This window comes from Simiaoa sp. (genome assembly GCF_051972595.1).
Lineage (GTDB): Bacteria > Bacillota > Clostridia > Lachnospirales > Lachnospiraceae > Acetatifactor > Acetatifactor hominis.
The window spans coordinates 1-57671 of the sequence record NZ_JBOKRY010000018.1; the positions used below are offsets into that span (position 1 = coordinate 1).

The following is a 57671-nucleotide window of genomic DNA, read 5'->3' on the forward strand; positions in this document are numbered from 1 at the left end:
TTCGCGTTAGCCGATAAGTGCCATGGATGGCAACGTAAAGGCGGCCCCGTCATGACGAGAAGCACTTGGTCACTTTCCTTTAGAAAATCCACAGTTGTAGCTAGCATCCGAGTCTGGGGCGGGCAGCCCTTTCTGCGTGGATTTTAGAACAACTATTTCATTAACTCTCAAGTTAACGTAAAAACACGTTGCCCAAATTGGCAACGTGTCCTAATCTTATTTTTACGCCAGCATCATGCGGTCATTGGCGAATTCTCCGCCGCTGACTTCTTCGAACTTAGCAAGCAGATCTTTTACCTGAAGATTCTTCTTCTCTTCTCCCGCCACATCGTAGATGACTTTACCTTCGTGCATCATGATCAAACGGTTGCCGTGTACAATAGCATCCTTCATGTTATGGGTTACCATCATGGCAGTCAGCTGATTCTCAGCGATGATCTTGTCACTGATCTCCAGTACTTTTGCTGCTGTCTTGGGATCCAATGCTGCGGTATGCTCATCTAACAGCAGAAGCTTCGGCTGCTTTAAGGCTGCCATCAAAAGTGTGATAGCCTGACGCTGACCACCGGACAGAAGACCCACCTTGCTGGTCATACGATCCTCCAGCCCCAGTCCGAGCGTCTGTAATTTTTCACGGAACAGCTCTCTATCCTCTCTGGAAACGCCCCAGCGAAGAGTTCTCTTCTCGCCGCGTCTTAAGGCAATTGCCATGTTCTCTTCGATATCCATGGTGGCGGCGGTTCCCGTCATGGGATCCTGGAATACTCTTCCCAGATACTTTGCTCTCTTATGCTCCGGCAGGCTCGTAATATCCGTGCCGTCGATAATAATCTTGCCGGAATCGATGGGCCATACACCGGCAATGGCATTCAACGTGGTGGATTTACCGGCACCGTTACCTCCGATGATGGTCACGAAATCTCCGGGATTTAAGTTTAAGTTTACACCGTTTAATGCCACCTTTTCATTGATGGTTCCTCTGTTAAATACTTTATGTATATCCTGTATCTCCAATGCGTAAGCCATTATTTTGACGCTCCTTTCCGAAGTGTTCTCTTCTCCTTCAAGTAAGGAATTGCCAGGAAAATGGCAACTACGATAGCGGAGAACAATTTCATATCCTCTGAAGGCATCTTCAGCCACAGAACAAACTGATATACCATGTAGTAGATCACTGCACCCAGAATTACGGATGCTAAAGTAAATGCGAAAGCAAGTTTTCTCTTGCTGGCGAACTTACCGAACAGTACCTCACCGATAATAACAGCTGCCAGACCAATGACAATGGCTCCACGTCCCATATTGACATCCGATGCCCCCTGGAACTGTCCGTACAGCGCACCACACAGACCTACCAGACCGTTGGAGATCATCAGCGCCAGCACCTTGATAAAGTTAGTATTGATGCCCTGTGCTCTCGCCATATTGCTGTTACAGCCCGTAGCACGGATGGCATGTCCCTGTTCTGTTCCAAAATACCAATACATCACAGCGATCAGAGCCAATAAAAATACGATCATTCCCAGGAAAAAGAGAAGTCTGCTCACCGAACCGTCCGTCACATAACGCAGCGATACCACCAGCGGATAATTATCTACGCTGACCGGCTGGTTTGCTTTGCCCATGATATTCAGATTAATGGAATACAGGGAGATCTGCGTCAGAATACTTGCCAGAATTCCGGGGATTCCCAGTGCGGTGTTCAACAGTCCCGTTACCATGCCTGCCAATGCTCCGGCCAGGAAAGCAATGGGCAGCGTAGCTATAGGAGAAACTCCCGCACGAATCAGCATAACGGATACCGCAGCACCGGTTGCAATGGAACCATCCACGGTCAGATCAGCAAAATCCAGCAGGCGGAACGTAATATACACTCCCAGTGCCATGACTCCCCAGATCATTCCCTGCGCTATTGATCCCGGCATTGCCCTGAACAGGGAAAGGGGATTCAGTGACATAAAGTAAGACATTTCTTTTTCCTCCTAAAACTTCCGATAGGGATACCGCTTATCTGGCGCTATCCCTATCGAAGTATATTTTGTTTCCGTACTTAATTAACTGAGTAATTACGATGTCGGGGTCAAAAACCCCCGACTTTGATACCTACGGATTGCTTCGTGCTACGCACTCACACATCTCCGCTCCGCTTCGGTCCGTGCTAGACATGTGCCACTGGCACATAGCACCCTACCCAATATTCGCATATCGTGGGATTATCATCCCACTTTTATGCTCATATCGGGGCGGGTCCCAAGGTCTTTCACCCACTTATGAGCAAGCTCATGTGGGCTTAGACCTTTTGACCCTGGTATCATAATTACTGAATTGCTACATAATCATCGGGAACAGTGATGCCAAGTTCCTCACAGATCTTCGCGTTGTACTTCTTGGTAACGTTGGGAGCGTACCGAACATCCATGGTAGTGATGTCTGCACCCTCAGCCAGGATCTCGTATGCCATCTCACCGGTAGCATATCCAAGGTCATAGTAGCTGATGGATAAGGTAGCTACACCACAACCGTTGCAGATACCCTCTTCACCTGCGATGACAGGAACCTTAGCGGGAGCTACTACGTTGTATACGGTCTCGGTTACAGATGCCAGCGTGTTGTCGGTAGGAATATACAGAACATCACACTCTCCTGCCGCTGCAGTAGTTACAGACTGTACTTCATTGGTATCAGCAATTGCATACTCTTTATAAGCAATACCGTCTTTGTCCAGAGCAGCCTCAAACAGCTGAATCTGATACAGTGAGTTTGCTTCTGCAGAACAATATAACAGACCAACCTGCTTTACGTCCGGGAACAGTTCCTTTAACATAGCTTCCTGCTCTTCAATGGGAGCCAGATCGGAAGTACCGGAAATATTTCTGCCGGTAGCACCGGACCAGTCAGAGATTTCTAACGCGGTAGCATAGTCGGTTACGGAAGTACCTAAGATAGGGATCGAGGTCGTAGCTGCTGCTGCACTCTGTAAAGGAGACGTAGCATTTGCAAGGATCAAATCCACACCATCAGATACAAAACCATTACAGATGGTAGCTGCGGTGGTCTGCTCACCCTGTGCATTCTGCAGATCAAATTTTACATTATCACCAAGCTTTTCTTTTAATGCATCCTGGAATCCCTGGGTAGCTGCATCCAGAGCCTCATGCTCTACCAGCTGGCAGATACCGATGTTATATACCTTGCCGTCTGTGGAAGCTGCTGCTTCGGTCTGTGCTGCGCTGCCTGCTGTGGTAGAAGCAGTTCCGTTATCGGTGCTGCCACAGCCTGTCAGAACAGTCGCTGCCATTACTGCGGTAAGTACTACAGATAATAATTTCTTTTTCATAATAAATGCCCTCTTTTCTGCAGATCTTTCGATCCGCTTACTGTAATGCATAGACGCTTTAACCCGTCAAAGCGTTGCACTGATAAATATCATAAACCATAAAAGGGCATTCGTCAAACTGATTTCATCGATGCATTAGATAACATCAATCAAATTTTTAAATATCAGATTTTTTCACAACCTCACCGGGTCTCTTGAAGATATGTCCGGCAGGAATCACGCCTCTGACGCAGGAGGTAGGATACACATTGGAATTACGTCCGATGACAGTTCCCGGGTTCAGTACGCTGTTGCAGCCCACTTCCACGTGGTCGCCTAACATGGCTCCCATTTTCTTCAGTCCGGTCTCGATCTTCTCCTCGCCGTTCTTCACAACCACCAGCGTCTTATCGCTTTTTACATTGGAAGTAATGGAACCGGCTCCCATATGAGACTTAAAGCCCAGCACGCTGTCTCCCACATAATTATAATGGGGCACCTGTACTTTATTGAACAGAACCACGTTCTTCAGTTCGGTGGAATTGCCGACTACCGCACCCTTTCCCACGATGGCATTGCCACGGACAAATGCGCAGTGACGGATCTCCGCTTCCTCATCAATGATCAGCGGCCCGTTCAGGCAGGCGGTAGGAGCAACTTTTGCGTTTTTAGCCACCCAGATATCCTCGCCTCTTTTTTCATAGATTTCCTCCGGCAGTCTCTTGCCCAGTTCCAAAATAAAATCGTGGATTCTGGGAAGTACCTCCCATGGATACTCTGCCTCGGTAAACAGTTCTGCCGCAATGGTCTCTGTCAGATCATACAGATTTTCAATCGTAATATTTTCCATGTTATTTTCTCCTCATCTTTATTCTTTATTTTTCGCATTGGATTGCTTATTTTTCTTCTGGTAAAATTCTTCTGTAGCCTGGAACTGTCTCCATAGCACGCCCTGATTGTTCAGTCCCCGCACGGCAATGGTTCTCCTGCCCACGAAATCCGTAAGCTTCCCCATGTACTCATCCGGTGTGATGACACCGTCTGCCACCATGGTAAGTCCTTTTTCCCAGCTGGCTGTCAGAGCCGGATTCAAAAGCGGTCTTATGGAATCCGATACCACATCGTAGATCATCTCTCCCATCTGGGTAGGAGTCAGTACCTGGGTCTTTTTATTCAGTGCCAGATACTCGATGTTCACCAGTTTCTTCAGAATCTCCGCTCTTGTAGCGCTGGTGCCGATACCGCTTCCCTTGATCTGTGCCCGCAGTTCCTCATCTTCTATGAACTGTCCGGCGTTTTCCATGGTCAGAATGATGCTGCCCGAGGTATATCGCTTGGGTGGAGAAGTCTCGCCTTCTTTGATCTCGTAGGTATCCGCGGATAAAGTATCTCCCTTTTTCAGATGCATCAGCAGATTGGTAAGCTCAGCATCACATTTTTCATCGGCACTTTCGTTCTCGTTCTCTTTGTCCTCCTTCAGCGCCGTATTCTCCTTTTTGAAGGAGAAATTAGTCACCTTCAGATATCCTTCCTGTATCAACACCTTGAAGCTGGCAAAAAAGCTTTCTTCCTTTACCTGCAATGTAAGAGAGAACTTCTGATAGACTGCCGGCGGATAGAAAATACTTAAAAACCGACGTACAATGACCTCGTATACTTTTGCCGCCGTAGGGGCCAGCCCCGCCAGATTGTTCAGCCCCTGTCCCGTAGGGATAATGGCATAGTGGTCCGTGATCTGCTTGTCGTTCACATATCGGGTCTTTGCTATATTTTTATAGGTGCCCTGCTCTAACACTTCTCTGGCGAAAGGTGCTGCCAGGGCATAATTACGAAGTCCTCCGATATTTTTATGGATTTCCTTTGCCACTGCCGTAGACAGAACTCTGGCATCCGTTCTGGGATAAGTGGTCATCTTTTTTTCATATAATTCCTGTACGATCCTAAGTGTCTCGTCCGGACTGATCTTAAAGTATTTGGAACAGTCATTCTGCAGCTCCGCCAGATTATATAAAAGCGGCGCATTTTTGTTTTCTTTTTTCTTATCGATGCCGGTGACGGTCACCGGTCCTGCAGGTTCCGCAGAAAGTTCCCCGATCAGGCGCTCGGCATCCTCTTTTTTCTTAAAACCGTTCTCCTTATACAATACAGGAGAATTATAGTATTTCGAGCCCTCCACTGCTCTCCACTCTGCGGTAAAAGGCTTTTCCTGCAGCTTAAAATTGCCGATCACCCGGTAAAAAGGAGTCTTGGTAAACGACCGGATCTCCCTCTCTCTGTTCACGATCATGCCCAGAACGCAGGTCATGACTCGACCAACGGAGATCACTGCACGATCTCTCTTCAGATAATCCTTTACAGTCTTACCGTATTTTAAAGTCAGTGCCCTGGAGAAGTTGATACCCATCAGGTAATCCTCCTTGGCACGCAGATAAGCGGCATTTCCCAGATTATCATACGTCGAGAGATCCTTGGCTTCCCGGATCCCACGTAAGATTTCCTCCTCCGTCTGGGAATCGATCCATACACGCTTCCGTTCTTTGCCCTGTACACCCGCCATCTGCTCCACGAGACGATAGATATATTCTCCCTCCCGCCCGGAGTCGGTGCAGACATAGATTGTAGAGACATCCTCTCTGTTTAGCAGGGAACTCACGATGGTATATTGTTTCCTGGCATTTTCAATGACTTCGTATTTGAATTCCGCCGGGAGAAATGGAAGTGTATCAAAGCTCCATCTCTTAAACTTCTCGTCGTACACCTCCGGATAGCTCATGGTCACCAGATGTCCTACACACCAGGTAACAATGGCTTCTTCCGACTCCAGATATCCGTCTTTGGAACGCATATTATATTTTAAAGCGTTGGCAAATTCTCTTGCCACGCTGGGTTTCTCTGCAATAAATAAATTTTTACCCACGTATTACCGTCTTCCTGTCATAAATCACGCACCTACGCTGCGAAACCGCACCTTCCCGGATACTTTCTTTGCCAGTGCATTTTCATAACCATTCTCACAAAATATTATTATCTCATCCGGTTCCGTCCGGATGCTTTTCAGCGCTGTCAGCAGCGCGTCATAATCTTCCGAAGTATAACATACCGTACCGGAATAATCCACTGCGATCTTTTTCCCTGCAGTATCCTTGCATAAAAAGTATGTTCTCCCCTGCGCCGCCTTCTTCAGTTCCACCGTACCAAAATCTGTCTGCAATATCTCCTGACAGATTCTCCGGTATGCGGATCTCACAAAGTTACTGTAATCCTCCCGGATATATGTTTCATAAAATGTTCTGCCGTTATCTCTTCTCCAGGCGGTCTGATGAGGGAACAGAAAGCGGAAATAAAACCGCATAAAAGAATTGCTGATCTCATAGGTTCCGGGCAAAGCCTTTTCCACCAGCTCCAGCTCCATCAGATTCTTCAGATAGACACTGATCTTCGCCCGGGAGAATCCGGTACGGGCATACATAGCATTCAGTTTGCCGTTCTTCTCATCCGCTATGGTGGCAAGGATGGTATTATAGACTGCGGTCTCACGCAATTCCTCCGCCAGCCATTTGATCATCAGTTCCGGAAGAAAGCTGTTTTTCTCTAAAAAAAGGTTCGTCAGATTCTCCTCCACAGATACTGACAGATCCAACAGTTTCCATAATCCCGGCATTCCACCTAACACCGCATAGAGTTCTATGCGCTCCTGAAGCGTTCCGACAGGGAAAATCCGGCGCATTACGGAAAAAGGCAGCTCTTTGACCTTTAGAAAACCACTAACGGAAAATGCCAGGTTCCCTATTTTAGAGATCATGCTGTTCTCCACCCATCCGGATGCGTAGGTCGTAAGAATCACAAGAAGGGAAACCTCCCTGTGTTCCTTCAGATAACGGATCAGTTCCTGTAAAAAAAGGGTATCCCCCTTTAGCAGATAATGAAAATTCTCTATGATCAGAACTTTTTTGCGATCACTTTTTTCTCCGGATACACACTGTAATACTTCTTCCCAGGAAGGGTTCGATGAAATCTCTTTCCCCTGTTCTCTAAGCTCCTGTCCCCACTGATAGCACAGTTCCCTGGAAGAACAGTTAGGAGCGGTATAACGTATGGTCTGTTTTTCTTCCGTAAAAGCGGTTAAGAGAGCCGTCTTACCAACGCCTCTCTGTCCATATACCACCAGGATCTGGCTTCCCGGTCTCTTATAATGATTCTCCAAAAAAGCTGTTTCCTGTTCCCTTCCAGTTAACATGGCAGCCTCATTCTTTCTGCTACATCTGATCAGTATATCTTCTGTAATAGTTGTTCGATCTCTTCCTGGGACAGCGGCTTTCCGAACAGATATCCCTGAATGACATCACAGCCGATGGCACGCAGATATTTATACTGCTGTTCTTCCTCCACGCCTTCGGCAATGGATTCAAATCCTAAAGATTTCACCATACTGACAATGGATTCCGTAATGATTCTGGTAGCGGAATCCGTAAGCAGCGTATCCGTAAAGGATTTGTCAATCTTCAGCGTATTGATCGGAAGCTTCTTCAAATAAGACAGGGAGGAAAATCCTGTTCCGAAATCATCTAAGGAAATGCGGATGCCGTATTCTTTTAACAGTTGCATTTTCTCGGTCACTGCCCGGAAATCATCGATCAGTATGCTCTCCGTGATCTCCAGTTCGACCTCCTCCGGAGCCACATCATATTTGTGGATAATATTCAGCAGTGAATCCACGAAGTCTTCCTTCTGGTACTGCAATGCGGAGATATTGACCGACAATACGAACGGAACGCCGTACCGGTTCCTCCATTCGGAAAATGTCCTTATGCTCTGCTCCAGTACCCAGTTGCCGATAGGGATAATAGTGCCGTTTTTCTCTGCGATCGGAATGAACTTCGCCGGGCTGATCATTTTCCCGTTGCCGTCCTTCCAGCGGATCAGCGCTTCCATACCGCGCAGTTTCCGATTCCCCGCATAATACTGGGGCTGATAATACAGAATAAAGTTATGATCAAATACCGCTTCTTTTAATTTGCTGTCCAGTTCCACATTTTTCAGGAAATCATTCAGGATCGGGGTGTCGAAATACTGGATCCGGTTCTTGCCCATAGACTTACCCTTGAACATGACGATCTCGGCACAGTTGATCAGTTCCAGTGCGGATGTCGCTGCTTCCGGATATTCCGCAACTCCTACACTTACGGTAATGTTCAATACCTGTCCGCCCACCAGATAAAAAGGTTCTCTGGTACGCTTCACGATCTTCTTATGAATGTGTTCCACGCTTCTTTCACCGCAGGAATCATAGATTGCCATACAGTAGACATCGCTGGTCAGATGACAGACGATCACATTGTCACTGTTGAATTCCTTTAAGAAAGATCCGAACTGCTGTACCAGTTCGTCTCCTTCCACGATTCCCAGTCCGTCGTTGACCTTACGGAAATCATCAATATCGATGACCAGCACACTGACCAGCCGGTTATCTTCCTTCGCGCGCCGCAGGTACTCCGTCAGGAGACGTACAAAATAGTTACGGTTGTACAGTCCTGTAAGTCCGTCATAATACGCCATATAGAGAAGTTCTTCATTCTGCGTCTTCTGTTTTGTGATATTCTGTATCACAATGATCTGATCCGCAGGTCTGCTGTCCTCATAGAATATCCTGCAGGAGAACTGCAGCCAGGTCTTCTTCCCTTTCTGCATGCATTCCACAGAAGAAGTCTCCTGACCGCCCTTTTCCAAAAACAGCATATCCCTAAGAAGCAGCACATATGGCTCATCTACCATCTCTAAAAGTTTGGTAAAATCCCGTCTGTCCCGGATCTGGAAATCGAAAAAGTCATCCCATTTTCCAAGCGTCGTGACGGTATTCTTCTCAAAAGAATAGTAGATATAAGCATAATCCATGGTATCGCACAAAAGGCGGTACATTTTCTCCCTGGCGCTCAATTTCTGATTCATTGCGCGCATCAGATCCAGCTGATAGCGTAACTCGTTCATAACCCCACTCACCCTTTATTTTTTGGTGATATATCCCTGTGCTTTCAAAAGTTCTGCGCAAAGCAATGCTCCCCCGGCCGCTCCACGTAAGGTGTTATGTGACAGACCTACGAACTTATAATCATATACGGTATCTTCTCTCAGACGGCCTACGCTGATACCCATACCATTCTCGAAATCTACATCCAGCGTTACCTGAGGTCGGTTATCTTCCTCCAGATACTGGATGAACTGCTTCGGTGCGCTGGGAAGTCCCAGTCTCTGAGGCTCTCCGCTGAAAGAAGTCAACTTCTCGATCAGCTGTTCCTTGGTGGGCTTCTTACGGAATTTTACGAATACGGCTGCAGTATGTCCGTTCAGTACCGGAACACGGATACACTGGCAGGTGATCACGGGAGAAGTTGCGGGAACGATCTGGTCGCCTTCAATCTTACCCCAGATACGTAAAGGCTCCTTTTCACTCTTTTCTTCCTCGCCGCCAATGTAAGGGATGATATTGCCTACCATCTCTGGCCAGTCTTTAAATGTTTTGCCGGCACCGGAGATTGCCTGATAAGTAGTAGCCACTACCTCGTAGGGCTCGAACTCCTTCCATGCGGTCAGAACCGGTGCATAGCTCTGAATGGAGCAATTGGGCTTTACAGCGATAAATCCTCTGGTGGTTCCCAGTCTCTTCTTCTGCGCTTCGATGATCTGGAAATGCTCGGGATTGATCTCGGGTACTACCATGGGAACATCGGGAGTCCATCTGTGGGCACTGTTATTGGATACCACAGGGGTCTCTGTCCTTGCATAAGCTTCTTCGATTGCCTTAATCTCGTCCTTGGACATATCTACGGCACTGAATACGAAGTCTACCTGTGCGGCTACTTTTTCCACTTCGTTGACATTCATGACGATCAGCTTTTTCACAGCTTCGGGCATGGGAGTCGTCATCTTCCAACGATCACCCACTGCGTCCTCATACGTCTTGCCAGCGGATCGGGGGCTGGCTGCGATAGTCGTTACCTCGAACCAGGGATGGTTCTCTAACAGGGAGATGAATCTCTGACCTACCATACCGGTTCCGCCCAGGATACCTACACGTAATTTTTCACTCATTTTTCATTTCCTCCTCAGCTCTATGCATTTCCTTTTTATCTGAAAAGACATGCCTTCCTGATCTTACGAAAGTCTGTCTTCCAAAGACTGTTGATACTCTTCTATGGCATCGTTTTTCAAGTATTCTTTATTTTTTTCAATGACCTGTCTCATCATTTTCTCACCCGGTGCGCCGATGGTCAGACGCTTCTCCACACAGGTCTTCAGTGAGATGGCATCATAGATATCTTCGTCGAACTTATCGCTGATGGAACGTAGTTCCTCTAAGCTTAAAGCATCAATAGAAGTGTCCTTCTCAATGCAATACAATACCAGTCTGCCGATAATACCGTGGGCATCCCGGAAAGGCACACCCTTACCTACCAGATAATCTGCTGCATCGGTAGCGTTGGTAAATCCGTTCATGGCACTCTTTGCCATGCGGTCCTTGCAAAACTTCATGGTCTTAATCATGCCTGTAAATAAAGTGATGCAGTCTGCCGCAGTATCCATGGCATCAAATGCCATCTCTTTGTCTTCCTGCATGTCTTTATTGTAAGCCAGTGGCAATCCCTTCATGGTGGTAAGCAACGCCATCAGAGCACCGTAGACTCTTCCGGTCTTGCCTCTTACCAGCTCTGCGATATCAGGATTCTTCTTCTGGGGCATGATGCTGCTTCCGGTGGAATAAGCATCATCCAGCTCTACGAACTGATATTCATTGGAATTCCAGATGATGATCTCTTCGCTGAAACGGCTTAAATGCATCATGATCGTGGAAAGTGCGGAAAGGAATTCAATGAGATAATCTCTGTCTGCCACAGAATCAATGCTATTTAACGTCGGTCCTTCAAAGCGGAGAAGTCTCGCGGTATATTCACGGTCCAAAGGATATGTGGTGCCTGCCAGTGCCCCGGCTCCCAAAGGACAATAATTCATGCGCTTATAGATATCTGCCAGGCGCTGTCTGTCTCTCTTGAACATTTCAAAATAGGCACCGTAATGATGCGCCAGGGTAATGGGCTGCGCCTTCTGTAAATGGGTGAAGCCCGGCATGTAGGTATCTAAATTGTTCTCCATGGTATCCAGAATGACTTCCAAAAGCTTTTTCAGGAGTCCGTCGGTCTCTGCCACTCTTGTCCTGGTATAGAGACGCATGTCCAGTGCCACCTGGTCGTTACGGCTCCTTCCCGTGTGAAGCTTTTTCCCTGCATCTCCGATCCGGTCGATCAGGGTAGCCTCCACGAAGCTGTGGATATCCTCCTGAGATTCATCGATTGCCAGGGTTCCGTCATCCACATCTTCTAAAATTCCGGTCAGTCCTTCGACAATACTCTTTCTCTCCTCTTCTGTAAGGATCCCCTGCTTTGCCAGCATGGTGGCATGTACGATACTGCCGGTGACATCTTCGTAAAACAATCTTTTATCAAATGTTATGGACGCGTTGAAATCAAATACCAGTTGATCGGTCTGTTTCGTAAAACGTCCTCCCCATAACTGTGCCATGGTCATTCTCCCATCTTTTTACGTTGGTAGTCTATCAGATAATTTTTCTCACAGACATTGATTGCAATTAATCATATCACAAACGACACTTTAATGCAATACAGTGAATTTCATCACTTTCCGGTACAGAAAACACTTTTTCCATCGGAATTCATACAATAACTATAAATATTCATGTTAAGGAAGTATGCCTTTTTATGGGAGCTCTTATCGAACTTAAAAATATAGGTTACTCCTATCACACGCTGTCCGGGGAGACCGGTGCCATAAAAGATATCTCCTTCTCCGTGGAGGAAGGGGAATTCGTGGCACTCGTTGGTCCCAGCGGCTGTGGTAAATCCACTCTACTGTCCATTATCGCCGGGCTTCTCGCCCCCGAGGCCGGAACCATCGTCGTGAATAACCCCGACGGTTCCCTTCACTATCCCCGTATTGGCTATATGCTGCAGCATGACCATCTCTTCGAATGGCGCACCATCTATCAGAATGTTACGTTGGGTTTGGAGATCCACCACGCCCTCACTCCGGAGCGCATCGCCCATGTGGAACAACTTTTATCCGATTACGGGCTGGAAAAATTTAAGAACAAGCGGCCCAGCGAATTATCCGGTGGCATGAAGCAGCGCGCTGCCCTGATCCGTACCCTTGCCCTGGATCCCCAACTGCTTTTATTGGATGAGCCCTTCAGTGCCCTGGACTACCAGACACGCCTCATGGTATCTTCGGATATCTGTCAGCTGATCCGTAAGGCGGGCAAAACCATGATCATCGTCACTCACGATCTGTCGGAGGCCATCAGCCTGGCGGATAAGGTTTACGTGCTGTCCGCACGTCCTGCAACGATCAAAGCGGCACTTCCCATTCAGCTCACCCTGCAGGACAGTTCTCCCCTCGCCGCAAGAAACGCCCCGGAATTTCCATATTATTTCAAACAACTTTGGGAGGAATTAACCGATGAAACCTAAGAATGTGCAAAATAACCAACTGTTGACAGTCCAGGAACAATATCTTCGCAAGCACAAAAATCACCATCGACAGGTTGCTTTTCTGCGTATCTTTCTTCTGGGAGTATTTCTGCTTCTCTGGGAAGTCAGCGCAGACTATCGATGGATCGACAGTTTCTTTTTCTCCAGCCCACACAGAGTCGTCCTATGTCTGATACAGCTGTGGACCGAGCGCTCTCTTCCGATGCATATTGGCATTACTTTATTAGAAACCATTTTAAGTTTCCTGTTAGTATTCGTGATCAGTCTCCTGTTTGCCACCTTGTTGTGGTTCTCTGACAAGCTGTCGGAGATTTTAGAGCCCTACCTGGTACTACTCAACAGTCTTCCGAAATCAGCCCTGGCTCCCCTGTTCATCGTCTGGCTGGGCACCGGCATCAATACCATTATCATCGCCGGGATCTCTGTGGCAGTCTTCGGCTCCATTATCAGCTTTTACACTGCCTTTCATCAGGTGGATCCGGAAAAGGAGATTCTGATCCGCACTCTGGGCGGAGACCGCAGAGATATCTTTTTCAAAGTCGTCCTTCCGGGATCTGTTCCCACCCTGCTTTGCACCACCAAGGTAAATATCGGTCTATCTTTAGTCGGTGTCATCATCGGAGAATTTCTGGCGGCGAAACGGGGCCTGGGCTATCTGATCATCTACGGTTCCCAGGTGTTCCAGCTGGATATGGTGATCAGTTCTATCTTACTGTTATGTGTCATTGCCATGCTGCTCTATCTGCTGACCCAGTCTCTGGAACATTACAGCAAAAAGCATCGCAACTGATTATAATGTTTTCTTCGGAGATCTGCAGGATAGTGTCTTCGTCTTACAGTCTCCTACATAATCTACGGTCCTGCGAAACGAACTTTTAAAATAATAAATTTTACAGTTGCAAAAATTCCCAAGAACATATATAATAACCTAGTCCGCTGAAATAGCTCAGTTGGTAGAGCACTTCACTCGTAATGAAGGGGTCGTGGGTTCGAGTCCCATTTTCAGCTTATATATTTTACCTAAAAAAGAGAAAGCCTTCTGCTTTCTCTTTTTTTGTAGTAATTATTCAAAGTTACGTAAAACCGCGTTCTGCAAATATCTGCATTCCGGCAGATTTATCTTGCACCCTTGTCATAGATCACACCCAAAGCTCTCGGCGCACCGTTTTGTTTGGAGAAAAATACCAGTAACAACAAGGTCAGTACGTAAGGAAGGATCATCACCAGATCCTGATAACTGCTGGGCATCTGTAATACCTGTACCAGTCGGTAGCCGCCGGATCTGGCTAATCCGAATAACAGGCATGCTCCCAGGGTCGGAAGGATACGCCAGTTACCGAAGATCAGCGCTGCGATTGCCAGATATCCATAACCTACATAGATACTGGAAGAAAAGTTCGCAGAAATAGAATATGCAAAGCAGATACCGCCAAGTCCCGACAGTGCTCCGCAGATCATGATAGCTGCCAGGCGGATCTGTCCCACCTGTCTTCCGGCTGCATCCACCGCATGAGGATTGTCACCGCAGGCACGCAGATGCATACCGAAGCGTGTCTTGTACATTACAAACCATGCAATAAACGCCACGGCCACGATCACCAGTTCAAAAGGATACAGATTGGTAAATATAGCTCCCAGCACCGGAATCTTAGAAATTCCCGGGATAGTAATTCTGGAAGATACGGTCAGTACAAACTTGTCGGAGGTGGCACCGAATACCACTCTGTTGAGTAGTTTGGTCAAATATGCTGTCAGTGCCATAGCCAGAATATTGACTACCACACCACTGATCACCTGATTGGCTTTAAACTTCAGGCACAACAACGCATGGATCAGTGCAAAGATACTTCCTCCTACTGCCGCCATGATCATGGCAATGTAGAACGGTACCGGAGAATCTCCGGAGAAATTCCCTGCAATGGCAACTGCCACAAACGCTCCGATAAAGGCACCAAACCCCTGTAATCCTTCCACAGCTAACATAGTCACACCGGACTTCTCGCAGTAGATGCCGCCGATTGCCATAATAAATAAAGGTAATGCAAAGGATAACCCGTCAATGATCACAATATCCATTTATTTGTCCTCCTTTGTCTTGTTCGTTTTCTCTCTTCTGCCTCGTTCCATCTTCCATTTGATGTAAGCATTACATGCACTGAACAGCAAGATAATTCCGGTAATAACCGATGCGATCTCCGCATCCACACCGGCAGCGGATTTCATATAAGTACTGCCCTTACTGATCAGAGTGATCAGCATGGTGGAAAATACGATTCCGAAAGGATTGTTGTTACCAAGCAATGACACTGCGATAGCATCAAATCCCGTACTGATCAGTACCTTGGGCTGAATGGAACCCACATATCCCAGATAATAGGTCACACCGGCAAGTCCTGCCAGGGCACCGGAGATCGTCATGGACAGCACCATGCTTCTGCCGACTTTAATACCCGCATATTTTGCGGCACTGCGGGAATAGCCCACAGCCTTCAGTTCGTATCCTAATCTCGTCTTCTCTAATAAGAACCACACTGCCACTACGATAAGCAAAGCCAGAATAATTCCCAGCGGAATATCCATTTTCAGATTGCCCACCACGGTATCCATCAGTGTCAGTCTGGAAGCTTTGGAGATCTCCTTTGACTGTCTGGAGACCGGATCCACGAAAAAAGTATTGATAAAGAAGCTGATCACGTATTGGAACGTATAGTTTAACATAATGGATGAAACAACTTCATTAATATTAAAACGATACTTCAAAAAGCCGATCAGTGCGCCCACCAGTCCGCCAACGATCAGACCGATGATCACTACCAGCGGCTTTGCCAGTACAGCATTTAAACTGCTGTAGCCCACAATGATACTTGCGGTGAACCCGGCTGCCAGCATCTGTCCGGAGACACCGATATTGAACAGACCCGCACGCAGAGCTACCGCTACTGCTAGTGCTGCAAAGATCATAGGGGTAAAATAGTTCACATAACTCATAAAGTCTGTCAGCATGCTCTTATAGCTTGCGTAAGAAGACTTGGGTGCCAGTCCGCTGCCCTGCAGCAATGCGTAGTAAGCCTTGAAAGGATTCGAACCGGTCACAGCGATGATCACACCGCCCACCACCAGGCTGCAAAGGATTGCAAGAAGAGGGATCTTTACCGCATTCCAGAATTTTGTCATCTTTTTCATGGTCTTATGCCTCCTTCTCCTTGTTCTTAACGCCCATCATGAACTCACCCACTTCATTGGTGGTCAGTTCACTGGCTTTGGCGATCTTCTGTATGCTTCCATTATAAATAACGGCGATGGTATCCGCACAGTTCATGATCTCATCCAGTTCCAGAGAGATTAAAAGGATTGCCTTGCCCTTGTCTCTCTCCGCAATGATCTGTTTGTGAATATTCTCTATGGCACCGATATCCAGTCCACGGGTGGGCTGTACGAAGATCATCAGAGAGGAATCCTGCTCCACTTCTCTGGCGATGATGGCTTTCTGCTGATTACCGCCGCTCATGGAGCGTACCACCGTCTTGCTGCCCTGTCCGCTTCGGATATCGTATTTTTCTATCAGTTTTTCACTGTTGTCTTCAAAAATCTTCTGGTCCAGCACTCCCTTATGGCAGAAAGGCTCTTTGTAGTAGTTACGCAGTGCCAGATTCTCCGAAAGCGTGAAATCCATGACCAGTCCATAATTCTGTCTGTCCTCGGGAATATAGGAAATTCCTTCTGTGGTACGTTCCCTTATGGACAGATCCGTAATATCTCTGCCGTTTAACAGAATCTTACCGGAGCGTGCCGGGATCAATCCTGCAATGGCATCGGCAATCTCTACCTGACCGTTGCCGGCTACGCCTGCTATGGCTACGATCTCACCGGAATGTACCTCGAGGGATACATCCTTTACCACCTGAAAATCCTGCTTGTTATAGACATTCAGATGCTGGATATCAAGGATTGTCTTACCCGGTTTTGCGGGTTCCTTTTCTGTCTCGAAATTCACTTCACGGCCTACCATTTTGTTTGCCATGACTTTGGTGGATGTGGTCGCCACATCCATAACATCCATCAGACGTCCGCGGTTCAGGATCGCGCATCTGTCTGCAATACGTTTGATTTCTTCCAGTTTATGTGTGATTAAGATGATGGTCTTGCCGTCATCCCGCAGAGATTTGATAATGTCTAATAAAAAGTCGATCTCCTGAGGAGTCAGAACCGCTGTGGGTTCATCGAAAATAAGAATCTCCGCTTCTCTGTAAAGCATTTTTAAGATCTCTACTCTCTGCTGGGTAGAGACATTAATATCACTGATCACGTCGGTAGGATTCACTGCCAGTCCGTATTTCTCCGAAAGTTCGCGGATATCCTGATTGGCTTTCTTCATATCCACTACCGGAATACATCCCAATACCTTCTTCACCGGTTCCATGCCCATCACAATATTCTCCGCAATGGTATAGTTGGATACCAGTTTAAAATGCTGGTGTACCATACCGATGTTTAATTTGGTGGCATGGTTGGGGGATTCCAGTTTCACCTTTTCTCCCCGGATATAGATCTCTCCTTCATCCGGCTCGTACATTCCGAACAGCATACTCATCAAGGTGGATTTTCCGGCACCATTCTCTCCCAACAGGGCAAAGATCTCACCCTTTTTGATCTGGATCGTCACATCGTCGTTGGCTACGATCCCGGGAAAGCGTTTGGTGATGTGTTTCATCTCAACAATATATTCCGACATGTTCATCCTCATTTCTACTCATGTAAATAAATAAGAAGGTGACAGTTCCTCACCATCACCTTCTTGTGAATTGATTCTTCCTACCAGGTAAAGGTCTCCGGAGTTACACCGTTAAAGTTTGCCGCAGGAACGATCTTGCCTTCCTTTAACAGAGCCTGTGCTGCCTTGATCTTCTCAATAGCCTCTGCAGTGAGCTGGCATCTGCCTTCCTCACTTACAAAACCGGTAGCATCATCTGCTGCGGTCAGAGTTACATTAGCACCCTTGAAGGAACCATCTTTTACTTCGTTCAGTACGTTGTAAACAGTATCATGCATTACCTTCAGACCACTGGTCAGAACGATATTGCTGTCACCGTTTGCACCGTCATCATACTGGTCAACGTCACAGCCGATAACCTTAACGCCGTCAGCTTCCTTAGCAGCGGTGAATACGCCGTTACCGGAACCGCCTGCTGCTACGAACAGGATATCTACGCCTTCAGCGATCAGAGCATTGCCCAGTACCTTACCGGTAGCTTCATCAGAGAAGTTACCAACATAGTTACCGCCTACATTAGCGCCGGTAACATCGGTACCTGCGTAAGAAGGAAGCTCTACTACTTCTACGTTCATGCCTTCAGTACCGTTCACATACTTAACACCGCACTCGAAACCATACTGATAGTTAACGTTGGAAGGATATGCGATACCGTTTACTACTGCTACCTTACCTGTGGTGGTAGACAGAGCTGCAGCCATACCTGCATAGAAACCGCTCTCCTGCTCAGCATAGTAAGCAGCGTATACATTATCGATCACCTGATCAGCAGTTACTTCGGTACCGTCAATGGTAGGCCAGGAATCGATCAGGATGAACTTGGTATCCGGATTCTCCTGTGCCAGATTGCCGATGCCGGCGAACTGGAAACCACAGCATACAATAACATCATAATCCGCTACAACATCAGCTACTGCCTGAACAGCTGCTGCGCTGTCACCGGTCTCCTCACGGATGGGGGTTACGGTTGCATTCGGATTCTCCTCGATGAACTTCAGAACACCGTTGTAGTTGTCCTGGTTGAAGGAACCGTCATCCACGCCGGAGGGGCTGGATACGATAGCGATCTTCAGACCGGGCTCTTCACTGCCGCTCTCTGTTGCTGCTGCAGTGGTGCTAGCTGCCACACTGGATTCTGCATTGGTGTCAGCATTGGTGCTGCCGCATGCTACCAGAGAAACAGCCATGACAGATGCAAGTGCAAGTGCCAGAAACTTCTTCATAATTTTTTCCTCCTAAAATGTAAATATTAAAACATTGAATCACAACGGTAATATTATCATTATAGTCTGTAAAATTCAATATCTATTTTTAATTAACGCATATGCACATCCATCTGCGGGAACGGAATTTCAATTTCTGCTTTATCAAGTGCATACTTACATTGTTCGGTAATACGCCATTTTCCCTGCCAGAAATCCTCATTTTTGAACCAGCAGCGTACACATAGGTTGATTCCGGAGTCTGCCAGTTCATCTACAAATACAAAATGCTCTCTTTCCTTTATAGTATCAGGGTCTTCAGAGAGAACCTTTGTCAGGACTTCCTTTGCTTTCCTAATATCTGCGCTGTAAGCAACAGACACCTTCACATCACATCGTCTGGATTCGGCAGCAGTGACATTCACAATGGTGTTATTCGCCAGATTGCCGTTGGGAAGAATAATCGTCTGATTATCATAGGTTAACAGCTTTGTATAGAAGATCTGGATCTCTTTTACGGTACCTTCCTTACCGGAGGAGCCTTCCACAATGTAATCTCCCACCTTAAACGGCTTCAATAATAAAATCAGCACACCGCCCGCCAGGTTAGACAGACTTCCCTGTACAGCCAGTCCCACTGCCACTCCGGCTGAGCCAAGCAGTGCCACGATACTGGCAGCATCAACGCCAAAGGAGGATGCCAGGGTCAGGATCAGTATAATATATAAAGAAGCCTTCACGAACGAATCCACGAACTGGATCACTCCCGTTTCCGCTCCCGCGCGGTTCATGGACTTGCGGATGATCTTGCGGATCAGCTTGATCAGTTCTACACCGATGAAGAAAAATATCAGTGCCAGTCCGATACGGATGCCTAAGTTCAATGCTTTCTCCGGAAGGGTATCCAGAAAAGACGCTATCAGTCCTTCCTTTTGCTGTACCTCTTTGATTACGTTATCTGTCAGATCCATGTTGTGTTATTTCTCCTGTTTCTTTTTTGCTGTCTTGTTCGTTGTCTTACGAATGGGCGTATTTTTACGGATACGCTTCTCGATCACTTTTTCCAGTTCAGCCTCTGTGTAAGGAATAAATTGCAGAATGCTCAAGGATAGCGGTGCCAGTTTCACGGTAACGGACGTATTTTTATTATCCCATTCCACATCCTCTGCCCGTTTCATACGGTCATTGACCACACCGGTACCACCATAGCAGACAGCATCCGTGTTCAGAATCTCCTTGTATTTTCCTTCATAAGGAACTCCTGTTGTGATCTCTCTGGGCACACCGGAGAAGTTTGCTACGACCAAAAGCAGTTCCTCCGCTTCTTCTCCCTTGCGCACAAAGCTTACATAACATTCATTGGCAGAGATCTCGTTCATCCACTGGAATCCCTTCGCCTGATCGTCACATTCGTACAGTGCCTTATTCTCTCTGTATAATGCATTCAGATCCTTCACCAGTCTCTGGACTCCGGCATTTTCCTTCTGTTCTTCCAGTGCCCATTCTACCTGACGCATTTCGTTCCATTCTTTTTCTTCCGCCAGATCCTGTCCCATGAAAAGGAGCTTTTTCCCGGGATGAGTCATCATATAGCCGTAGGTCAGACGTAAGTTGGCAAGTTTCTGCGCTCTGTCTCCCGGCATCTTGCCAAGCAAAGTCCCCTTCCCGTGTACCACTTCATCATGGGAAAATACCAGCATGAATTTCTCACTGTAAGCATAGATCATGCTGAAGGTAAGTTCTCCGTGATGGTGGCTTCTGAAATACGGATCGTATTTGATATAATCCAGATAATCGTTCATGAAGCCCATATTCCACTTCAGATCAAAGCCAAGTCCCCCCTCTTCCAGGGAGCCGGTGATCATTGGAAATGCCGTACTCTCCTCCGCGATGGATAATACTCCGGGATCTCTCTTTTTCAGGATGGAATTTAAGTGTTTGATCATTTCAATGGCTTCCAGGTTCTCGTTACCACCGTACATATTGGGAATCCATTCCCCGTCCTGTCTGCCGTAATCCAGATAAAGCATGCTGGCTACTGCATCCATACGGATACCATCCGCATGATATTTCTCCACCCAGAACAGTGCGTTAGCGATCAGATAATTCGATACCTGTGGACGACCGTAATTGTAGATCAGGGTTCCCCAGTGAGGATGACTGCCCTGTCTGGGATCCTGATGCTCATAAAGACAGGTGCCGTCAAATGCAGCTAATCCATAAGAATCTCTCGGAAAATGTGCAGGCACCCAGTCAAGGATCACACCGATTCCCGCCTTATGCAGTGCATTCACGAAGAACATAAAGTCCTCCGGTGTACCGTATCTGGCAGTCGGTGCATAATAACCGATGACCTGATATCCCCAGGATGCGTCTAAGGGATGTTCCATCACCGGCAGCAGTTCCACATGGGTATATCCCATTTTCTTTACATATTCTATAACCTTCGGGGCAATTTCCCGGTAATTGACATAATCCTGTCCTTCATCCGGGGTCACAAAGCTTCCCAGATACATTTCATAGACGCTCACCGGAGCATTACCGCACTGATATTTTTCGCGGCTTTTCAGGAATTCGTCGTCCTCCCATTGATAATTACGGATATCCGCAATTACAGAAGCCGTCTCCGGTCTCTTCTGTGCTGCATTGCCGTAGGGATCCGCCTTCAGATAAGTAAGTCCTCCCTTGATCTTCAACTCGTATTTGTAACAGTCTCCGGCTTCCGCTCCGGGAATAAACAGTTCAAAGATACCGGAATCCCCTAACCGTCTCATCTGATGGATCCGCCCGTCCCATTCATTAAAATCACCGACTACGCTGACACGCATGGCATTCGGCGCCCAGACGGCAAAATAGGTTCCCTCGTCCCCATCCAGTTCCATGGGATGTGCTCCCAGCTTTTCATAGATTGTATAATGAATGCCGGCGGCAAAACGATCCATGTCTTCCTTCGTGATCTGCGGAACATGCCGGTACGCATCCCCACAGATCATTCTGCGTGCCTCACGGTTTTCGGTCTTACCATATTCCACTACATATTCATAAGGTGCCATTTTCCCTGCATTTACCAGTGCTGCAAAATATCCCTCTTCATCTGCCAGTTCCATGGGAACATCCATAAGAAATGCTTCTCCCACCTGTCCGGTCTTCTTCCAGTGGATCGTGACTTTCTCTGCTCCCGGGAAGTATGCCTGTACCAGCATTTTGCTTCCCTGCTTATGGGGTCCCAACAGCTCATGGGGATTATCGCATTCGGAATAGGTGATCTCTTCTATTTGGGGCCAGTTCATCAATTTATAAAGTTTGTTTGTCATATTCCCTCTTTTCTGCGGCGCGATTGCTGCATTCTATTCTGTCATTTTTGCCTTTAGAAAACCTGCGGGTTACCGCTCAATCTCATGCAGGAACAGCCCGCTTCGAAGCTTCGGCTCGAACCAGGTGGACTTCGGAGGCATCAGCCGTCCTGCGTCCGCCACCGCAAAAAGCTCTGCAATGGATGTGGGATACATTGAGAACGCCACCTTCATATCCGCATGTACTCTCCGTTCCAGTTCTCCCAGTCCCCGGATACCTCCGACAAAATCAATTCTCTTATCTGTCTTCGGATCCTTAATCCCCAAAACGGGATCTAACAGATAATTCTGCAAAAGCGATACATCCAGTCCCTCTACGGCATCCTCACTTTTTATTTCCTCTTTTGCGACAAGACAGTACCATTCATCCTCCAGATACATGCCAAACATGCCCTTCTTTGTGGGTCTGTAAGGAGCCCGTCCCATTTTCTCCACTGTGAAATATTTTCCAATACGTGTAAGGAAAGCTGCTGCATCCAGTCCGTTCAGATCCTTCACTACACGATTGTAATCCAGGATACGTAACTCTTCATCCGGGAAAATCACGGAAAGAAAATAATTAAATTCCTCTTCTCCGGTATAATCCGGATACTGTTCTCTCCTCTTCAACCCAACTTTCACTGCGGAAGCACATCGATGATGCCCATCCGCAATATAGATTGCCGGGATCTTCCCAAAAGTCTCCTCAATCATCGCTACATCCGCATCGTTATCAATCACCCACACACGATGCCCGATTCCATCTTCACTGACAAAATCATAGACCGGCGCCTGCTTTTTTAACTCTCCGATTTTCTCCTTCAGATCCTCCTTCGCCCGATACGCCAGGAAAATCGGTCCCGTCTGCATACTGCACGTATCCACATGACGAATACGGTCTTCCTCCTTGTCCGCCCTGGTATTCTCATGCTTTTTGATCACATTGTTCCGATAATCATCAATTGATGCACAGCCTACCACCCCGGTCTGACTGTGTCCATCCATCGTCAGTTCATACAGATAGAAACATGGCGTCGGGTCCTGTACGAATTTTCCCTCCTGAATTTTCTCCCGAAGCATCTGATCCGCTTTCTCATACACACAGTCCGCATACGTGTCTACTTCCTCACCAAACTGCGTCTCCGCACGGTCAACCGCCAGAAAAGATTCCGGATTCTTCTTCACCACTTCACACGCTTCCGCCCTGTTATATACATCATAAGGAAGCGCCGCAATCCTCTCCTCCATCCCCTGACAGGGACGATATGCCTTAAATGGTCTGATCTGTGCCATACTCCTACCTCCCAATTTCTATATAATCCTATTTTACCAAATCCCATCTCATATCACAAGGTTATTTCCATAAACAAGTAGCCCGCAGTTGGGGTAAGAACAAGCAGACTCTAAGCAGCCGTCGGCACTTAGCGAGGGTACTTTCCTCGCTTATGTACCGCTACGGTCTGCGTCCGAAGTGAAAACGGGTCTGCGGTTCTTAGCCCCAATGCGGGCTACGGGGATTATTCTTACCCCATCCGGGGCTGTGGGGGTTTTTATTTCTAAAATAATACCTACCCCAACTTATGGAACACAATACAGTTGGGCATATTGACCTTCATCGCCGGTCCATTCATGATCATCGTTCCATGCTCCAGATCAATATGGAAGAAAGTCATCGTATTACTTTCATGATTCAAAGACACCAGAAACTTATTATCCGGGAAGAACTCCGCATCCTTCGGGTACTCACCGCTGACCGGCAGCAGGAAATTCTTCTTAAGCAATCCCGTCTTCTTATCCACATCAAATACAATAACCGAATTATCTCCTGCGATGGAGCTGAGCAGATAATTATAATCCAGAGAAAAACTGAATGCGCTGGCACTGTTCGTATTGCCTCTGGTCAGCTTGATCAGCTCTACCGTCTGAATCTTCTCGAAAGTTGGATCATTATTATGATCCGCGTACTCATAGACATCAATGTAACACTTCAGTTCATGCAGGATATAAATATATCTGCCATCCTCCGAGATCTTGATATGACGGGGTGCGGATTCCATCTCACTGCGGATGATATCCTCCAGCTTCACCTTACCCTTCTCCATATCAAAACGATACACATTGACATGATCCATTCCCTGATCCGCTACCAGCAGATATTTGTTGTCATGCGTCATACGGGCACAGTTGATGTGAGGGCGGAAGTTGCGCTCTGCCATACTGCCCAGTCCTTTATGATAGATCTCGTCGGTGATCTCTCCGATGGAACCATCCTCCTTCAGCCGGAGTACAGTCAGCTTACCGTCATGATAACCTGCCACAAACAGATACTGATCGGTGTAATCCGTAGATACATAACATCCTCTCATACCGTTGATCGGTGCGAAATTGATCAATTCCAGATCGCCGTCCGCCATGATCGTATAAGCTTCTACACCAAAATCCGTTATAGAATAAAGAAACTTTCCGTTATGGGAAATAGTCAGGTAAGAAGAGTTGGTGATCTCTACTTTATCTTTTTCCTTAAAACGACCGTTTTTCATATCCACATCATATATTCTGATACCGTGACTGTCCCCCTGTGTATAACTGGAAACATAGGCAACATATTTTCCCTTGCTCATGACCGGATCCTCCTTAGCATTCTATATCTTTTTATGTTTATAAATATAGCACAATTCTGAAAATTGTGAAACATTTTTTCTGTAAAATTCCCGAAAAATACTACTGTTTTTTCCAGGTGGTAAAGTTTATGTAAATTAGCCCGGAAAATGCAAAACTTCACATTGACTTTCCATGTATTTACGTATAATATTAATTCGACTTGCAAAAAATTTTCATTTAGGTTTTTCGATAATTTTTTGCAGGATTTTTTACATCAGGAAGGAAAAATTGATGAAAAATGCTTTAGTCAATTTAGTGAACATTTCAAAATCATTTGACAATCAGATGGTTCTGGATGATCTCAATCTGTACATCCGCGAGAATGAGTTCCTGACACTGTTGGGACCCAGTGGCTGCGGAAAGACTACAACCCTCCGTATTCTGGGCGGTTTCGAGACTCCCGACAAAGGTCAGGTCATTTTCGAAGGCCGGGATATCACTAACCTTCCACCCAATAAGCGCAATCTGAATACTGTATTCCAAAAATATGCCTTGTTCCCGCATATGACCATTGCGGAAAACATCGCTTTCGGATTAAAGATCAGTGGTAAAAGTAAATCTTATATTAATGATAAAATTAAATACGCTCTGAAGTTAGTCAATCTGGATGGTTTTGAGAACCGTATGCCGGATTCCTTAAGCGGCGGTCAACAACAGCGTATCGCCATCGCCCGTGCGATCGTGAACGAGCCCAAGCTCCTGCTCTTAGACGAGCCTTTGGGCGCCCTGGATCTGAAGCTGCGCCAGGACATGCAGTATGAGCTGATCCGCCTGAAGAACGAGCTTGGCATCACCTTCATCTATGTCACCCATGACCAGGAAGAGGCTCTGACCATGTCCGATACCATCGTAGTCATGAACCAGGGTTATATCCAGCAGATCGGTACTCCTGAGAGCATCTATAATGAACCGGAAAATGCTTTCGTTGCCGATTTTATCGGTGACAGTAATATCATCGGTGCCACCATGATCAGAGATCGTCTGGTAGAGATCCTGGGTGCCCGTTTTGACTGTGTAGATACCGGTTTCGGTGAGAATAAGCCCGTAGATGTTGTCATCCGTCCCGAGGATGTGGAGCTGGTAGCGCCGGAGGAAGGCATCCTCCAGGGTACCCTGATCCACTCTATCTTCAAGGGTGTTCATTATGAGATGGAAGTTATGGCTAATGGCTTTGAATGGCTGGTTCAGTCCACGAAAATGGTTCCCGTTGGAACCAAAGTCGGCATCAAGGTTGATCCTTTTAACATCCAGATCATGAAGAAGCCGGAATCTGAGGACGAGGAGGCCATTGGAGTCAATGAATAGAAAATTGTTATCGCTCCCTTTTATCTTCTGGTCAGCCATGTTTGTAATCGTGCCTCTGTGCATGGTCTTCTACTATGGTCTGACCGATAAGAGCGGCGCATTTACATTTGATAATATTCTGGCGATCGCTACCGTCGAGCATTCCAAGGCTCTGTGGGAGGCTTTGAAGTTATCTGTGATCAGTACTGTGATCTGCCTGCTTTTAGCATATCCTCTTGCTATGATCCTGTGTAACATGAATGTGAATCAGAATTCATTCCTGGTACTGATTTTCATTTTGCCCATGTGGATGAATTTTCTGCTTCGTACCCTGGCATGGCAGACTCTGCTTGAGAAGACCGGTGTGATCAACAGCATCCTCTCCGCCCTGCATCTGCCGTCGTTAAATATCATCAATACCCCCTACGCCATTGTACTGGGTATGGTATATAACTTTTTGCCTTTTATGGTACTGCCTCTGTATAACGTGCTGGTCAAAATCGACAAAAATGTAATCAACGCCGCCTATGACCTGGGTGCCAACGGTGCACAGACTTTCTTTCGTATCATTTTCCCCTTAAGTCTGCCCGGCATGTTCAGCGGTATCACCATGGTGTTTGTCCCTGCCCTGACTACTTTCGTCATCAGCAAGATCCTGGGTGGCAGCAAGATCCTGCTCATCGGTAATGTCATCGAGCAGGAATTCACCCAGACCGGCAACTGGAATCTGGGAAGCGGTCTCTCCATCGTATTGATGCTGTTCATCATCTTCAATATGGTGATCTCTGTGATCACGGATAAAGAAGGGGAGGCGAACACATTATGATCAAAACAACTGCACAAAAAATATATCTGGGACTGATTTTTATCTTTTTATACGCCCCCATTATTACCTTGATCGTGCTCTCCTTCAATGCCAGTAAGACCCGTGCAAAATGGGGCGGTTTTACGACCAAGTGGTATGCGGCTTTGTTCCGGAACGAGCAGATCATGCAGGCTTTGTGGAATACACTGGCGCTGGCAATATTATCTGCGCTGATCGCCACCCTCATCGGTACGATCGCCTGCATCGCCATGCAGTCCATGAAACGTACCAGCCGTGCTGTCCTCATGGGGATCACGAATATTCCAATGCTGAATGCAGAAATCGTTACCGGTATCTCCCTGATGCTTCTGTTCCTCAGCTTTGGTATAAAGTTTGGCTTCGGGACCATTCTGCTTGCACACATTACCTTTAATATTCCTTATGTGATATTAAGTGTAATGCCCCGTATGAAGCAGCTGAATCCCAGCACCTACGAAGCTGCCCTCGACCTGGGCGCTTCTCATACGTATGCCTTTTTCAAAGTAGTATTTCCGGATATCCTGCCGGGTATTTTATCCGGTTTTCTGATGGCATTTACCATGTCACTGGATGACTTTATCATTACCCACTTTACCAAGGGTCCCGGTGTCGATACCCTGTCCACCAAGATCTATACAGAAGTAAAAAAAGGCATTAAACCGGAAATGTACGCACTGTCCACCATTATATTCGTAACTGTATTAATTTTACTTTTGTTAGTAAACTACACACCCAAAGGAAAGAAAAAGAAATAACTTTTTCTATATATTTTAGGAGGAAAATGAATGAAAAAATTTATTGCACTGCTTCTGTGCGGCATCCTTACCGCAACTGCTCTGACCGGCTGCGGATCCGCTTCCTCTGCCGGAGAAAACGGTGAAGTCATCGTCTACAACTGGGGAGAATATATCGATCCGGAGACTCTCACTATGTTTGAGGAAGAGACCGGTATTAAAGTGGTCTATGACGAATTTGAGACCAATGAGATCATGTATCCAAAGGTGGAAGCCGGTTCATCCGCTTATGATGTGGTATGTCCTTCCGATTACATGGTGCAGAAAATGATCGAGAATGATCTGATCCAGGAACTGGATTACGATAAGATTCCCAATGCCAAAGAAAACATCGGTGCCCAGTACTACGAGCAGGCGGCTGCTTACGATCCCGGTAACAAATATTGTGTTCCTTATTGCTGGGGAACCGTAGGAATCATCTACAATAAAACCATGGTAGATACTCCTCCCACCAAATGGGCTGATCTGTGGGATGAAAAATATGCTGATAATATTCTGATGATGGATTCTATTAAAGACAGCTTTATGGTTGCTCTGAAGAAAAACGGCTTCTCTTCTAACAGTCTGGACGAATCCGAGCTCCAGATAGCTACCAATGATCTCATCGCCCAGAAGCCTCTGGTACAGGCATATGTTGTAGATCAGGTACGTGACAAAATGATCGGCGGCGAGGCTGCGCTCGGTGTAATGTTCTCCGGTGATGCCATTTATGTGATCGGGGAAAATCCGGATCTCGATTATGTCATTCCTGAGGAAGGTACAAATGTATGGATTGACGGCTGGGTTATTCCCAAGAATGCTCCTAACAAGGAAAATGCAGAGAAATTCATTGATTTCATGTGCCGTCCGGATGTAGCTCTGAAGAATTTCGAGTACATTACCTACGGTACCCCCAATACCGCTGCAAGAGAGCTGATCGAGGATGAGGACCTGAAGAACTCTCCCATCGCTTTCCCGGATCTGACACAGTATAACAATCTGGAGACCTTCCTGTACCTCGGTGAGGATGGCGAAGAGCTTTTCAACAAATACTGGAAAGAAGTTATGTCCAATTAATTCTATATAAAGCAAAGAAAAGCCCTCAAGCTGAAGGTACAGCCTGAGGGCTTTTGATCTTCCCATATTTCAGGAATTCTGTTCACATCCGCAGGTCTCACATTTCCCATCATTTCTTCTGGAAAATGCCGGATCATCCACCGGTGTAAAATTCGGGAAATCCGGCCTTAGCGGTCTGCAGTCTCTGTCTCCACAGCACCCCGCATCTTCCAGGCGGCGGGCGCCGCAGGCATTCGAGCTTCCACAGCAATTGCTGTTGTCACAGGAATTTCCACCACAAAATAGTAATAATAACAGAATGATACAGTTCATAGGATCCTCTACTTACCACTGTTTATTTACTATTCTATTCCGCTTTTTCCAGCTGGTGCCAGTCCATACACCGTTTATGCTGTACCAGTTCCTCTTTGATAAATTGAAAGGTTTTCTCTTCGCCCTGTTCTGCCAGCATTTCCAGCACATACAGAAGCTTTGCCTTTGTCTTAGGATGGATAGGTGCCTTATCTGTGCCCCGATAATAGTAATCTAACGGTGATCTGTCCGTATATTTGTCTCCCATGTAAACCTTACTGGCGGCGATCCGGTCCATGATCATCTCCGCAATATAACGATCCGGCATGGGTACCGGTGCCATTCCGCCCGGCAATGCCTGCATACTGTAATCGATCCAGTATTCATAATGATGTTTGTTCCTGCCCTTGTGGTGCAGCCAGGCACTGGAATAACCGATATCCTCTCTCTCCGCGTTGTTGGGGCTGCGGTCACCCTGGTAATACTTTGCTCCTACCCAGAACTCTGTGGGGCTGTATTTCGACATATCGTGTAACAGTCCCTGTTTATACAGACCTACCTTAAAGCAGCCCTTTGCCACCAGGACCTTATGGTGTGTGATCGTTTTAAAATGTTTCCAGATATTCATTTCGTTCTATCATCTTTCTTCAGAAGCTTCCGATTTCTTTTTCCGGCTCTTACCGGTACTTTTTCCCTTGTCCTGTGATATTCCCATCACGCCTTCGTAGACGGCAATGCTCCTGGGGGCTACGGTCCTCGTCTGATCAGCCATCTGTTCTTCTCTCTCCTGCACTGTCAGGATATTCCCTGCTTCTTCCGTCGCTAAAACCAATTTCCATTCCATACCCTTCGGAAGCTTGGGAAATGCCAGCTTCTGAGGTTCCCAATGCATATTCATGGCAACATAGAGAAAAGAATCATCTGCACCTGCCTTGGTCTTTGCATATTTTCCGCAATACATCATGCCCACGTGCCTGTTATAACTCTCTGTCTGAGGTCTCCATGCATTTTGTCCGTGGTAGGACAGATCCGGATAACCACAGGATAACGTATCCAGGATCCGAAGCTCTTCCTCCGGATGCAGGATCGGATGTGCCTTACGGAAAGCAATCATCTGTTTCCAGAAAGCCAGCAGTCCGGCATTTTTCTCCTTATCCTGCCAGTTCAGCCAGGTAATTTTATTATCCTGACAGTAGGGATTGTTATTTCCCTGTTGGGAATTACCGAATTCGTCTCCCATGAAGATCAGCGGCGTGGACTGGGTCAATAACAGCATACAAAATGCATTCTGTAACTGTTTTTGCCGGAGAGCCAGCACTTTTTTGCGTCGGGAGGTACCTTCCTCACCACAGTTCCAGCTGCAATTATAATCGTTACCATCCCGATTGCCCTCGCCGTTGGCTTCGTTATGCTTATGGTCATAAGACACCATATCCATCAGGGTAAATCCGTAATAATTGGACAAATAATGGATCCGTCCCATATTGGCAGGAATATGGCGCATCTCATACAAAACGCCCGAAAGCATGTTATCATCGCCTTTTAAAAATCTGCGCATGGTGTACAGATAATCGTCCCGGTATTCCGCAAGATTCCGATACTCCGGCTTCTGTGCCGGATCGTAGAGCTTCGCTGCATCAAAATCGTAATACCACAGTTTGGTATCTCGCAGTGCAGGGTCTCCTGCCAATGCCTGTGCCGGTACCTCTCCCATCAGATGGAACCCATCCACATGATAAGTTAATACCCAGAACCGTAAAATATTCCCGATCTCTGTCACATCCATCCCTTTAGGGAAATAAAACTGTAAGATCACTTCCATCCTGCGCTTATGGAATTCCTTCACCAGTTGTCTGAATTCCGTTGCCGCATCTTCTCCTGCCGCATAGGCTGCTTTTGGTGCATAATAAAATCCCTCCCGGTAGCCCCAGTAGTTCAGTACAAGGTAACCGGGGAATTCTCCACCATTTTCTCCTGCTGTGGCTGCCATATCTGCGGATGTCTTCGGGATCACCTCATCCGGAGTCTCATCAAATTCATAAACAGGCTGCATTTCCACCGTCGTGATGCCGATTTCCTGCAGATAATCCAGTTTCTCCGCAATTCCTGCAAAGGTGCCTCTGTGTGCCACCTTGGAGGAAGCATGCATGGTAAAGCCACGGACATGCATGCAATAACATACGCTCTCACAATAGGAAAGCATCGGGTGTTCATCCTGCTCCCAGTCGAAATCCTCTCCGGGAAATACCGCAATGCGATTGCCATTTTTTCGTATTTTTCCGTAAGCAGGCTTACTTAAGAAGCCCCGTGCATGCAGATCCGGCACGATTCGTTCCTCTTCATAGAACTGATATCCGATCTGTTTAGGATCCAGTTCCAGGTATTTGCAGTAGACATTTCCCATCCGCTCTTCTCGGCAGAATGGGATTTTGTGTAATTTTTTACCGCTCTCTCTGTCATATAGGATAATGCCGCAATCCTTTTTCCCGGACGCGTAGGCGAAGCGGATTGCTCCGTCCTCCGGATGTGCTCCCAGCGGATACGGCTTTATTGCATGCTTTTTTTCTGTCATTGCTACACTCCATCTTCTGGCTGATTTGTCTTTTCTCACTATTTTATTATAGTCGGTAACCTTAAGAAAAACAAGCATTGCAAGAATATCCGTAAACGGTTATAATAAGGGAACAAAGTACTGTTACACCCAAAAAACATCACAGGAGGATTCCCATGGGTAAAAAAGAAAGTTATGAAGATGAAGAAATGACCGTTGAGCTGGAACTGGAAGATGGCACTGTCGTAAACTGTGCGATCATCACCATTCTCACCGTGGAGGCTAAGGATTATATCGTGCTTTTGCCTCTGGATGAAGACGGCGAAAACGAAGACGGAGAAGTATGGTTCTACGGATATGCCGAGAATCCGGATGACCCGAATGAAGAGCCTGTTCTCGAATACATTGAAGATGATGATGTCTACGAAAAAGTTGCCGATGCTTTTGACGAGTATCTGGACAGTTGTGAATTCGATGAGATCATCGACGATAACGATTCAGAGGAATAAGGAATCTGGATGGGAACCTGGGACGCTCTGCTGTACCTGTAAGGCAGAGAAGTTCCAGGTCTTTTTTTGCTCTGGTCATTGCCACATAGAAGATCCTTCGCTCTTCTTCAAGGTGTTCCGTATCCTGTACATTGCCATGAGGAAATGTCTTCTCATTACAGTCCGGGATCCACACGTGATCGAATTCCAGTCCTTTGGATGCATGCACGGTAAGTAAACGGATCTGGCAATCTGCGCTTTCTTCCCTGCCCTTCTTAGGATGATGCTCATTTTCCTTTTGCAGCTGTTCTCTGTAAACTTCCTGTGCTTCCTGCCATTCCCGCAGCGTTTTATACTGCCCTGCTTCCTCCGTGATAAAATCTAAAATTTCCATCCATTCTTCCGTCTGTTCCATCCTCTGTCTCTGTTGCAGATAATTCTCGTATCCACAGGCTTTTCGAAGGAACCATACTGCCAGCTTCAGATCTGTATTTTTCACGAATTCCATCTGTCTCCTTAATAGTCGTACGGCATCGTAAGCACTTCGCAGATAGCCAGCCCCTGTTTGTCTCATCAGATCCGCATAGTAGTGTTCCAGTGCCTGCAGGGATACCTCACCTCCAAATGCCTCTCGCGAAATATTCCGAAACGGCTTATTGACCACTCGCAGATAATCCGCTCTCGCCGCCGTCCCCTGCGCTATCCGAAGATATGCAAGAATATCCTGTACAATAAAATGGTCATAAATATTTTTCCCATGTTCTTTTATGGAAAACGGAATTCCTTCCCTGGTCAGACCGGCTGCCACGCTCTGCATTGCCAGGTTGGTACGAAACAAGATCCCATAAGTTTCTCCCTCTGTCCGATCCTTTAATTGTCGCATCAGAAACTGCAGTTGTTCCTTAGCACCACTAAACTCCCGAATTCTAACATGATAATTCTTTTTATCCATCTTGCCCAAGTGCCGCCTGTTGGCTTCACAAGGTTCCAGATTCTTTGGGAATCGATCACTGTTCTCCGCTATCACCGCCAGGGATGCTTCCACAATATCCTGATGGCTGCGGTAATTCGTCGAAAGTATGATCTGTTTTGCCCCGAATTCCTGTACAAACTGCTTCATGCAGGCAGGTTTAGCTCCACGGAACCCGTAAATCGCCTGATCATCATCTCCCACTGCGAATACATTTTTATGCTTCTGGGCCAGTAGCCGCACAATGCAATACTGTCTGTAATTAATATCCTGAAATTCATCAATTAAAATATAAGAAAAAAGATTCTGCCAATAGGCCCGCATTGCGTCATCTTTTTGCAGAAGTTCCTCACATTCCTTCAGCATATCGTCAAAATCCAGTCCCCGGATTCTTTTTCTCGCTTCCTCATACCCGGAATAAACCTGTGCAAAGTCATTCTTCCATTCTTCCGGAAGTCTGTCCATGCTGCTTTGCAGATCGCCGGTATTTTTATAATAACCGATTGCTGTGAGAAGGTTTTTCGCCAGCTCCGGCAAGTCTGTGGCGGACAATGCGTTGTGTGCTTTTATTTTTTTCAGAACCGGATAAATCAGTTCCTTTTTCTGTTTTTCATTTAAAATATTACCTGGTGAAACTCTGCCCGATCTGAGCAGTATCTGATAAAAACAAGAATGAAATGTTCCAAAGTTGACGGTGGTATGTTGTGGAGAAATCTGTAAAAAACGCTGTCTCATGGAGACCGCCGCTTCTCTGGTAAAAGTGATTACCAAAAGCTTCTGTGGCGGGATCTGTTTCTCATGGATCAGATAGAGGATTCTCTGTGTAATGGTAAATGTCTTGCCGGAGCCCGGGCCCGCCAGTACCAAAAGCGGACCCTCTCCGAACGTCACAGCCTCCCGCTGGGAGGGATTATAATTTGTAAGATCAGACATTTGCCTGTAATAATTCGATTCCTTTGCGGATTCTTGCAAGAGATTCCTCCTTGCCCAGGACTTCCATGATCTCCGTAGCACCGGCAGGTGTCATCTGCTTGCCGGATACAGCGGTACGAATCGGCCACATCACATAACCGTTCTTGCAGCCCTTTTCCTCCACATATTTTACAAGAGCCTGATACAGCCCGTCATTGCTGTAATCCTCCTGTGCCTCCAGGATCGGAAGCAGGTCTTTTAATACCTCCAGAGAACTCTCTGCGGTAGTCTTCATCTTCTTATGTGTGTACATTGCCACATCATACTCCGGAAGTTCCTCGAAGAAATCTACCAGTCCGGTGATATCCGGGAATACTTCAATTCGGGTCTTTACCATGGCTGCGATCTTCTTAAGATCTAAGGGTTTACTGATCGCATTCTTCAGATAAGGTTCTGCCATCTCGTAGAATTTATCGAAGTCCATAGCCTTCAGGTACTCGCCGTTCATCCAACGCAGCTTTACAATATCGAAGACTGCGGGAGACTTGCTGATACGATGATAGTCAAACTCCTTGATCAGTTCATCCAGAGAAAAGATCTCACGATTATCCTCCGGGCTCCATCCCAGCAGTGCCACATAGTTGACAATTGCCTCGGTAATGAATCCCTGATCGATCAGGTCCTCGAAGGAAGCATGTCCACTTCTCTTAGACAGCTTCTTGTGGTTCTCATCGGTGATCAGGGGCAGATGGATATATACCGGCACCTGCCAGCCGAAAGCATCATACAGACGCACATACTTCGGGGAGGAGGACAGATATTCATTGCCTCGTACCACATGCGTGATATTCATGGTATGGTCATCTACTACGTTGGCAAAATTGTAAGTAGGATAGCCGTCGGATTTGATCAGGATCATATCATCCAGCTGGGAATTATCTACGGTAATGTCTCCGTATAACTCATCGTGGAATGTTGTAGTTCCTTCCTTGGGGTTGTTCTGACGGATGACAAAAGGCTTGCCAGCAGCGAGATTTGCCTCGATCTCTTCCTTGGACAGAGACAGGCAGTGCTTGTCGTATACGGTGATCTCCTTACCGTCCACCACCTCGGTCTTCAGGGAAGCCAGTCTCTCCTTATCACAGAAGCAATAATATGCCTCGCCCTTATCGATCAGCTCCTTGGCATATTTCATATAGATACCGGTCTTCATACGCTCACTCTGTACGTAAGGACCGTAGCCGCCGTCCTTATCGGGTCCCTCATCATGTACCAGTCCGGTCTTCTCCAGTGTACGATAGATGATCTCGGTAGCGCCTTCCACATAGCGCTCCTGGTCGGTATCCTCGATACGGAGCATGAAATCTCCGCCGGCATGCTTTGCAATCAAAAATTCATATAATGCGGACCGCAGATTACCTACATGCATTTTACCGGTAGGGCTGGGTGCGTATCTTGTTCTGATCTTTGTCATTTTCTCCTCATTTCCGCAGGGAATTCATCCATATCCGGGCTACGGTCTTCCGGTATACGCTTTCCTGCTTATATATTCCTGTCCACCATCTCCCGGGCAGACCTCTTACTTATTCTACCGCCTTTTTTCAAAAACTGCAACAGTTAAGACAAGGATTTCGGATGGGGAAGGTTCCATCTGTAATGCGCTGCCAGGAAACGGATCGCCATGACAACGAAAGCTCCGATGAATACCGCCGGCAGTCTTCCCCATTCTCTGTATATCCACACGCAGCCCAGTGCTCCCATAAGGGATGCACTGGCATAAATATGCTTTACAAAGATGTAAGGTTCCTCCCCTGCCATCATGTCACGCATCAGACCGCCGCCTACACCGGTAAGCATTCCTATAAACACCAGCAGGAAGGAATTATCAGGATATCCATTATCAATTCCCGACATCACACCCAGGGATGTAAAGATTCCCAGGCCTACGGAATCCATGATCAGCATGGCCTTGTCATAAAAAGTTCCCAGTCTGCCACTTAAAAGATCATGCTTGATATACAGCAGTATAAAAATTGCCAGTGACGTAATCACTGATACCACAACATACACCGGCTTTTCCAGTGCCGAAGGCAATTTCCCCAGGATCACATCCCTGGTCATACCTCCTCCCACTGCCGTCACTACACCCAACACGCAGATACCGAAAATATCCATTCGTTTTCGAATCCCCACCATGGCACCTGACGCGGCGAAAGCGATGGTTCCTAAAATTTCCATGAAAAAAATAATACCGTCCTGAATGTTCATAATCTATTTCTCCTAAGAGTTCTCCACGATATTTTATAGTATCTTTCTTAAAATAACAATAGCTAATTTACCGACATTAAAAAGGAACCATCACGCTTTTTGTGATGATTCCCTTTCCCGACAAAATTTCTATCCTATGTTTATTCTTTTTCCAGTTCCACCATTTCCTGATCCACACTTTCATCAGGTACTTTCTTCTCTGCTTCGTTCTTGAACTTGTCCACGGCTCTGGCTGCTACGGGAATAGCAATGTTGGTGCCGGCTCCGGCAATACAGCCTCCGGGGCAGGCCATACCCTCGATCAGGCAGCCGTTCATCTTACCGGCTTTGGCAAGGAGCAGGGCTTTCTTACATTCTGCCAGGCTCTCCGCATGCTGAATGTTCACCGGTGTTCCCGGATAATACTGTTCGATACACTCCTTGATAGCATTGGCAACGCCGCCTGCCACGCCGTAACCTCTTCCGGCTGCGGTAGCATCCTTCATCTCATCCATGGCCTTGATCTCATCCAACAGGATTCCCTTAGCTTCGAACATACCGGTCAGTTCCTCAAAAGTGATAACAAAGTCTACATCGGAACGAACGGTACGTCTGCTGGCTTCCAGCTTCTTGGAAGCGCAGGGGCCAATGAATACTACGGACGCATCCGGATGTTCCTGTTTGATCAGACGGGCCGTTGCAACCATAGGGGTTAATTCATTACTGATCTTATCAATGGTCTCAGGGAACAAATTCTTCGCCATTACAGACCAGGAAGGACAACAGGAGGTCAGGGCAAACTGCTGCTTACCGGTAGCAACCTCCTTCACGTAGTGCTCCGCTTCCGCCATACATCCCATGTCAGCGCCCAGCGCTGTCTCATAGACATCCGCAAACCCCAATTCCTTCAACGCTGTCTTGAACATCTCAGGTGTCACCTTCGGGCCGAACTGTCCGGCAAATGCAGGTGCTACCTGGGCAATGATCTTCCGGCCGGACTGCATGGCACGGATCAACTGGAAGATCTGAGACTTGTCAGCAATCGCTCCAAAAGGACAACTTACCATACACTGACCGCAGGATACACATTTCTCATTGTCGATCACGGCTCTTCCCACATGGTCAGATGTAATAGCTCCAATACCGCAGGCAGCCTTACAGGGACGCTCTTTGTGACAAATCGCATCATAAGGGCAGATTTCACGACACTTTCCACACTTGATGCATTTTTCCTGATCAATAACAGACTTGCCGTTTTTCATAGAGATCGCACCCTTGGGACAAACACTCTGGCAGGGATGTGCCAGACACCCCATGCAGGAGCTGGTCACCTCATAACGGTTCTCCGGGCAGGCATTACAAGCCGACGGAATGACCTGCATCAGAGGGGGCTCGTAATATTTTTCATCAATATTACTCTCTTCCAGTCCCTGTGTCAGATGTCCGGGATGCTCACGGTTCTCCGGGCGTAAGCTCATACCCATGGCCAGACGGATGCGCTCACGGATGATCGCTCTGTCACGATAGACGCTCTCCCAGAACTCCGACTCTTCATAGTCTACGATCTTATAAGGCAGCGCCTCCATATCATCTTTCAGATTCGTGGAATTGTAAGCCAGATTAGCCACTTCCTTAAATACTCTTCTTCTCCGCTGTCTTACCGGAGTATCGATCCCTCTCATGCTGCTCATATCACATTACCGCCTTTTGATATTTTTTTAACATACTACCCATATTAAACCATACTGCACCTGTAAATGCAAGAAAAATCACAATAAAAATAGGATCCTTCACTGTTTTTCGTGAAAGATCCCATCTTTAGAATTTTTATTCTTTTTACTTCATAACGACTCTCTTGAAGTTCTTCTTACCTCTGCGGACTACCAGACCCTCTCCGTCAAACTGCTCGGGATCGTAAGCGGTCTTCACATCTGTAACCTTTTCATCCGCTACGACAACACCGCCCTGTTCTACGGCACGTCTTGCTTCACTGCGGGATGCGGACAGTCCGGATTTCACCAGAACACCGAGAATATCAATCTTACCATCGGTAAAGTCTGCCTCTGTCAGCTCACTGGTAGGCATTTCTGCGGCGTTGCCGCCGGTAAACAGTGCTCTTGCACTCTCCTGTGCCTTCTTAGCCTCTTCCTCGCCATGTACCAGATTTGTCAGTTCGTATGCCAGAATTTCCTTCGCCTGATTTAACTGGCTTCCTTCCCATTTGTCCATCTCATCGATCTGCTCCAGAGGCAGGAAGGTCAGCATACGCAGGCACTTCAGGACATCAGCGTCTGATACATTTCTCCAGTACTGGTAGAACTCGAAAGGAGTAGTCTTGTTGGGATCCAGCCATACGGCACCCTTCTGGGTCTTACCCATCTTCTTACCCTCGGAATTTAACAGCAGGGTGATGGTCATAGCATAAGCATCCTTGCCCAGCTTTCTGCGGATCAGCTCGGTGCCTCCTAACATATTGCTCCACTGATCATCACCACCAAACTGCATGTTACAGCCGTATTTCTGGTATAAGGTCAGGAAGTCAAAGCTCTGCATGATCATGTAGTTGAACTCTAAAAAGCTTAAGCCCTTCTCCATTCTCTGCTTGTAGCACTCTGCGGTCAGCATACGGTTAACGCTGAAGTGTGCTCCCACATCTCTTAACAATTCCACATAGTTCAGATTCAGCAGCCAGTCCGCATTATTAACCATCAGTGCCTTACCGTCGCCAAAATCAATAAAACGGCTCATCTGCTTCTTGAAGCAGTCTACGTTATGCTGAATGGTCTCCTTGGTCATCATGGTACGCATATCGCTTCTGCCGGAGGGATCACCGATCATTGCAGTTCCTCCACCGATCAGAGCGATGGGCTTGTTGCCTGCCATCTGCATTCTCTTCATCAGACACAGTGCCATGAAATGTCCCACGTGAAGACTGTCTGCAGTAGGATCAAAACCAATGTAGAAGGTAGCCTTTCCATTATTGATCAGTTCCTTGATCTCCTCTTCATCTGTCAGCTGTGCCAGCAGTCCTCTGGCTTTTAATTCATCAAATACTGTCATTTTCTCTTCTCCTTTTTGGGTTCTTTTACTCTGTATACCTTTTTGCATTTTTTGGGAATCGGCTCCAAAGGCACTAAAAAAGCCCGCCCCTTTTCAAAAGGACGAGCTTGATCACTCGTGTTACCACCTAATGTTCCCGCCAGACTCACATCTGACAGCTCAGTAAGTATCTATCAATACTTCGGCCGATATCGGGGCCTGCCGTCCTGATCTACTCGTTCGGAATCCTCTGATAAAAATCTTCTGATCCTTCTCTTTCCACCGGCTGCTCCGGGATGTATTCCTGCTCTGCTTCTGTGCGCCTCTCACCTGCCGGCTACTCTCTGTCAGAAGTGGAGGAACAGTACTTCTTCCCTTCATTGCATTCTTCTTATCATATGTTTGCGCTAAACATGAACTTATTATAGCCAGTTTGCGTTTTTCTGTCAACACCAAAAATATGATCTATTCTCACGATTTATTCTTCAGGCCAGGGCAGATGGGATACTTCCAGCTTCTTGTCACGAAGCATCAGTTCTTTTACGGCCTGATCCGCAGGCTTACCGTCAAAGAGCACTTCATTTACCTGCTCAATAATAGGCAGCTGAACCTCATATTTTTTCGACAGTTCCATGGCAGCCTTGGCAGAATACACGCCCTCTACCACCATCTGAACTTCCTTCATTGCTTCCTCGTAGGACTTGCCCTGCCCGATCAGGATACCGGCACGACGGTTACGGGAATGCATACTGGCGCAGGTCACGATCAGATCTCCGATACCGGTCAGACCACAGAAGGTCTCGAAATTACCACCCATGGCAGTACCAAGTCTGGCGATCTCGGTAATGCCTCTGGTGATCAGTGCTGCCTTCGTATTGTCTCCGTAGCCCAGTCCGTCGGCAATACCGGCAGCCAGCGCTACTACGTTTTTCAGAGCACCGCCCAGTTCAATGCCCAGTACATCCGGGCTGGTATAGACACGGAACACCTCGTTCATGAACAGATTCTGCACATATTCCGCACAGCTTTTACTCTTAGAACCCGCTACGATCGTCGTGGGGATACCACGGCTGACTTCCTCCGCGTGCGTCGGTCCGGACAGTACCGCTACCTGTGCCTGGGGGATCTCATCTTCGATGATCTGTGCCTGGGTCATCAGGGTATGCTCCTCGATTCCCTTGGAGACGCTGACGATTCTCTGTCCCTTCGCCACCAGCGGGCTGATGCGGTGTGCCGTGCTTCTGGTGTAGGAGCTTGCCACTGCCATAACTAACAGATCCTTACCCTCGATCGCAGATTTATCATCCGTAGTAAAGATCATATCCTCCGGGAGCTTTACTCCCGGCAGCATCTTGTGTTCGTGCTTCTCCTGAAGCATCTGAATCTCTGCAGGAACTGCAGACCATACCGTCACCTCATGTCCGTTCTTATGTAATACCACTGACAGACCGATGCCCCAGCTTCCGCCGCCCAATATACATACTTTTGCCATAGCTTATTTATCCTCCCCGGATATTTCTGTCTGCGTTTCTGTTGCCTTTTTCTTGAACAGATAAGTCTTCCTCTCGTTCCCGTGAAGCAGACGGACAATGTTCTGTCTGTGCTTCCAATATGCCATAACCGTGAGAAATGCAGTAATTGCATACATCTCATACAGCTGTGACTGCGGCATGGCACCGAACAGTCCCATCTGTCCGCAGACTACCATTTGGATCATAAATCCAGCATATACCAGCAGTGATCCCAGAGACACGTAATGTGTGGTCAGAAAAGCGCCAAAAAACAGTACCACACCCATCACGATAAAATAGGGGTGGAAAGACAGAATCAGTCCTGCGGTGGCAGCGATACCCTTTCCGCCCTTAAATCCCATATAAAACGGAAAGTTGTGTCCGATAATGGCTCCTGCGCCGGTGTACAGACACAGCAGATAAATATTCTCCGGATGTCCGGTACTGAACAAGGCTCTGGTGATACATACGGCGATGATACATTTTAAACAGTCTCCCGCAAACACGATCAGTCCCGCCTTCGTTCCCAATACTCTTAAGGCGTTGGTGGTACCGGCATTGCCGCTTCCGTACTTACGGATATCGATTCCCTTTGTCTTGCCATAAAAATATGCAGTCTGAAACAGTCCAAATACATAGCCGATGAGTAAACAGATAACACGTTCCATTATTGATCTTTTTCCTTTCGTTCTCTGATGATAAATCTGAGGGGAGTCCCCTTGAACCCAAAGGTCTCTCGGATCTGATTTTCAATATATCTGGTATAGGAGAAATGCATCAGCTCCTTATCGTTTACAAAGATCACGAAAGTAGGCGGTTTTACCGCTACCTGGGTAATATAGTACAGTCTCAGTCTCTTACCCTTATCGGAAGGGGGCTGCTGCATTGCCACAGCCTCTGCCATGATCTCATTCAGCACACCGGTAGCCACACGCATGGCGTGGTTCTCGCTGACAATATCGATGGTCTCGAACAGCTTGGGCAGTCTCTGCCCCGTCTTCGCAGAGACAAACAGAAGCTCCGCATAAGGCATGAAGGATAAGGTATTGCGCACCTTTTCCGTAAATTTGTAAATGGTCTTGTCGTCTTTTTCGATGGCATCCCACTTATTCACTACAATGATCGTCGCTTTGCCTCTCTCATGTGCGATTCCGGCGATCTTCGCATCCTGCTCCGTAACGCCTTCTTCCGCATCGATCATCAGTACCACGACCTCCGCACGCTCCACGGCACTGACGGTACGGACGATCATGTAACGCTCCAGTTCTTCCTTGATCTTATTCTTACGACGGAGTCCCGCAGTATCAATGAATACATATTCCTTGCCATTATAAGTGATCTCAGTGTCCACCGCGTCTCTGGTAGTACCTGCGATATCAGATACGATCAGACGGTTCTCACCCAGCAGCTTGTTGATCAGGGAAGACTTACCTACGTTAGGTTTACCGACGATAGCCACACGGGTGCGATCATCCTCCTCTTCCTCTGCCTGTTCCTTATCAAAATATTCGGTTACAGCCTCTAACATGTCACCGATTCCCAGACGGTTCACCGCAGAGATCGGATGAGGATCGCCGATGCCCAGATTGTAGAATTCGTAAACATCCGCCATATACTTCTGGAAACTGTCTACCTTGTTGACTACCAGTACCACCGGCTTGTGGGAACGGCGCAGCATGTCCGCCACCTTGGAGTCAGCGTCCACCAGCCCTTGCTTTACATCTACCAGGAAAATGATCACATCCGCCGTCTCCATGGCGATCTCCGCCTGCTCTCTCATCTGGGACAGGATCACATCCTTGCTGTCCGGCTCGATACCGCCGGTGTCGATCAGCGTAAATGTCATATCCAGCCAATGGATATCCGCATAAATACGGTCTCTGGTAATACCGGGCGTATCTTTTACGATAGATATATTTTCGCCAGCCAATGCATTGAACAGGGTGGATTTACCTACATTCGGGCGTCCCACCACCGCAACGATGGGCTTGGATTTTCTCTTTGCCATAATTTCCTCCATTCTTACTTCTGATATCTTAGTTCTGCCCGGAACCTTCGATTCCAAGCAAAGCGTCCACAAGATCATATCCGCTTGATTTTACAATATTCACAGGAACTTGTAAAGCCCCCTCCACGTCTGCCAGCGTATAATCGTCCAGAAACAGATCTGCTCCGCTTCTGAGGACATTCCGGGGAAGATACAACGCTTCTCCCAGGTTTTTATCCTTTAACTGCTTCACGATATCCTGCCCGGTCAGAAGCCCGGATACGGTGATCATCTCTCCGAAAAATTCATTGATGATCTCATAGACCTGGATCCGAAGCCCGGGATATTCCTGCATCAGTTCTTCCGACATTCTCTTTAAATAAGGAAACGCCAGTCTGCCCGTCGCCAGGGAGATCTCCCTTGTCCCTTCCCAGGGAAGCTTTGCCCCGGAAGCTTTTTCTATGATACGTCTCTTTAGCGCGTCGTGGAACTCATCCAATAACAGCCGGATCATGCCTACGCCGTTCTCCAGCTGCAGATAACCATCGTAACGTTCCTCCTCCGGCACCTCTCTGCCCGCTAAGATATACCACTCGTCACTCGCCTGGATAAAATGGGTGCCATATTTCTCCATGCAGATCTTCTGGTATTTCTCGATCAGGTCAATGACCTCGCCCGCATCCTGCGCATTGAATGGTTCTAACGGATACAGCCCCTCACGGTATTTGGACAATCCAACCGGTACCACGGAAACGCTCTCCACATTCGGCAGATATTCCATCAGCTTCTGAATGCTGTATTCCAGTTCCTTACCGTCATTCACGCCCTTACACAGTACGATCTGTCCGTTCATCCGAATCCCCGCAGCATTTAAAGTATCCACCTTTTTCAGAGCATCTCCCGCGAAACGATTGTTCAGCATTTTACACCGAAGCTCGGGATTCATGGTCTGGAACGAGATGTTGATGGGGGACAGATGATATCTGCAGATCCGGTCGATATCATGGTCCGACATGTTGGTCAATGTCACATAATTGCCCTGTAAAAAAGACAGGCGGGAATCGTCATCTTTGAAATACAAAGTATCCCGCATGCCCTTCGGCATCTGATCGATAAAGCAGAAAATGCATTTGTTATGACAATGCCTGTATTCATCCATCAGACCGTTCTCAAATTCGATTCCCAGGTCCTCATCGAATTCCTTATCGATCTCTAAGAGCCACTGCTCTCCATCCGGCTTCTCCACCAGCATTTCAATATAAGTATCCTGGGTCAGAAACTGATAATCAAAAATATCCTCGATCTCCGTATTATCTATCGCCAGTACCTTATCTCCCGGAGCAATCTCCAGTTCCTCTGCGATACTGCCCGGCTTTACCGTTTTTACAATATGTTCTTTTTTCTTCATTTTAATCCACCTAACCAGCTTTCTTCTATCCATTGTACAAGAAATTCCTTGACGTGTCACTAGCATAATGATATAAATTAATTGTTATACTCTGAGCAAAAGGCAAGCATCGAAGATGCAGCTTTGTGAATGAAGCTCTGAATATATTTTCGAAATATTTTTACAAACAATAAAAGCTCGTCCAGGAGGGACATCATGCCTAATTTACATGAACTGGAAAATGCCATGCCCGTGGCTCCTTTGAAGATCATCGCTCTGCCTTCCGCAGAAAAAATGGGACGCCGTATCAACGATTACATGGTTGAATTCCGTAAGAGTATCCACAATGACAAAGTTAAAAATGATCCTGCTTTCCACGGCTATATCGAGAGTAATTATCTCGTAGATGTGGATGTACCCCGTTTCGGAAGCGGTGAAGCCAAGGCACAGATCAGTGAAACCATCCGCGGTAAAGACCTGTTCATCTTAACCGATGTGTGCAATCATAGTATTACTTACAACATGAACGGCTATACCAACCACATGTCTCCCGATGACCACTATCAGGATCTGAAGCGTGTTATCGCCGCATGTAACGGTAAAGCACGACGCATCAATGTCATTATGCCCTTCCTCTACGAAGGCAGACAGCACCGCCGCAGCGGCAGAGAGTCTTTGGACTGCGCTTATGCATTGGAAGAATTAAGAGACATGGGAATCGACAACTTTATCACCTTTGATGCCCACGATCCCCGCGTTCAGAATTCCACACCCCTGAACGGCTTTGATAACTTCACCACACCCTATGAATTCATAAAATCACTGTTGAATTCCGAAGACGATATGATCGTGGATAAGGATCATCTGTTAGTCATCAGCCCGGATGAGGGTGCTTTGGACCGTGCTATTTACTTTGCAAGCGTCCTGGGTGTTGATACCGGTATGTTCTACAAGAGACGTGACTACTCCACCATCGTCAATGGTAAAAACCCTATTGTTGCCCATGAATTCTTAGGTGACAATATCGACGGCAAAGACATCATTATTATCGATGATATGATCTCCTCCGGTGGAAGTATGTTGGATACCGCGAAGCAGTTAAAGGCAATGAATGCCAGACGCGTATATATCTGCTGTACCTTTGGTCTGTTCACCGATGGTCTGAAGAATTTCGATGCTGCTTACGAGCATGGCGATTTTGATAAGGTCATTACTACGAATCTTACCTATCTGCCTCCCGAAATCTATACAAGACCTTACTTTGTTGAAGCAGACATGAGTAAGTTCATTGCTTCCCTGATTGACTTCATGAACCATGATGCTTCTCTGTCCAATGTCATGGCTACCACTGATAAGATCCACGGTATTGTGGACGCCTACAACAACCGCAAGGACATGAACGAGTTCCATTTCTAAATTAACTAACGTTAACAGAAAAAAACGCAGAAGCCCTGATTTGCTTCTGCGTTTTTTTGTTAACTTCTACTGGCTTACTCTTCCGCCTTATCGGAATCTTCCTCGTTCACTTTTTTCTTCTCATCTATCGTCTCTTCTGCCGCCGGTCGGATATACTCCGGAAAATCCAGCAGGATCTTGAACAGATCTCCGTCTAACCGGATCTGAAATTCTCCATGCTGTGCCTGCGTAAGATTCTTCGCGATATACAGTCCAAGCCCACTGCCTTCCGTGGTGCGGGAAGCGTCTCCGCGGATAAAACGCTCCGACAATTCCTCTCCCTTTAAATTCATAGGTCTGTCAGAAATATTTTTAAGAGAAGCAACAACTCTGCCACCTTCTACCTGCATCTCCAAATAGACTCTGGTTCCCTCCAGCGCATATTTACAGATGTTCTGAAAGAGATTCTCGATAATTCTCCACATTCTGCGGCTATCCGCATAGATCATACCCGGCTGGTCACTGCCGTCGAAAATAATCTGCAGCTTTTTCTCCCCCAGTCTGTCAGAGAATTCTCCCACTGCCTGGTTCAACAGCTCCGTCAGATTTAACGGCTCTAAATTCAATACAATATTACCGGAAGAGATTTTCGAAGCTTCCACCAGGTCATCTGTCAACTGTTTCAGCCTCTGGGACTTGCTGTCCAGTACGGCAATATAGCTCTGTGCCGGTTCCTCCGTGATTTTCAGGCGTTTCAGCAGATCCACATAATTGATAATGGAGGTCAGCGGCGTCTTGATATCATGGGAGACATTAGTGATCAGGTCAGACTTCATCTGTTCGTCCTTCATGCTGGTACTTACCGCCTTACGGATACCTTCACCGATGTTATTTACCGCATCCGCCATCTCCCTATTGTCTCCGTGAAGCGCCTCCGTATCCAGCTTATAATCCACCTCGCCGTCACGGATCCTACGTATTCCTTCCACAATATCGATCTGTTCCGCTTTCTGTTTAAATCGCAGCACACCCACGATACCGTCCAGTACAATGGCTGCCAGTGCCGGAAGCAGCCATAAGGCTCCTCTGTCCCGCAGCAGATAGGCTGCAAATATTCCCGCCAGATTGGCAAGCAGGAACAGATTATACGGAATCAGGGAGCTGATGGCGGAATTTCTGTGGGATACCACAAAATGTACCGCTTTTCCGAAGCTGCTCGTAAGCCAATGTAGGAAACTGTCACTCCACATATTGTGGGATTTGATCCTGCGCATGAAGCTGTACCAGAATACGTTAAATCCCATGCTGACTGTAAATCCATAGATGGCAAATACGCCGTATGCCGCCAGTCTCGTATATTCTCTGCCCTGAATCTCAGCATGGCTTAAGTAAACCCTGTTTGCCGTATCCATCAGGTAATCATAGCCTATTCTTCCCGCATAGATGCATGCCACAAAAGCAAGCAGCATAAATTCGATCCACACATGGTCAATACCGTTCAAATACAGAACCGGTTCATCCTCTTCATCATATGCAACACCTGCCGTCACTGTCAGATATATACCGATGAGCAGCCACAGAACCACTAGCAGGATCCCGCCACCAATGAGATACCATATATTCGGTACGATCCTCTGAAATACCACATTTGCATTATAGAAGGAGTCTCCCGCCACCGGATAATTCGTATCCACGGCGATCCAGATATGTGTCATATCCGGATAGGCATAATCATATTCCTTGAGATAATGATAGATCTCACTCTCCGTCATACCGGTATTACCGGTAAATTCCAGACTGTCGGGATAATAGATCAGATAACGTCTGTATTCGGAAAAATAGTCCGTGATCTCATTATCCGAACTGTTCTCAATCTCCGATACGTTGGTATAAGTCCTGGTAATACCGTCCGGGGTCACCATACGGACCGCGTATTTCAGATTTCCTGCATTTTCCCGGTACAGATCGTTACAGTTCTGATATTGTTCGTAACTGGCAGCCAGGGTATTTACCGTCAGTTCCAAATTGTTCTGCAACGCTATATAGTCAACCCAGTTACTTGCATGGGCAGTCAGCTGTTTCTCTCCGTCCACAGTGGCGTACCGGTTCACGATCATGGGAAAATATACGGTAATTGTTCCGTCATCCTCCCTGGATACCCGGATATCCTGTGCGCTCTCCTTCACGAAATAAGTAAATGCCAGATCCTCCAATCGATCAGTCCTCTGACTCTCCGGAATGGCTTCTATCGCCCGTAGCACCGCATCCTGTTCCTCCACAGTCTGTTCTGCTTCCGCCACAAATTCCAGTTGTCCGTCTCCATCCAGTTTAAAATGCTCCGGAGAGGTCACGGGACCGAAATAATTGACGAAATCAGACATACTCATGATACGGTCCGTATACTCCACGCCGTATCTTCCCCACTTGATCAGATCTTCCAGTTCATAGACCGCCGTTACCGTGCAATCCACACCACCGCTTTTTGCAGATGCGAATTTTGTAATATCGATCTTCTTATAGGGATCAAACTGGTCATTGGTCTCAATTTCCCCCTTGATCACCATAAGCTGTAGGATGTCCGATACCGCACTCCGAAAAAGATCATGAAAAATCACGGAATCCTCAAATTCCGTCTCTGCATCCAATGGTGATAATTCATATACTTTGGTTCCGTCCGCGGTATCCACTGCAAGATAAGAATTGAATAGGACTGCAGCAATGGCAACTAACAGAAGCAATGCCGCCGTCTGCTGTACCAGCCCCAGTACCAGCCGCTTTAATGTCTGTTTTCTCATGTCTGCTCCTTATCAATTTTATAACCGACCCCCCATACCACCTTCAGATATCTCGGTTCCTTGGGATTGATTTCTATTTTTTCACGGATATGCCGTATATGTACGGCTACCGTATTGTCCGCTCCGATAGCATCCTCATTCCAGATGCTTTCGTAGATCTGATTGATAGAAAATACCCGTCCCTGATTCTTCATCAGAAGCAATAAAATATTGTACTCAATGGGAGTCATTTTCACCGGTTCGTCGTCCACTGTCACCTGCTTGGTGTCATCGTTTAATATAAGTCCTCCCACCTGATAGATTGCCTTATTCTCCCCGGTGAGGCTTCCCAGTGAAGTATATCTGCGCAGATTGGACTTCACTCTTGCCACCAGCTCCAGAGGATTGAAGGGTTTGCAGATATAATCATCTGCACCGATATTCAATCCCAGGATCTTGTCCGTGTCCTCTGATTTGGCAGATAAAATAATGATGGGGATACTGCTGTATTCCCGAATCTTTAATGTTGCCCGGATTCCGTCTAACTTCGGCATCATAATATCCATGATCAGCAGGTGGATATCCTCCTTGTCCAGAATCTGAAGCGCCTGCTCCCCATCATAGGCTTTGTAGATCTTATAACCGTCCTGACTCAAATAAATTTCTATCGCATCTACGATCTCTCTGTCATCGTCACACACTAAAATGTTTGCCATACTTCCCTCGTTTCTGCGTCTGCACGCTTGCTCCCACCTAACATGATCAACAGTTGTTTTTCAGCATTAAAAACGCTGCAAGATTCCCTCTTTGTCCGTGGCTGGCACGGTGTGAAAATAAATATTCCGGATTATGACAGGTGCAGACATCCGTCACTGTCAGATGCTTGGGCAGTATCCCTGCCTTTAACAGAATACTTTCATTTGCCTTCCACAGATCCAGCTGATATTTTCCATCCGCCTTCCCCGGCTGTAAGATCTCCTTCGGAAAGCCCTCTCTGAATTGTTCTGCCACTTCCTCACTCACTTCATAGCAGTCTACACAGATGGACGGTCCGATGGCCGCAATCAGATCCTTCGGATCACTATGAAAATGTTCCCGCATAAATTGTACCATGCAGGCACCCATTCCCGCCACAGTTCCCCTCCATCCGGAATGTGCCAGTCCGATAGCTTTCTTCACCGGATCCACAAAATATAAAGGTACACAGTCCGCATAAAAAGTCACCAAAGCCATTCCCGGAATATTCGTCGCCAGTCCATCCACGTCATCATAAGCGGAAGGTTCGGTAATACCGTTCCCCAGATCCGCTTCCGTCACCAGACGGATATTGGTGGTATGAGTCTGTTTTGATGCCACCATATGTTCCGGATCGGTTCCTAACACCTCGCCGATGCGTCTGTAATTTTCCCGGACACATTCCGGATCATCCCCTCTGGAAAAGCTTAAGTTCATCGTGGAGTAGATTCCGCTACTGACACCACCGATTCTGGTGGTAAATAAATGCTCCACAACTCCGGTCTTCTCTAACTTCGGGAATACCAGATATTCCAGTTCTCCTTGTTTTCTCTGCTGTATACCGTCCGGATTCCCGCCGCTATTTCTTATTAACTGATACATTCTCTATCTCCTTGTACGATAATGATGTAAAAAAGCATTGGGAACCCAGATGATCTGTTCTCCCTGTATCGCCACTACATCATAACGCACCCATGTGTTCTCATCATATTTATGCAGGATTCTATAATAATCCGCTACTTCACAGATCATTTTCTGTTTTGCCGGCGTTACAGCCTCCAGTGCCGATCCTTTTTCTGTTCCGGCACGGTATTTCACTTCCACGAAAACAAGATATTTCCCGTCTCTGCCGATAATGTCGATCTCTCCATTTCTCCCTCTGCGAAAATTCCGCTCTAAAATCCGCATTCCCTGCTTTTCCAGATAGTCTGCCGCTATCTGCTCATACACATTCCCCGTCTGTCTGGTATTCAAGTTTTCTGTTTTCCCCCGTTTGCTACGCTCTCCTTCACCATGCGGTGGTCTACCGCATCTACGAATACCAGGATCTCCGCCACCACCTCGTATAATTCCGGTGGGATCATTTCTCCGATATCCAGGCGGGACAGTGTGTCTGCCAGTTTATCATCCCGATGGATCGGGACACTGCTTTCCTGTGCCTTTTCTATAATCTTCTCTGCCAGGATTCCCTTACCGCTGGCTACGACTCGCGGTGCATCATCGGAAGGGTCGTATTCCAGTGCTATTGCCTGTTTTACCTTCTTTTTTTCGTCGTCCATTGTTTCTCCCCCCGGGTAGTTCTAAACATACACGATTTCTCCGTGCTGCGCACTCTCGAAATCGCAACATACATTCGTATTCCGGACTATTGTCCTACATACACGATCTCTCCGTGCTTCGCACTCTCGAAATCGCAACATACATTCGTATTCCGGACTATCGTCCTACATACACGATCTCTCCGTGCTGCGCACTCTCGAAATCGCAACATACATTCGTATTCCGGACTATCGTCCTACATACTCATGTATGTTTACTTCTCTCATAGAAAGCATCCGTTGCCTGCAAGCAGTCACGTCTGCTTTCTATGGAGAAGTTATGTTCTCACGTCAAAAGCGTATCTCGCTATCGGAACACTTCTCTCTGTCTTAACAAGCGGTGCCATAGCCTGGGCGGTCTGTTGTAACTCTGTTCGCAGTGTGGTCTCGCAATTACAGTCGTAACCTCTCTTTTTCAGCCTCTGTGTCAACACATCCATATTTGATTCCAGATAATCCAGTATTGCATCATTCTGCACGTAGAATTTGGTGCTTACTTTCACATCCTGCATTGCCACATAGACATCCAACGGTCCCAGATGCTCCATGTCCAGGTGCAGAAGAGCGCTGACCTGTCCGTCTCTTTTGGCGAGATTTTTCTTGTTTGTGTATACAAACAGTTCCCCTGTCTTATGTTCTCCCTGCCGCAGATGCAGCGGCAGCTGAATATACGCATAGGTCTGATTGATCTGCTGTAGGAAATCCACATTCCGGCTTAAGTTCGACACCGCCTGATATACCTGGGAGCCACTCTGTCCGTTCTCTCCCAAAGCATCGGCAAATCCCTTCAGCTGCCGCCCCAGCCTCTGGTACAGCTGTTCCACCTTCTCCGGAGACTCCACATCCTCCGGGCGTAAGCTCCAGCTGTCCAGTAACAGCTTTCCCGGCAGTTCCGTCACTTTAGAGTCCTGTAATACCCTGTGTAACAGATGCACATCCTTTGTATCCAGTCCCTGCTTCAGTAATTTCTGTATGTTCTTAAGCTGTGCCGTCACTGACTCATCCGAATCCGCTTCTTTTACTGTGGTATCTGACAGCCTGCCCATATTCTCTTCGGATATCTCTTCCGGCTGCAGTATTTCCGGTTTTTCCTCCACAATGGTCTGTAACGGCTGTGTGTTCTCTGCCTGCACCGTATCCGCTACTCCGGACACTTCTCCTTCTGCCAGCAGCAGGTCTGTAATTGCCTGATATAACCCGGCAGCCTGCTCCACATCCCCGCCTGCTACCATCTCCTGTAATGTAGCCGTCAGTGCTTCGGAAGCATCCGCAATTCCTTCTGTCAGCTGATGCGTCAGATTCCGGTAGGATGCCATCTGCGAAATATTTTCTTCCGTCACCGGCAGTTCCAGTCTGTGAAGATTTACAATATCCATAATCTCAGCATCCGGAAAAGTATTGCTCTCATGCCAGATCTGCTGCAGCGTATTTTTATCGATGGGAAGCCCCGCATCCATCAGCTGCTTTGTCATTGCCACCGTATTTTCATTTGTTGGAAGCGATGCCATATCCAAAGCCTTCCGTACTGTTCCTTCTGTTGCCATATTCGTAAACAGTGGGCTTAAGTTCAGCGTCTGCCCATTGCTTTTTACCTGAAAGGTGATATTCTGCCCCAGATCCAGACGGATATCCGCATCCACCTTCGCATCAATCAGCACATCCTGCAACAGGCGGATCTGTGCGTTGCTGCCCTCCCTGGAGACAATCTCTCCCCGCAGGGTCTGTCCCGGCACCAGCGAACGGATCTGACGATTCGCCTGCTCCGCATTTTCACTGTCCGGTATCTGTATTCTGTTGTTATCCGCAATTTTATCCTGCGTAAACCACCCTGTCAGCTTCATTTTTTGTCTCCTCCGGCATTTCCCTTAAAAGCCGAAATTCTTAATAAAACTGTGTCTGTGAATCGGTGTCGGTCCGTATTCCTTCAACGCCGCAATGTGCGCTGCACTGCCGTAGCCCTTGTTGGAAGCAAAATCATATTCCGGAAATACGTCAGCGTACTGTTCCATGAGCCGGTCCCTGGTCACTTTCGCGACAATGCTTGCTGCTCCAATGGAAATACTCTTGGCATCGCCCTTAATAATGGGAACCTGTCTGATGTTCACCCCCGGGATCGTTACGGCATCATTTAACAAAAGATCCGGTGCAGGAGTTAATTTACCGATTGCCTCCCGCATAGCCTCATAGGTTGCCTGCAAAATATTGATCTCATCAATTCGTTTTGGAGAAGCATAACCCACTGCCCAGGCAACAGCTTCCCGTGTGATCACATCATACAGCTCTTCTCTCTTTTTTTCGGATAATTGCTTGGAATCATTAATATACAAAATATGGCAGTCCTTGGGCAATATCACCGCACCTGCCACCACCGGTCCCGCCAAAGGTCCTCTTCCCACTTCGTCGATCCCGCAGATATAAGAATACTGTGCATATTCTCTCTCGTATTTTTTCAGATTTTCGATACGTTGTTTTTCTTTTTCCAGGGCATCCAGCTTTTTCCGGGCACTTGCCACCAGCTTCTGTACGCCACTTCTTGGATCCGTCTCATACTCTGCTATAAATTCAGGCAGCTTTTCCGTAGAAGCTGCCTGTAATATTTCTTTGATCTTTGCTGCACTTTCCATTTGTTTTCCCTCATCTGAAGTCCGGTCACTGATGCTTCAATACTCCGAAATCGGAAAGCGGCCAGATGCGCAGCCACGCTTTTCCGATAATATCCTCTCTCTTAATGTTGCCCACCATATCGGTCCGGCTGTCACTGGAGTTGTTACGATTATCACCCATAACAAAATATTCGTCCTCTTCCAGCACAATAGGATCTGCCGCTCTGCCGATGGTCTCCGGTTTGATCACTTCCCGTCCGTAAGACTCTTCCAGTTTTTCACCGTTTATGTAAATACTGCCGTCCTCCATGATCTGTACCGTCTCCCCGGGCAGACCGATGATTCGCTTGATATAGTAGGTATTTGACTGATACTGAAATGGAAATACAATAATGTCAAAACGCTCCGGATCATGGAAACGATAACTCAGCTTATCCACAATCAGATTATCCCCGTTGTGAAGGGTATTCTCCATAGAGGCTCCCTCCACTTCGGTACGTTGTCCTACGAAGGTGATCACAATCCATACTGCACCCAGAACACAAAGCAGGTAAATGGCAGTGTTTAAAAATTCTTTCAATACTTTATTCATTGTCTGAATCTATCCTCTCCAGTGTCATTCTTCCCAGCTTACCGCTGCGGAAATCATCGATCAGAAGTCCGGATGCCTTTACCAGGTCCAGCTGTTCTCCCTTCGAATAACATTTGCGGCTCTCTGCCACCGCTTCCAGTATTTCTATGGGTTTACCCGCAGGATCTGCTGCGTAGCGTTCCTGCAGTGCCTTCGGATACAACTCTTTGATGGCTCCGATGAGATCACATGCCAGTTCATCGGGAATTAATATCTCATCATTCATGGATCCTATAAACGCCAGCCGCATTCCCACCTGCTGGTCCTCAAACTTTGGCCACAGGATACCGGGGGTATCCAAAAGTTCCAGCCCCTTGTTCAGGCGGATCCACTGTTTTCCTTTTGTCACACCGGGCTTATTGCCGGTCTTTGCACAGGCTTTGCCTGCAAAGGAATTAATAAAAGTGGATTTCCCTACATTGGGAATTCCTACGACCATTGCACGGACCGGACGATTTACAATTCCACGCTTCCTGTCACGCTCGATTTTTTCCTTACAGACTTCCTGTACCAGTCCCTGAATGGATTTGATTCCCATTCCGGTACGGGAATTAATCTCCAGCACTCCCATTCCCTTTGCGGCAAAATATTCCACCCACTTTTTATTCCAGACAGGATCTGCCAGGTCGGATTTGTTCAATAAAATAATCCTGGACTTTCCCTTTCCAAGTTCATCAATGTCGGGATTTCTGCTGCTGATGGGAATTCTGGCATCTACCAGTTCAATGACCAGATCGATAAGTTTTATATTTTCCTGCATCATACGACGTGCTTTGGTCATATGGCCGGGATACCACTGATAATTCATTCGTTTCCTCTTTCCTTTATTGCTGCATTCCTTTATTTGATAAATCCCATACCTTCCGTAGAAGATTTTAGATGAAACCATGCCTTGCCAACGATATCATCCTCATCCACCGGACCGATATTTGCTGATCTGCTGTCTTCACTGTTATTGGGATTATCTCCGATGCAGAAATATTCTCCGCTTCCAAGAATCAGTTCATTTTCTGCAATACCGGCATCCAGTATCCGCTCTTTGACCCAGATACTCTGCTGACCGTTCACATACATTGTTCCGTCTGCGATCCGGACTTTATCCCCCGGTCCTGCCACAACTCTCTTGATATAATAATGGGAATTCTCATTACCATTGGGTAGAAATGCCACAACATCTCCTGCCTTGGGGGACGACAGGATATAGGTGAAACGGTCAATGTAGATCTGCTGTCCGTTCTCCAGTGTCGGTTCCATGGACATACCCACCACTCTTGCCGATCTTCCGAGGAAGATCACCATAACTCCGGCAAGAAACACAGACAACGCAATACCGAAGATCCAACTGAATATCTCCCGCAAAAGTGCCTGGCTGATCTTTTTCTTTTTTTTGTAAAAACTTAATCCTTTATTTCTCAATGTTATGCCCTATCTCGTTATCCAGGTTTACATGTCACAGTGTACCATATCCGGGGTGCTTTTTCAAATATAAAAGGCAGCTGTATTAAAACAGCTGCCCTCACCGGTCAATACAATTATTTTACTAATTCCTTAACCTTTGCCTTCTTACCAACACGATCTCTTAAGTAATTCAGCTTAGCGCGTCTTACTTTACCCTTTCTTACAACTTCGATCTTCTCTACATTGGGAGAGTGTAAAGGCCAGGTCTTCTCTACGCCGATTCCGTTAGAAGTCTTTCTAACAGTGAAAGTCTCTCTGTTGCTGCCGCCCTGTCTCTTCAGTACAACGCCCTCAAACACCTGGATTCTCTCACGGTTACCCTCTTTGATCTTGCCGTATACCTTAACGGTATCGCCAACTTCAAACTGGTCAACGGTCTCTTTTAACTGTTCTGCTTCGATCTCTTTGATAATGTTACTCATAATGAGCCTCCTTCATAAAATGGATGTTCTTAATACGCTTATTGGTAACAGAGGACCATCTCGTTTTCACAACATTCAGATTTTATCATAAGCCTGCATAAAAAGCAAGCTTTTTTTATTTATACAACCACCAGATCACGGGATCCGACAGATTCAGCCCCAACCGTTCCTGCAGTTGTATGGACGCTTCATTTCCATTCACAATATGGGCATAGGGTATCATCCCCTGTTCTCTCTGTTTGTTGATCAGATAGCCTTCCAGGGATGCTGCAAGTCCTTGTCTGCGGTATGCATCCTCCACATACAGCATTCCCATGCTGCCGTCATTGTGACATCCAATGAAGCCACAGAGCTTTCCATCAATATAGATGCCGAAGACATCTCCGGCCACAATCCTCTCCCGGACATAAGTCTCGTCTCCCAGATGATAATGCTCCGCCACATAAGGAATCTCTTCCACTGTCAGCTGCCGGATGTCCTTGTGCCTCACCGGAAGTGGTTCCCCTCTGGTATAGCATGCCTGGGAACATAGCATACTGCCATGATACCCCAAGATTTCACTGACGCGTTCATTCCAACGGCCTGTCACAGTCACAATACTATGCTCCGACACATCTTTCGGAATCAGCGGCAGCATTTTCTCCAAATGTTCCTCATCCTCCGCATTCAGCATGGCATTGCCGATCTCCGGCAGATAGATCAGTATATTTTTCCCTTCCGCATAGAGAATTTCTCCCTGTCCTCTGGAAAGCGTCTCCATCATATGAATAAAAATACGTTTCTTCGCGGAAAGTTTTTTGATGACCCGCTGTTTTTCCTGATATTTTGCATAGAGGTCCGGACGGCGTTCTTCGGTGCGTCGCTCGGACTGTTCCCGGCGCCAGGCGTTTATTTTCTTATGATTGCCGGATAAAAGCACCTCCGGTACCTTCTTTCCATGCCAGTCCTCCGGGCGGGAATACTGGGGATATTCCAGCAGATCGTTATGAAAGCTCTCTGTCTCGGCGGATTCGTCGTTATTAAGCACTCCGGGTACCAGTCGCGCCACAGCGTCCACCACGACCATGGCAGCCAGCTCTCCACCGGTAAGAACATAATCTCCGATAGAGATATAATCGGTTACTACTTCCTCCAATACTCGCTCATCAATTCCTTCGTAATGTCCACAAAGTAATACCAGTTCCTCTTCCCCGGACAATTCCTTTGCCTTTTTCTGTGTAAAAGGCTCTCCCTGGGGAGTCAGATAGACACAGCGGATCTTTTTTTCTCCTGCTACCGCCCGGTAAGCATCATAGACCGGCTGTGCCTGCATCAGCATTCCGGCGCCGCCGCCATAAGTGTAATCATCTACTTTTCCATGCTTGTCCTGTGTGTAATCCCGGATATTCACCGCATCGATGGAGATCAGATCTTTCTCCGCTGCCCGTCCCAGTATGCTGGTCGCCAGTCCCTGCTGCACCATCTCCGGGAACAGGGTCAGAATGTGAAACTTCATCATAAGTCAAGCAATCCTTCCAATACATGTACCTGCATCATGCCGTTTTCCACGTCCACGTTCAGTATACACTGTTTGATAGCGGGCAAAAGCAGGCTTCTGCCATCTGCCATTTCCACTTCGTAAACATCATTGGCACCGGTCTCAATGACATCCTTTACCGTACCTAATTCCGCGCCATCCTCATCCTGTACCTTAAGTCCGATCAGGTCTGCAATGAAATACTCGTCTCTTTGCAGGCGCACTGCATTTTTACGGGTCACATACAGGCTTTTCTGACGATATTTTTCTATATCATTAATGTTGTCCAGTCCTTTGAACTTCAGGATCACAAACTGTTTAAAGAACTTGACGCCTTCG

At 47.0% G+C, this 57671-nt stretch carries 50 protein-coding genes, 1 tRNA gene, 1 pseudogene and 1 other annotated feature (1 of these 53 running past the window's edge); of the genes and pseudogenes, 10 read left to right on the top strand and 42 right to left on the bottom strand.

Going from position 1 to position 57671, the window contains the following annotated elements:
• Positions 1 to 222: 222 nt before the first annotated feature.
• Together ACTRDR_RS08105 and ACTRDR_RS08110 are read right to left on the bottom strand one after the other, a co-directional pair.
• A complete protein-coding gene (locus ACTRDR_RS08105; protein WP_022153118.1) occupies positions 223 to 1026 on the bottom strand; it encodes an ABC transporter ATP-binding protein in 804 nt (267 codons plus the stop codon).
• Positions 1026 to 1970, bottom strand: coding sequence for an ABC transporter permease (locus ACTRDR_RS08110; protein ID WP_022153119.1), 945 nt, complete (start codon positions 1968 to 1970; stop codon positions 1026 to 1028). Before ACTRDR_RS08110 ends, ACTRDR_RS08105 begins: the two co-directional genes overlap by 1 nt.
• 101 nt (positions 1971 to 2071) lie before the next feature.
• Here ACTRDR_RS08110 and ACTRDR_RS08115 point away from each other — a divergent pair.
• A pseudogene (locus ACTRDR_RS08115) lies at positions 2072 to 2294 on the top strand (hypothetical protein).
• Positions 2295 to 2317: 23 nt separating this feature from the next.
• Here the strand turns inward: ACTRDR_RS08115 and ACTRDR_RS08120 are convergent.
• From ACTRDR_RS08120 to argH, 7 genes are all read right to left on the bottom strand, one after another.
• Positions 2318 to 3337, bottom strand: a complete 1020-nt coding sequence (locus ACTRDR_RS08120) for an ABC transporter substrate-binding protein (RefSeq protein ID WP_118547589.1) — start codon at positions 3335 to 3337, stop codon at positions 2318 to 2320.
• 157 nt (positions 3338 to 3494) lie between these two features.
• The gene (locus ACTRDR_RS08125; protein ID WP_022153121.1) at positions 3495 to 4166 is read right to left on the bottom strand and encodes a transferase LpxA family; all 672 of its coding nucleotides are present in this window, start codon (positions 4164 to 4166) and stop codon (positions 3495 to 3497) included.
• Positions 4167 to 4184: 18 nt separating this feature from the next.
• A complete protein-coding gene (locus tag ACTRDR_RS08130; RefSeq protein ID WP_440526859.1) occupies positions 4185 to 6233 on the bottom strand; it encodes a DNA topoisomerase in 2049 nt (682 codons plus the stop codon).
• A 24-nt stretch (positions 6234 to 6257) separates the two neighbouring features.
• Positions 6258 to 7553, bottom strand: a complete 1296-nt coding sequence (locus ACTRDR_RS08135; protein ID WP_440526861.1) for an ATP-binding protein — start codon at positions 7551 to 7553, stop codon at positions 6258 to 6260.
• Positions 7554 to 7582: 29 nt separating this feature from the next.
• Positions 7583 to 9301 (bottom strand): putative bifunctional diguanylate cyclase/phosphodiesterase, encoded by a 1719-nt coding sequence (locus ACTRDR_RS08140; protein ID WP_440526862.1) that lies wholly within the window; start codon positions 9299 to 9301, stop codon positions 7583 to 7585.
• 15 nt (positions 9302 to 9316) lie between these two features.
• Positions 9317 to 10402, bottom strand: coding sequence for an aspartate-semialdehyde dehydrogenase (asd, locus tag ACTRDR_RS08145; protein ID WP_176864737.1), 1086 nt, complete (start codon positions 10400 to 10402; stop codon positions 9317 to 9319).
• A 63-nt stretch (positions 10403 to 10465) separates the two neighbouring features.
• On the bottom strand, positions 10466 to 11887 hold the full coding sequence (argH, locus tag ACTRDR_RS08150) for an argininosuccinate lyase (protein WP_440526863.1): 1422 nt from the start codon (positions 11885 to 11887) through the stop codon (positions 10466 to 10468).
• Between the two features lie 197 nt (positions 11888 to 12084).
• On the opposite strand from argH, the gene ACTRDR_RS08155 reads away from it, so the two are divergent.
• The 3 genes from ACTRDR_RS08155 (at position 12085) to ACTRDR_RS08165 (ending at position 13881) form a co-directional block, all read left to right on the top strand.
• Entirely contained in the window at positions 12085 to 12852 is a 768-nt protein-coding gene (locus ACTRDR_RS08155; RefSeq protein ID WP_440526865.1) for an ABC transporter ATP-binding protein, read from the top strand.
• Entirely contained in the window at positions 12842 to 13663 is an 822-nt protein-coding gene (locus ACTRDR_RS08160) for an ABC transporter permease subunit (RefSeq protein ID WP_176864731.1), read from the top strand. Before ACTRDR_RS08155 ends, ACTRDR_RS08160 begins: the two co-directional genes overlap by 11 nt.
• 145 nt (positions 13664 to 13808) lie before the next feature.
• Positions 13809 to 13881: transfer RNA gene (locus tag ACTRDR_RS08165), tRNA-Thr, on the top strand.
• A 108-nt stretch (positions 13882 to 13989) separates the two neighbouring features.
• Here the strand turns inward: ACTRDR_RS08165 and ACTRDR_RS08170 are convergent.
• From ACTRDR_RS08170 to ACTRDR_RS08205, 8 genes are all read right to left on the bottom strand, one after another.
• A complete protein-coding gene (locus ACTRDR_RS08170; protein WP_176864729.1) occupies positions 13990 to 14949 on the bottom strand; it encodes an ABC transporter permease in 960 nt (319 codons plus the stop codon).
• A complete protein-coding gene (locus tag ACTRDR_RS08175; RefSeq protein WP_176864727.1) occupies positions 14950 to 16056 on the bottom strand; it encodes an ABC transporter permease in 1107 nt (368 codons plus the stop codon). It abuts the gene before it with no gap.
• Between the two features lie 4 nt (positions 16057 to 16060).
• Positions 16061 to 17605: an ABC transporter ATP-binding protein gene (locus ACTRDR_RS08180; protein ID WP_118547597.1), complete on the bottom strand. Its 1545-nt coding sequence runs from the start codon at positions 17603 to 17605 to the stop codon at positions 16061 to 16063.
• An 80-nt stretch (positions 17606 to 17685) separates the two neighbouring features.
• Positions 17686 to 18867, bottom strand: coding sequence for a BMP family lipoprotein (locus tag ACTRDR_RS08185; protein ID WP_440526867.1), 1182 nt, complete (start codon positions 18865 to 18867; stop codon positions 17686 to 17688).
• 92 nt (positions 18868 to 18959) lie between these two features.
• The gene (locus ACTRDR_RS08190) at positions 18960 to 19817 is read right to left on the bottom strand and encodes a mechanosensitive ion channel family protein (protein ID WP_249327023.1); all 858 of its coding nucleotides are present in this window, start codon (positions 19815 to 19817) and stop codon (positions 18960 to 18962) included.
• A 6-nt stretch (positions 19818 to 19823) separates the two neighbouring features.
• Positions 19824 to 22160, bottom strand: coding sequence for a 1,4-alpha-glucan branching protein GlgB (glgB, locus tag ACTRDR_RS08195; protein ID WP_440526869.1), 2337 nt, complete (start codon positions 22158 to 22160; stop codon positions 19824 to 19826).
• Between the two features lie 69 nt (positions 22161 to 22229).
• Positions 22230 to 23471, bottom strand: a complete 1242-nt coding sequence (locus ACTRDR_RS08200) for a DUF1015 domain-containing protein (RefSeq protein ID WP_440526871.1) — start codon at positions 23469 to 23471, stop codon at positions 22230 to 22232.
• Between the two features lie 275 nt (positions 23472 to 23746).
• On the bottom strand, positions 23747 to 24799 hold the full coding sequence (locus ACTRDR_RS08205; RefSeq protein ID WP_440526873.1) for a lactonase family protein: 1053 nt from the start codon (positions 24797 to 24799) through the stop codon (positions 23747 to 23749).
• A 271-nt stretch (positions 24800 to 25070) separates the two neighbouring features.
• Between ACTRDR_RS08205 and ACTRDR_RS08210 the strand changes: the two genes are divergently transcribed.
• Genes ACTRDR_RS08210 through ACTRDR_RS08225 form a run of 4 tightly spaced genes read left to right on the top strand, consistent with a single transcriptional unit; the run spans position 25071 to position 28817 of the window.
• On the top strand, positions 25071 to 26144 hold the full coding sequence (locus ACTRDR_RS08210; RefSeq protein ID WP_176864715.1) for a polyamine ABC transporter ATP-binding protein: 1074 nt from the start codon (positions 25071 to 25073) through the stop codon (positions 26142 to 26144).
• Positions 26137 to 26949, top strand: a complete 813-nt coding sequence (locus ACTRDR_RS08215) for an ABC transporter permease subunit (RefSeq protein WP_176864714.1) — start codon at positions 26137 to 26139, stop codon at positions 26947 to 26949. The genes ACTRDR_RS08210 and ACTRDR_RS08215 overlap by 8 nt, the downstream gene beginning before the upstream one ends.
• Entirely contained in the window at positions 26946 to 27722 is a 777-nt protein-coding gene (locus ACTRDR_RS08220) for an ABC transporter permease (protein ID WP_022153139.1), read from the top strand. Before ACTRDR_RS08215 ends, ACTRDR_RS08220 begins: the two co-directional genes overlap by 4 nt.
• A 30-nt stretch (positions 27723 to 27752) precedes the next feature.
• Positions 27753 to 28817, top strand: a complete 1065-nt coding sequence (locus tag ACTRDR_RS08225) for an ABC transporter substrate-binding protein (protein ID WP_440526876.1) — start codon at positions 27753 to 27755, stop codon at positions 28815 to 28817.
• Positions 28818 to 28886: 69 nt separating this feature from the next.
• Here ACTRDR_RS08225 and ACTRDR_RS08230 read toward each other — a convergent pair whose 3' ends face one another.
• Genes ACTRDR_RS08230 through ACTRDR_RS08240 form a run of 3 tightly spaced genes read right to left on the bottom strand, consistent with a single transcriptional unit; the run spans position 28887 to position 31680 of the window.
• Complete coding sequence (locus ACTRDR_RS08230) at positions 28887 to 29129, bottom strand: hypothetical protein (RefSeq protein ID WP_440526877.1); 243 nt, start codon at positions 29127 to 29129, stop codon at positions 28887 to 28889.
• A 34-nt stretch (positions 29130 to 29163) separates the two neighbouring features.
• Positions 29164 to 29736, bottom strand: a complete 573-nt coding sequence (locus ACTRDR_RS08235) for a DUF5662 family protein (RefSeq protein ID WP_022153142.1) — start codon at positions 29734 to 29736, stop codon at positions 29164 to 29166.
• A 9-nt stretch (positions 29737 to 29745) separates the two neighbouring features.
• Positions 29746 to 31680, bottom strand: coding sequence for an alpha-amylase family glycosyl hydrolase (locus ACTRDR_RS08240; RefSeq protein ID WP_440526878.1), 1935 nt, complete (start codon positions 31678 to 31680; stop codon positions 29746 to 29748).
• Positions 31681 to 31835: 155 nt separating this feature from the next.
• On the opposite strand from ACTRDR_RS08240, the gene ACTRDR_RS08245 reads away from it, so the two are divergent.
• The gene (locus tag ACTRDR_RS08245; RefSeq protein ID WP_176864706.1) at positions 31836 to 32168 is read left to right on the top strand and encodes a DUF1292 domain-containing protein; all 333 of its coding nucleotides are present in this window, start codon (positions 31836 to 31838) and stop codon (positions 32166 to 32168) included.
• On the opposite strand, the gene ACTRDR_RS08250 is transcribed toward ACTRDR_RS08245, so the two are convergent.
• The 9 genes from ACTRDR_RS08250 to ACTRDR_RS08290 form a co-directional block, all read right to left on the bottom strand.
• Positions 32140 to 34089: an ATP-dependent helicase gene (locus tag ACTRDR_RS08250; protein WP_440526880.1), complete on the bottom strand. Its 1950-nt coding sequence runs from the start codon at positions 34087 to 34089 to the stop codon at positions 32140 to 32142. The genes ACTRDR_RS08245 and ACTRDR_RS08250 overlap by 29 nt on opposite strands.
• A complete protein-coding gene (gene gltX, locus ACTRDR_RS08255; RefSeq protein ID WP_176864702.1) occupies positions 34043 to 35503 on the bottom strand; it encodes a glutamate--tRNA ligase in 1461 nt (486 codons plus the stop codon). Before gltX ends, ACTRDR_RS08250 begins: the two co-directional genes overlap by 47 nt.
• 143 nt (positions 35504 to 35646) lie before the next feature.
• Positions 35647 to 36297: a trimeric intracellular cation channel family protein gene (locus tag ACTRDR_RS08260; RefSeq protein WP_440526882.1), complete on the bottom strand. Its 651-nt coding sequence runs from the start codon at positions 36295 to 36297 to the stop codon at positions 35647 to 35649.
• Positions 36298 to 36437: 140 nt separating this feature from the next.
• The gene (locus ACTRDR_RS08265; protein WP_118537865.1) at positions 36438 to 37958 is read right to left on the bottom strand and encodes a 4Fe-4S dicluster domain-containing protein; all 1521 of its coding nucleotides are present in this window, start codon (positions 37956 to 37958) and stop codon (positions 36438 to 36440) included.
• Positions 37959 to 38112: 154 nt separating this feature from the next.
• Complete coding sequence (tyrS, locus tag ACTRDR_RS08270; protein ID WP_440526884.1) at positions 38113 to 39336, bottom strand: tyrosine--tRNA ligase; 1224 nt, start codon at positions 39334 to 39336, stop codon at positions 38113 to 38115.
• Between the two features lie 94 nt (positions 39337 to 39430).
• Positions 39431 to 39705: a binding site (T-box leader), on the bottom strand.
• Positions 39706 to 39793: 88 nt separating this feature from the next.
• Complete coding sequence (locus ACTRDR_RS08275) at positions 39794 to 40807, bottom strand: NAD(P)H-dependent glycerol-3-phosphate dehydrogenase (protein ID WP_440526886.1); 1014 nt, start codon at positions 40805 to 40807, stop codon at positions 39794 to 39796.
• Between the two features lie 3 nt (positions 40808 to 40810).
• Complete coding sequence (gene plsY, locus ACTRDR_RS08280) at positions 40811 to 41494, bottom strand: glycerol-3-phosphate 1-O-acyltransferase PlsY (RefSeq protein WP_440526887.1); 684 nt, start codon at positions 41492 to 41494, stop codon at positions 40811 to 40813.
• Entirely contained in the window at positions 41494 to 42834 is a 1341-nt protein-coding gene (gene der / locus ACTRDR_RS08285; protein WP_118547893.1) for a ribosome biogenesis GTPase Der, read from the bottom strand. Before der ends, plsY begins: the two co-directional genes overlap by 1 nt.
• Positions 42835 to 42862: 28 nt before the next feature.
• A complete protein-coding gene (locus ACTRDR_RS08290) occupies positions 42863 to 44221 on the bottom strand; it encodes a DUF512 domain-containing protein (RefSeq protein ID WP_440526889.1) in 1359 nt (452 codons plus the stop codon).
• A gap of 195 nt (positions 44222 to 44416) precedes the next feature.
• Between ACTRDR_RS08290 and ACTRDR_RS08295 the strand changes: the two genes are divergently transcribed.
• On the top strand, positions 44417 to 45616 hold the full coding sequence (locus ACTRDR_RS08295; protein ID WP_176864692.1) for a ribose-phosphate diphosphokinase: 1200 nt from the start codon (positions 44417 to 44419) through the stop codon (positions 45614 to 45616).
• Between the two features lie 74 nt (positions 45617 to 45690).
• On the opposite strand, the gene ACTRDR_RS08300 is transcribed toward ACTRDR_RS08295, so the two are convergent.
• The 13 genes from ACTRDR_RS08300 to rimM form a co-directional block, all read right to left on the bottom strand.
• Positions 45691 to 48390, bottom strand: a complete 2700-nt coding sequence (locus ACTRDR_RS08300; RefSeq protein WP_440526890.1) for a histidine kinase dimerization/phospho-acceptor domain-containing protein — start codon at positions 48388 to 48390, stop codon at positions 45691 to 45693.
• Positions 48387 to 49085, bottom strand: a complete 699-nt coding sequence (locus tag ACTRDR_RS08305) for a response regulator (protein ID WP_176864688.1) — start codon at positions 49083 to 49085, stop codon at positions 48387 to 48389. Before ACTRDR_RS08305 ends, ACTRDR_RS08300 begins: the two co-directional genes overlap by 4 nt.
• 46 nt (positions 49086 to 49131) lie before the next feature.
• On the bottom strand, positions 49132 to 49986 hold the full coding sequence (gene pgeF / locus ACTRDR_RS08310) for a peptidoglycan editing factor PgeF (RefSeq protein WP_440526892.1): 855 nt from the start codon (positions 49984 to 49986) through the stop codon (positions 49132 to 49134).
• Positions 49987 to 49989: 3 nt separating this feature from the next.
• Positions 49990 to 50358 carry a YraN family protein gene (locus tag ACTRDR_RS08315; protein WP_176864684.1) on the bottom strand — a complete coding sequence of 123 codons (369 nt, stop codon included), beginning with the start codon at positions 50356 to 50358 and terminating at the stop codon, positions 49990 to 49992.
• Positions 50355 to 50663 (bottom strand): EscU/YscU/HrcU family type III secretion system export apparatus switch protein, encoded by a 309-nt coding sequence (locus ACTRDR_RS08320; RefSeq protein WP_440526894.1) that lies wholly within the window; start codon positions 50661 to 50663, stop codon positions 50355 to 50357. Before ACTRDR_RS08320 ends, ACTRDR_RS08315 begins: the two co-directional genes overlap by 4 nt.
• A 317-nt stretch (positions 50664 to 50980) precedes the next feature.
• On the bottom strand, positions 50981 to 52543 hold the full coding sequence (gene fliK / locus ACTRDR_RS08325) for a flagellar hook-length control protein FliK (RefSeq protein WP_440526896.1): 1563 nt from the start codon (positions 52541 to 52543) through the stop codon (positions 50981 to 50983).
• Between the two features lie 24 nt (positions 52544 to 52567).
• On the bottom strand, positions 52568 to 53326 hold the full coding sequence (locus tag ACTRDR_RS08330) for a ribonuclease HII (RefSeq protein ID WP_440526898.1): 759 nt from the start codon (positions 53324 to 53326) through the stop codon (positions 52568 to 52570).
• Positions 53327 to 53351: 25 nt separating this feature from the next.
• Positions 53352 to 53897 (bottom strand): signal peptidase I, encoded by a 546-nt coding sequence (gene lepB, locus ACTRDR_RS08335; RefSeq protein WP_176864676.1) that lies wholly within the window; start codon positions 53895 to 53897, stop codon positions 53352 to 53354.
• Positions 53890 to 54744, bottom strand: a complete 855-nt coding sequence (ylqF, locus tag ACTRDR_RS08340; RefSeq protein ID WP_022153353.1) for a ribosome biogenesis GTPase YlqF — start codon at positions 54742 to 54744, stop codon at positions 53890 to 53892. Before ylqF ends, lepB (ACTRDR_RS08335) begins: the two co-directional genes overlap by 8 nt.
• Before the next feature lie 32 nt (positions 54745 to 54776).
• Entirely contained in the window at positions 54777 to 55352 is a 576-nt protein-coding gene (lepB, locus tag ACTRDR_RS08345; protein WP_440526900.1) for a signal peptidase I, read from the bottom strand.
• A gap of 116 nt (positions 55353 to 55468) precedes the next feature.
• Positions 55469 to 55816 carry a 50S ribosomal protein L19 gene (gene rplS, locus ACTRDR_RS08350; RefSeq protein WP_022153355.1) on the bottom strand — a complete coding sequence of 116 codons (348 nt, stop codon included), beginning with the start codon at positions 55814 to 55816 and terminating at the stop codon, positions 55469 to 55471.
• 115 nt (positions 55817 to 55931) lie between these two features.
• Positions 55932 to 57314: a tRNA (guanosine(37)-N1)-methyltransferase TrmD gene (trmD, locus tag ACTRDR_RS08355; RefSeq protein ID WP_440526902.1), complete on the bottom strand. Its 1383-nt coding sequence runs from the start codon at positions 57312 to 57314 to the stop codon at positions 55932 to 55934.
• On the bottom strand, positions 57311 to 57671 hold the 3' portion of the coding sequence (gene rimM, locus ACTRDR_RS08360) for a ribosome maturation factor RimM (protein ID WP_176864674.1). Its footprint extends 152 nt past the window's final position; the window shows 361 of its 513 coding nt (coding positions 153–513); its start codon lies beyond the right edge, outside the window — the gene reads right to left on this strand; its stop codon occupies positions 57311 to 57313. Before rimM ends, trmD begins: the two co-directional genes overlap by 4 nt.

What these genes read in the sequence shown, in the direction of transcription:
- ACTRDR_RS08265 (WP_118537865.1), bottom strand. Translation starts at nt 37,958, where the DNA reads ATGAGAGGGATCGATACTCCGGTAAGACAGCGGAGAAGAAGAGTATTT.
- ACTRDR_RS08260 (WP_440526882.1), bottom strand. Translation starts at nt 36,297, where the DNA reads ATGAACATTCAGGACGGTATTATTTTTTTCATGGAAATTTTAGGAACC.
- ACTRDR_RS08200 (WP_440526871.1), bottom strand. Translation starts at nt 23,471, where the DNA reads ATGGCACAGATCAGACCATTTAAGGCATATCGTCCCTGTCAGGGGATG.
- gltX (WP_176864702.1), bottom strand. Translation starts at nt 35,503, where the DNA reads ATGACAAAGATCAGAACAAGATACGCACCCAGCCCTACCGGTAAAATG.
- ACTRDR_RS08210 (WP_176864715.1), top strand. Translation starts at nt 25,071, where the DNA reads ATGAAAAATGCTTTAGTCAATTTAGTGAACATTTCAAAATCATTTGAC.
- ACTRDR_RS08155 (WP_440526865.1), top strand. Translation starts at nt 12,085, where the DNA reads ATGGGAGCTCTTATCGAACTTAAAAATATAGGTTACTCCTATCACACG.
- ACTRDR_RS08175 (WP_176864727.1), bottom strand. Translation starts at nt 16,056, where the DNA reads ATGAAAAAGATGACAAAATTCTGGAATGCGGTAAAGATCCCTCTTCTT.
- ACTRDR_RS08125 (WP_022153121.1), bottom strand. Translation starts at nt 4,166, where the DNA reads ATGGAAAATATTACGATTGAAAATCTGTATGATCTGACAGAGACCATT.
- ACTRDR_RS08320 (WP_440526894.1), bottom strand. Translation starts at nt 50,663, where the DNA reads ATGGACGACGAAAAAAAGAAGGTAAAACAGGCAATAGCACTGGAATAC.
- lepB (WP_176864676.1), bottom strand. Translation starts at nt 53,897, where the DNA reads ATGAATAAAGTATTGAAAGAATTTTTAAACACTGCCATTTACCTGCTT.
- asd (WP_176864737.1), bottom strand. Translation starts at nt 10,402, where the DNA reads ATGAGTGAAAAATTACGTGTAGGTATCCTGGGCGGAACCGGTATGGTA.
- fliK (WP_440526896.1), bottom strand. Translation starts at nt 52,543, where the DNA reads ATGAAGCTGACAGGGTGGTTTACGCAGGATAAAATTGCGGATAACAAC.
- ACTRDR_RS08215 (WP_176864714.1), top strand. Translation starts at nt 26,137, where the DNA reads ATGAATAGAAAATTGTTATCGCTCCCTTTTATCTTCTGGTCAGCCATG.
- ACTRDR_RS08140 (WP_440526862.1), bottom strand. Translation starts at nt 9,301, where the DNA reads ATGAACGAGTTACGCTATCAGCTGGATCTGATGCGCGCAATGAATCAG.
- ACTRDR_RS08110 (WP_022153119.1), bottom strand. Translation starts at nt 1,970, where the DNA reads ATGTCTTACTTTATGTCACTGAATCCCCTTTCCCTGTTCAGGGCAATG.
- ACTRDR_RS08275 (WP_440526886.1), bottom strand. Translation starts at nt 40,807, where the DNA reads ATGGCAAAAGTATGTATATTGGGCGGCGGAAGCTGGGGCATCGGTCTG.
- ACTRDR_RS08295 (WP_176864692.1), top strand. Translation starts at nt 44,417, where the DNA reads ATGCCTAATTTACATGAACTGGAAAATGCCATGCCCGTGGCTCCTTTG.
- glgB (WP_440526869.1), bottom strand. Translation starts at nt 22,160, where the DNA reads ATGACAAACAAACTTTATAAATTGATGAACTGGCCCCAAATAGAAGAG.
- tyrS (WP_440526884.1), bottom strand. Translation starts at nt 39,336, where the DNA reads ATGACAGTATTTGATGAATTAAAAGCCAGAGGACTGCTGGCACAGCTG.
- ACTRDR_RS08235 (WP_022153142.1), bottom strand. Translation starts at nt 29,736, where the DNA reads ATGAATATCTGGAAACATTTTAAAACGATCACACACCATAAGGTCCTG.
- ACTRDR_RS08190 (WP_249327023.1), bottom strand. Translation starts at nt 19,817, where the DNA reads ATGGATCTGACAGATAACGTAATCAAAGAGGTACAGCAAAAGGAAGGA.
- ACTRDR_RS08240 (WP_440526878.1), bottom strand. Translation starts at nt 31,680, where the DNA reads ATGACAGAAAAAAAGCATGCAATAAAGCCGTATCCGCTGGGAGCACAT.
- ACTRDR_RS08205 (WP_440526873.1), bottom strand. Translation starts at nt 24,799, where the DNA reads ATGAGCAAGGGAAAATATGTTGCCTATGTTTCCAGTTATACACAGGGG.
- ACTRDR_RS08225 (WP_440526876.1), top strand. Translation starts at nt 27,753, where the DNA reads ATGAAAAAATTTATTGCACTGCTTCTGTGCGGCATCCTTACCGCAACT.
- rplS (WP_022153355.1), bottom strand. Translation starts at nt 55,816, where the DNA reads ATGAGTAACATTATCAAAGAGATCGAAGCAGAACAGTTAAAAGAGACC.
- plsY (WP_440526887.1), bottom strand. Translation starts at nt 41,494, where the DNA reads ATGGAACGTGTTATCTGTTTACTCATCGGCTATGTATTTGGACTGTTT.
- argH (WP_440526863.1), bottom strand. Translation starts at nt 11,887, where the DNA reads ATGGCACAGTTATGGGGAGGACGTTTTACGAAACAGACCGATCAACTG.
- ACTRDR_RS08290 (WP_440526889.1), bottom strand. Translation starts at nt 44,221, where the DNA reads ATGAAGAAAAAAGAACATATTGTAAAAACGGTAAAGCCGGGCAGTATC.
- ACTRDR_RS08230 (WP_440526877.1), bottom strand. Translation starts at nt 29,129, where the DNA reads ATGAACTGTATCATTCTGTTATTATTACTATTTTGTGGTGGAAATTCC.
- pgeF (WP_440526892.1), bottom strand. Translation starts at nt 49,986, where the DNA reads ATGTATCAGTTAATAAGAAATAGCGGCGGGAATCCGGACGGTATACAG.
- ACTRDR_RS08220 (WP_022153139.1), top strand. Translation starts at nt 26,946, where the DNA reads ATGATCAAAACAACTGCACAAAAAATATATCTGGGACTGATTTTTATC.
- ACTRDR_RS08185 (WP_440526867.1), bottom strand. Translation starts at nt 18,867, where the DNA reads ATGAAGAAGTTTCTGGCACTTGCACTTGCATCTGTCATGGCTGTTTCT.
- ACTRDR_RS08105 (WP_022153118.1), bottom strand. Translation starts at nt 1,026, where the DNA reads ATGGCTTACGCATTGGAGATACAGGATATACATAAAGTATTTAACAGA.
- ACTRDR_RS08305 (WP_176864688.1), bottom strand. Translation starts at nt 49,085, where the DNA reads ATGGCAAACATTTTAGTGTGTGACGATGACAGAGAGATCGTAGATGCG.
- der (WP_118547893.1), bottom strand. Translation starts at nt 42,834, where the DNA reads ATGGCAAAGAGAAAATCCAAGCCCATCGTTGCGGTGGTGGGACGCCCG.
- ACTRDR_RS08330 (WP_440526898.1), bottom strand. Translation starts at nt 53,326, where the DNA reads ATGGAAAGTGCAGCAAAGATCAAAGAAATATTACAGGCAGCTTCTACG.
- ACTRDR_RS08180 (WP_118547597.1), bottom strand. Translation starts at nt 17,605, where the DNA reads ATGTCGGAATATATTGTTGAGATGAAACACATCACCAAACGCTTTCCC.
- ACTRDR_RS08120 (WP_118547589.1), bottom strand. Translation starts at nt 3,337, where the DNA reads ATGAAAAAGAAATTATTATCTGTAGTACTTACCGCAGTAATGGCAGCG.
- ACTRDR_RS08135 (WP_440526861.1), bottom strand. Translation starts at nt 7,553, where the DNA reads ATGTTAACTGGAAGGGAACAGGAAACAGCTTTTTTGGAGAATCATTAT.
- ACTRDR_RS08300 (WP_440526890.1), bottom strand. Translation starts at nt 48,390, where the DNA reads ATGAGAAAACAGACATTAAAGCGGCTGGTACTGGGGCTGGTACAGCAG.
- trmD (WP_440526902.1), bottom strand. Translation starts at nt 57,314, where the DNA reads ATGATGAAGTTTCACATTCTGACCCTGTTCCCGGAGATGGTGCAGCAG.
- ylqF (WP_022153353.1), bottom strand. Translation starts at nt 54,744, where the DNA reads ATGAATTATCAGTGGTATCCCGGCCATATGACCAAAGCACGTCGTATG.
- ACTRDR_RS08160 (WP_176864731.1), top strand. Translation starts at nt 12,842, where the DNA reads ATGAAACCTAAGAATGTGCAAAATAACCAACTGTTGACAGTCCAGGAA.
- ACTRDR_RS08245 (WP_176864706.1), top strand. Translation starts at nt 31,836, where the DNA reads ATGGGTAAAAAAGAAAGTTATGAAGATGAAGAAATGACCGTTGAGCTG.
- ACTRDR_RS08170 (WP_176864729.1), bottom strand. Translation starts at nt 14,949, where the DNA reads ATGGATATTGTGATCATTGACGGGTTATCCTTTGCATTACCTTTATTT.